This window comes from Clostridium sp. FP2, assembly GCF_011065955.2.
Lineage (GTDB): Bacteria > Bacillota > Clostridia > Clostridiales > Clostridiaceae > Clostridium_AD > Clostridium_AD tagluense.
Genome location: NZ_JAAMNI020000003.1, coordinates 1 through 57671 on the forward strand (window position 1 = coordinate 1; position 57671 = coordinate 57671).

General features: G+C 30.0%; 62 protein-coding genes and 1 pseudogene (1 of these 63 running past the window's edge). 37 read left to right on the forward strand and 26 right to left on the reverse strand.

What is annotated here, in order from left to right:
* Window positions 1-157: 157 nt before the first annotated feature.
* Entirely contained in the window at window positions 158-472 is a 315-nt protein-coding gene (locus tag G9F71_RS25635) for a hypothetical protein (protein ID WP_164951767.1), read from the reverse strand.
* 84 nt (window positions 473-556) lie between these two features.
* Entirely contained in the window at window positions 557-1660 is a 1104-nt protein-coding gene (locus tag G9F71_RS25640) for a hypothetical protein (protein WP_164951766.1), read from the reverse strand.
* 345 nt (window positions 1661-2005) lie between these two features.
* Here G9F71_RS25640 and G9F71_RS25645 point away from each other — a divergent pair, with 345 nt between their 5' ends.
* From G9F71_RS25645 to G9F71_RS25670, 6 genes are all read left to right on the forward strand, one after another.
* Complete coding sequence (locus G9F71_RS25645) at window positions 2006-2677, forward strand: response regulator transcription factor (protein WP_164951765.1); 672 nt, start codon at window positions 2006-2008, stop codon at window positions 2675-2677.
* A gap of 152 nt (window positions 2678-2829) precedes the next feature.
* Entirely contained in the window at window positions 2830-3690 is an 861-nt protein-coding gene (locus G9F71_RS25650; protein ID WP_164951764.1) for a sensor histidine kinase, read from the forward strand.
* 131 nt (window positions 3691-3821) lie between these two features.
* Window positions 3822-4589: an ABC transporter ATP-binding protein gene (locus G9F71_RS25655; protein WP_164951763.1), complete on the forward strand. Its 768-nt coding sequence runs from the start codon at window positions 3822-3824 to the stop codon at window positions 4587-4589.
* Window positions 4579-6555 carry an ABC transporter permease gene (locus G9F71_RS25660; protein WP_164951762.1) on the forward strand — a complete coding sequence of 659 codons (1977 nt, stop codon included), beginning with the start codon at window positions 4579-4581 and terminating at the stop codon, window positions 6553-6555. Before G9F71_RS25655 ends, G9F71_RS25660 begins: the two co-directional genes overlap by 11 nt.
* Before the next feature lie 301 nt (window positions 6556-6856).
* Window positions 6857-7414, forward strand: coding sequence for a hypothetical protein (locus G9F71_RS25665; RefSeq protein ID WP_164951761.1), 558 nt, complete (start codon window positions 6857-6859; stop codon window positions 7412-7414).
* A gap of 285 nt (window positions 7415-7699) precedes the next feature.
* Window positions 7700-8005 (forward strand): hypothetical protein, encoded by a 306-nt coding sequence (locus tag G9F71_RS25670; protein WP_164951760.1) that lies wholly within the window; start codon window positions 7700-7702, stop codon window positions 8003-8005.
* A gap of 80 nt (window positions 8006-8085) precedes the next feature.
* Here the strand turns inward: G9F71_RS25670 and G9F71_RS25675 are convergent, their stop codons facing one another.
* The 3 genes from G9F71_RS25675 to G9F71_RS25685 form a co-directional block, all read right to left on the reverse strand.
* Window positions 8086-8640 (reverse strand): hypothetical protein, encoded by a 555-nt coding sequence (locus G9F71_RS25675; RefSeq protein ID WP_164951759.1) that lies wholly within the window; start codon window positions 8638-8640, stop codon window positions 8086-8088.
* Window positions 8637-9512, reverse strand: coding sequence for an ABC transporter ATP-binding protein (locus G9F71_RS25680; RefSeq protein ID WP_164951758.1), 876 nt, complete (start codon window positions 9510-9512; stop codon window positions 8637-8639). Before G9F71_RS25680 ends, G9F71_RS25675 begins: the two co-directional genes overlap by 4 nt.
* 85 nt (window positions 9513-9597) lie before the next feature.
* A complete protein-coding gene (locus tag G9F71_RS25685) occupies window positions 9598-9762 on the reverse strand; it encodes a hypothetical protein (RefSeq protein ID WP_224626919.1) in 165 nt (54 codons plus the stop codon).
* Window positions 9763-9950: 188 nt separating this feature from the next.
* Here G9F71_RS25685 and G9F71_RS25690 point away from each other — a divergent pair, with 188 nt between their 5' ends.
* On the forward strand, window positions 9951-10133 hold the full coding sequence (locus G9F71_RS25690; protein ID WP_164951757.1) for a hypothetical protein: 183 nt from the start codon (window positions 9951-9953) through the stop codon (window positions 10131-10133).
* Between the two features lie 7 nt (window positions 10134-10140).
* Window positions 10141-10356, forward strand: coding sequence for a hypothetical protein (locus tag G9F71_RS25695; protein WP_187353504.1), 216 nt, complete (start codon window positions 10141-10143; stop codon window positions 10354-10356).
* Between the two features lie 173 nt (window positions 10357-10529).
* Here G9F71_RS25695 and G9F71_RS25700 read toward each other — a convergent pair whose 3' ends face one another.
* Both G9F71_RS25700 and G9F71_RS25705 read right to left on the reverse strand, forming a co-directional pair.
* Entirely contained in the window at window positions 10530-11018 is a 489-nt protein-coding gene (locus tag G9F71_RS25700) for a hypothetical protein (RefSeq protein ID WP_164951756.1), read from the reverse strand.
* A gap of 74 nt (window positions 11019-11092) precedes the next feature.
* Window positions 11093-11569, reverse strand: a complete 477-nt coding sequence (locus tag G9F71_RS25705) for a hypothetical protein (RefSeq protein WP_164951755.1) — start codon at window positions 11567-11569, stop codon at window positions 11093-11095.
* Between the two features lie 268 nt (window positions 11570-11837).
* On the opposite strand from G9F71_RS25705, the gene G9F71_RS25710 reads away from it, so the two are divergent.
* A complete protein-coding gene (locus tag G9F71_RS25710; protein WP_164951754.1) occupies window positions 11838-11972 on the forward strand; it encodes a helix-turn-helix transcriptional regulator in 135 nt (44 codons plus the stop codon).
* A 128-nt stretch (window positions 11973-12100) separates the two neighbouring features.
* Here the strand turns inward: G9F71_RS25710 and G9F71_RS25715 are convergent, their stop codons facing one another.
* Together G9F71_RS25715 and G9F71_RS25720 are read right to left on the reverse strand one after the other, a co-directional pair.
* Complete coding sequence (locus G9F71_RS25715; protein ID WP_164951753.1) at window positions 12101-13078, reverse strand: hypothetical protein; 978 nt, start codon at window positions 13076-13078, stop codon at window positions 12101-12103.
* 259 nt (window positions 13079-13337) lie between these two features.
* Window positions 13338-14645 carry a hypothetical protein gene (locus tag G9F71_RS25720; RefSeq protein WP_164951752.1) on the reverse strand — a complete coding sequence of 436 codons (1308 nt, stop codon included), beginning with the start codon at window positions 14643-14645 and terminating at the stop codon, window positions 13338-13340.
* A gap of 628 nt (window positions 14646-15273) precedes the next feature.
* Here G9F71_RS25720 and G9F71_RS25725 point away from each other — a divergent pair.
* The 3 genes from G9F71_RS25725 to G9F71_RS25735 all read left to right on the forward strand — a co-directional run bounded on the left by G9F71_RS25725 (window position 15274) and on the right by G9F71_RS25735 (window position 17669).
* Entirely contained in the window at window positions 15274-15729 is a 456-nt protein-coding gene (locus G9F71_RS25725) for a GNAT family N-acetyltransferase (protein WP_164951751.1), read from the forward strand.
* Window positions 15730-15857: 128 nt separating this feature from the next.
* Entirely contained in the window at window positions 15858-17030 is a 1173-nt protein-coding gene (locus G9F71_RS25730; RefSeq protein ID WP_164951750.1) for an alpha/beta hydrolase family protein, read from the forward strand.
* A 138-nt stretch (window positions 17031-17168) separates the two neighbouring features.
* Window positions 17169-17669, forward strand: a complete 501-nt coding sequence (locus G9F71_RS25735; protein ID WP_164951749.1) for a GNAT family N-acetyltransferase — start codon at window positions 17169-17171, stop codon at window positions 17667-17669.
* Window positions 17670-17876: 207 nt separating this feature from the next.
* Here the strand turns inward: G9F71_RS25735 and G9F71_RS25740 are convergent, their stop codons facing one another.
* Window positions 17877-18320 carry an ASCH domain-containing protein gene (locus G9F71_RS25740; protein ID WP_164951748.1) on the reverse strand — a complete coding sequence of 148 codons (444 nt, stop codon included), beginning with the start codon at window positions 18318-18320 and terminating at the stop codon, window positions 17877-17879.
* A 375-nt stretch (window positions 18321-18695) separates the two neighbouring features.
* On the opposite strand from G9F71_RS25740, the gene G9F71_RS25745 reads away from it, so the two are divergent.
* Genes G9F71_RS25745 through G9F71_RS25755 form a run of 3 tightly spaced genes read left to right on the forward strand, consistent with a single transcriptional unit; the run spans window position 18696 to window position 20861 of the window.
* Window positions 18696-19400 carry a lantibiotic protection ABC transporter ATP-binding protein gene (locus tag G9F71_RS25745; protein WP_164951747.1) on the forward strand — a complete coding sequence of 235 codons (705 nt, stop codon included), beginning with the start codon at window positions 18696-18698 and terminating at the stop codon, window positions 19398-19400.
* A 2-nt stretch (window positions 19401-19402) separates the two neighbouring features.
* On the forward strand, window positions 19403-20128 hold the full coding sequence (locus G9F71_RS25750; protein ID WP_164951746.1) for a lantibiotic immunity ABC transporter MutE/EpiE family permease subunit: 726 nt from the start codon (window positions 19403-19405) through the stop codon (window positions 20126-20128).
* Window position 20129: 1 nt separating this feature from the next.
* On the forward strand, window positions 20130-20861 hold the full coding sequence (locus G9F71_RS25755) for a lantibiotic immunity ABC transporter MutG family permease subunit (RefSeq protein ID WP_164951745.1): 732 nt from the start codon (window positions 20130-20132) through the stop codon (window positions 20859-20861).
* 174 nt (window positions 20862-21035) lie between these two features.
* Here the strand turns inward: G9F71_RS25755 and G9F71_RS25760 are convergent, their stop codons facing one another.
* Window positions 21036-21920: a polysaccharide deacetylase family protein gene (locus G9F71_RS25760; RefSeq protein WP_164951744.1), complete on the reverse strand. Its 885-nt coding sequence runs from the start codon at window positions 21918-21920 to the stop codon at window positions 21036-21038.
* Window positions 21921-22029: 109 nt separating this feature from the next.
* The gene (locus tag G9F71_RS25765) at window positions 22030-22725 is read right to left on the reverse strand and encodes a class I SAM-dependent methyltransferase (RefSeq protein ID WP_164951743.1); all 696 of its coding nucleotides are present in this window, start codon (window positions 22723-22725) and stop codon (window positions 22030-22032) included.
* A gap of 289 nt (window positions 22726-23014) precedes the next feature.
* Here G9F71_RS25765 and G9F71_RS25770 point away from each other — a divergent pair, with 289 nt between their 5' ends.
* The 4 genes from G9F71_RS25770 (at window position 23015) to G9F71_RS25785 (ending at window position 26024) form a co-directional block, all read left to right on the forward strand.
* On the forward strand, window positions 23015-23770 hold the full coding sequence (locus G9F71_RS25770; RefSeq protein WP_164951742.1) for a PHP domain-containing protein: 756 nt from the start codon (window positions 23015-23017) through the stop codon (window positions 23768-23770).
* Between the two features lie 91 nt (window positions 23771-23861).
* Window positions 23862-24374: a DUF3189 family protein gene (locus G9F71_RS25775; RefSeq protein ID WP_164951741.1), complete on the forward strand. Its 513-nt coding sequence runs from the start codon at window positions 23862-23864 to the stop codon at window positions 24372-24374.
* 331 nt (window positions 24375-24705) lie between these two features.
* Window positions 24706-25356: a hypothetical protein gene (locus G9F71_RS25780; RefSeq protein WP_164951740.1), complete on the forward strand. Its 651-nt coding sequence runs from the start codon at window positions 24706-24708 to the stop codon at window positions 25354-25356.
* Window positions 25357-25472: 116 nt separating this feature from the next.
* Entirely contained in the window at window positions 25473-26024 is a 552-nt protein-coding gene (locus G9F71_RS25785) for a signal peptidase II (protein WP_164951739.1), read from the forward strand.
* A gap of 123 nt (window positions 26025-26147) precedes the next feature.
* Here G9F71_RS25785 and G9F71_RS25790 read toward each other — a convergent pair whose 3' ends face one another.
* The 4 genes and pseudogenes from G9F71_RS25790 to G9F71_RS25805 form a co-directional block, all read right to left on the reverse strand.
* The gene (locus G9F71_RS25790) at window positions 26148-26717 is read right to left on the reverse strand and encodes a histidine phosphatase family protein (RefSeq protein ID WP_207712077.1); all 570 of its coding nucleotides are present in this window, start codon (window positions 26715-26717) and stop codon (window positions 26148-26150) included.
* Window positions 26718-26808: 91 nt separating this feature from the next.
* Window positions 26809-27666, reverse strand: coding sequence for a GNAT family N-acetyltransferase (locus tag G9F71_RS25795; RefSeq protein WP_164951737.1), 858 nt, complete (start codon window positions 27664-27666; stop codon window positions 26809-26811).
* A 262-nt stretch (window positions 27667-27928) separates the two neighbouring features.
* The gene (locus G9F71_RS25800) at window positions 27929-28126 is read right to left on the reverse strand and encodes a hypothetical protein (RefSeq protein WP_164951736.1); all 198 of its coding nucleotides are present in this window, start codon (window positions 28124-28126) and stop codon (window positions 27929-27931) included.
* Window positions 28127-28383: 257 nt separating this feature from the next.
* A pseudogene (locus G9F71_RS25805) lies at window positions 28384-28572 on the reverse strand (IS1595 family transposase); the annotation flags it as partial.
* 136 nt (window positions 28573-28708) lie between these two features.
* Here G9F71_RS25805 and G9F71_RS27470 point away from each other — a divergent pair.
* From G9F71_RS27470 to G9F71_RS25815, 3 genes are all read left to right on the forward strand, one after another.
* A complete protein-coding gene (locus G9F71_RS27470; RefSeq protein WP_263488331.1) occupies window positions 28709-28837 on the forward strand; it encodes a hypothetical protein in 129 nt (42 codons plus the stop codon).
* A 144-nt stretch (window positions 28838-28981) separates the two neighbouring features.
* A complete protein-coding gene (locus tag G9F71_RS25810) occupies window positions 28982-29230 on the forward strand; it encodes a CD3324 family protein (protein WP_164951734.1) in 249 nt (82 codons plus the stop codon).
* A gap of 483 nt (window positions 29231-29713) precedes the next feature.
* Complete coding sequence (locus tag G9F71_RS25815) at window positions 29714-30262, forward strand: DUF6144 family protein (protein WP_164951733.1); 549 nt, start codon at window positions 29714-29716, stop codon at window positions 30260-30262.
* 472 nt (window positions 30263-30734) lie between these two features.
* On the opposite strand, the gene G9F71_RS25820 is transcribed toward G9F71_RS25815, so the two are convergent.
* From G9F71_RS25820 to G9F71_RS25835, 4 genes are all read right to left on the reverse strand, one after another.
* The gene (locus tag G9F71_RS25820) at window positions 30735-32036 is read right to left on the reverse strand and encodes a hypothetical protein (RefSeq protein ID WP_207712076.1); all 1302 of its coding nucleotides are present in this window, start codon (window positions 32034-32036) and stop codon (window positions 30735-30737) included.
* Window positions 32037-32324: 288 nt separating this feature from the next.
* Complete coding sequence (locus tag G9F71_RS25825; protein WP_164951731.1) at window positions 32325-33281, reverse strand: hypothetical protein; 957 nt, start codon at window positions 33279-33281, stop codon at window positions 32325-32327.
* A gap of 1 nt (window position 33282) precedes the next feature.
* Window positions 33283-33603 carry a PadR family transcriptional regulator gene (locus G9F71_RS25830; protein WP_164948115.1) on the reverse strand — a complete coding sequence of 107 codons (321 nt, stop codon included), beginning with the start codon at window positions 33601-33603 and terminating at the stop codon, window positions 33283-33285.
* 320 nt (window positions 33604-33923) lie between these two features.
* Entirely contained in the window at window positions 33924-34529 is a 606-nt protein-coding gene (locus G9F71_RS25835; RefSeq protein WP_164951730.1) for a sugar O-acetyltransferase, read from the reverse strand.
* Window positions 34530-35107: 578 nt separating this feature from the next.
* Here G9F71_RS25835 and G9F71_RS25840 point away from each other — a divergent pair.
* Together G9F71_RS25840 and G9F71_RS25845 are read left to right on the forward strand one after the other, a co-directional pair.
* Window positions 35108-37375, forward strand: coding sequence for an ATP-binding cassette domain-containing protein (locus G9F71_RS25840; RefSeq protein WP_164951729.1), 2268 nt, complete (start codon window positions 35108-35110; stop codon window positions 37373-37375).
* Window positions 37376-37386: 11 nt separating this feature from the next.
* Window positions 37387-37806 carry a MarR family winged helix-turn-helix transcriptional regulator gene (locus G9F71_RS25845; protein ID WP_164948047.1) on the forward strand — a complete coding sequence of 140 codons (420 nt, stop codon included), beginning with the start codon at window positions 37387-37389 and terminating at the stop codon, window positions 37804-37806.
* A gap of 388 nt (window positions 37807-38194) precedes the next feature.
* On the opposite strand, the gene G9F71_RS25850 is transcribed toward G9F71_RS25845, so the two are convergent.
* Complete coding sequence (locus G9F71_RS25850; RefSeq protein ID WP_164951728.1) at window positions 38195-38800, reverse strand: sugar O-acetyltransferase; 606 nt, start codon at window positions 38798-38800, stop codon at window positions 38195-38197.
* A gap of 847 nt (window positions 38801-39647) precedes the next feature.
* Here G9F71_RS25850 and rseP point away from each other — a divergent pair.
* The 5 genes from rseP to G9F71_RS25875 all read left to right on the forward strand — a co-directional run bounded on the left by rseP (window position 39648) and on the right by G9F71_RS25875 (window position 43962).
* Window positions 39648-40691: an RIP metalloprotease RseP gene (gene rseP, locus G9F71_RS25855; protein WP_164951727.1), complete on the forward strand. Its 1044-nt coding sequence runs from the start codon at window positions 39648-39650 to the stop codon at window positions 40689-40691.
* 12 nt (window positions 40692-40703) lie between these two features.
* Window positions 40704-41084: a GNAT family N-acetyltransferase gene (locus G9F71_RS25860; protein WP_164951726.1), complete on the forward strand. Its 381-nt coding sequence runs from the start codon at window positions 40704-40706 to the stop codon at window positions 41082-41084.
* A gap of 329 nt (window positions 41085-41413) precedes the next feature.
* Window positions 41414-41896: a hypothetical protein gene (locus tag G9F71_RS25865; protein ID WP_164951725.1), complete on the forward strand. Its 483-nt coding sequence runs from the start codon at window positions 41414-41416 to the stop codon at window positions 41894-41896.
* Between the two features lie 420 nt (window positions 41897-42316).
* On the forward strand, window positions 42317-43024 hold the full coding sequence (locus G9F71_RS25870) for a class I SAM-dependent DNA methyltransferase (protein ID WP_164951724.1): 708 nt from the start codon (window positions 42317-42319) through the stop codon (window positions 43022-43024).
* Window positions 43025-43416: 392 nt separating this feature from the next.
* Window positions 43417-43962, forward strand: coding sequence for a GNAT family N-acetyltransferase (locus G9F71_RS25875; protein WP_164951723.1), 546 nt, complete (start codon window positions 43417-43419; stop codon window positions 43960-43962).
* A gap of 39 nt (window positions 43963-44001) precedes the next feature.
* On the opposite strand, the gene G9F71_RS25880 is transcribed toward G9F71_RS25875, so the two are convergent.
* Window positions 44002-44319 (reverse strand): TIGR04076 family protein, encoded by a 318-nt coding sequence (locus tag G9F71_RS25880; protein ID WP_164947704.1) that lies wholly within the window; start codon window positions 44317-44319, stop codon window positions 44002-44004.
* A 409-nt stretch (window positions 44320-44728) separates the two neighbouring features.
* On the opposite strand from G9F71_RS25880, the gene G9F71_RS25885 reads away from it, so the two are divergent.
* On the forward strand, window positions 44729-45115 hold the full coding sequence (locus G9F71_RS25885; RefSeq protein WP_164947703.1) for a thioesterase family protein: 387 nt from the start codon (window positions 44729-44731) through the stop codon (window positions 45113-45115).
* A 396-nt stretch (window positions 45116-45511) separates the two neighbouring features.
* A complete protein-coding gene (locus G9F71_RS25890; protein WP_164951722.1) occupies window positions 45512-46303 on the forward strand; it encodes an alpha/beta hydrolase in 792 nt (263 codons plus the stop codon).
* 1174 nt (window positions 46304-47477) lie between these two features.
* Here the strand turns inward: G9F71_RS25890 and G9F71_RS25895 are convergent.
* Window positions 47478-48641, reverse strand: a complete 1164-nt coding sequence (locus tag G9F71_RS25895; RefSeq protein ID WP_164951721.1) for a hypothetical protein — start codon at window positions 48639-48641, stop codon at window positions 47478-47480.
* Between the two features lie 621 nt (window positions 48642-49262).
* The gene (locus G9F71_RS25900) at window positions 49263-50708 is read right to left on the reverse strand and encodes a hypothetical protein (protein ID WP_164951720.1); all 1446 of its coding nucleotides are present in this window, start codon (window positions 50706-50708) and stop codon (window positions 49263-49265) included.
* A gap of 216 nt (window positions 50709-50924) precedes the next feature.
* On the opposite strand from G9F71_RS25900, the gene G9F71_RS25905 reads away from it, so the two are divergent.
* The 3 genes from G9F71_RS25905 to G9F71_RS25915 all read left to right on the forward strand — a co-directional run bounded on the left by G9F71_RS25905 (window position 50925) and on the right by G9F71_RS25915 (window position 52592).
* Window positions 50925-51350, forward strand: coding sequence for a GNAT family N-acetyltransferase (locus tag G9F71_RS25905; RefSeq protein ID WP_164951719.1), 426 nt, complete (start codon window positions 50925-50927; stop codon window positions 51348-51350).
* A gap of 176 nt (window positions 51351-51526) precedes the next feature.
* Window positions 51527-52294: a ParA family protein gene (locus G9F71_RS25910; RefSeq protein WP_164951718.1), complete on the forward strand. Its 768-nt coding sequence runs from the start codon at window positions 51527-51529 to the stop codon at window positions 52292-52294.
* Window positions 52287-52592 carry a hypothetical protein gene (locus tag G9F71_RS25915; protein WP_164951717.1) on the forward strand — a complete coding sequence of 102 codons (306 nt, stop codon included), beginning with the start codon at window positions 52287-52289 and terminating at the stop codon, window positions 52590-52592. Before G9F71_RS25910 ends, G9F71_RS25915 begins: the two co-directional genes overlap by 8 nt.
* 282 nt (window positions 52593-52874) lie before the next feature.
* Here G9F71_RS25915 and G9F71_RS25920 read toward each other — a convergent pair whose 3' ends face one another.
* Window positions 52875-53507, reverse strand: a complete 633-nt coding sequence (locus G9F71_RS25920; RefSeq protein ID WP_164951716.1) for a hypothetical protein — start codon at window positions 53505-53507, stop codon at window positions 52875-52877.
* A 298-nt stretch (window positions 53508-53805) separates the two neighbouring features.
* Here G9F71_RS25920 and G9F71_RS25925 point away from each other — a divergent pair, with 298 nt between their 5' ends.
* From G9F71_RS25925 to G9F71_RS25935, 3 genes are all read left to right on the forward strand, one after another.
* Entirely contained in the window at window positions 53806-54555 is a 750-nt protein-coding gene (locus tag G9F71_RS25925) for a ParA family protein (RefSeq protein ID WP_164951715.1), read from the forward strand.
* A 117-nt stretch (window positions 54556-54672) separates the two neighbouring features.
* Window positions 54673-54957 carry a CopG family transcriptional regulator gene (locus tag G9F71_RS25930; RefSeq protein ID WP_164951714.1) on the forward strand — a complete coding sequence of 95 codons (285 nt, stop codon included), beginning with the start codon at window positions 54673-54675 and terminating at the stop codon, window positions 54955-54957.
* Window positions 54958-55729: 772 nt separating this feature from the next.
* Complete coding sequence (locus G9F71_RS25935; protein WP_164951713.1) at window positions 55730-56746, forward strand: replication initiation protein; 1017 nt, start codon at window positions 55730-55732, stop codon at window positions 56744-56746.
* A gap of 760 nt (window positions 56747-57506) precedes the next feature.
* On the opposite strand, the gene G9F71_RS25940 is transcribed toward G9F71_RS25935, so the two are convergent.
* On the reverse strand, window positions 57507-57671 hold the end of the coding sequence (locus G9F71_RS25940; RefSeq protein ID WP_164951712.1) for an ABC transporter permease. The gene runs 2343 nt beyond the window's last position; 165 of the gene's 2508 nt are visible here — the last part of the coding sequence; the start codon falls outside the window, past its right edge; the stop codon is at window positions 57507-57509.

The following is a 57671-nucleotide window of genomic DNA, read 5'->3' on the forward strand; positions in this document are numbered from 1 at the left end:
CATATCTTTATCCAATTTTAAGTTTTCTTCTATCATTTGTAAATTACCCCCATTGATGTGTTTTTATTATCTTTCAAATAATAACATTTTCACAAATGGGGGGCTTTATTTTTATAGAATTTTCTTAGCTTGATGGCTATGGGGCTGTACCCATAAATCATTTGTAAAAACCTATTCCCAAAAGTGGTGCTAAACAACACAACATAAAAATAATACTGATTAGTATTCCTATAATATCTGTATATTTTCCAAATTCCTTATGGTTCATTTTAATAGGATTTATGCCCTCCTTAAAAATAAAGAACATGGCTAATGCAATAAATCCAATAACAACGCCAATAGCACCCTTTCTACCAATCGTAAGTATTGCACTGTAATATGACCAAATTAAAAAACCAAAAAAAATATATCTTATAATAAAGGCTGCCTTGTCAACCGCACTTGATTTTTTATTAATCTTTTCTTCGTTCACATTATACCTCCTTTTAAATTCATTAAATTCGTCTAATTTTACTTTAATGTCATAGCAGCCACAAGTCAGTGGCTCCATTCTTATTTAATTTTTTAACAACATAAAATTATTAATAAAGCATGTCTTACTTGTAAATATTAACTTCATTTTTTTAGTATTAAAATCGTAAAGATAAATTCCTCTAGGAAAATTAACCTCATCTTTTGGATTTGCACCTATAAAGAAAACTTGGGTTTTATCATTGTTATAGAACATGAATTCTGAAATACTGATATTTTTACTGATAGCCTCAAGCTGCTCTATTTTGTTTTCCTTTGGATAAAATATGCAATTAGAAGATTTAGGATTAAAGTTTCGTGTAGTATCACTTTGACACAAAAATAAATTTTCATGATTGTCTAATGCAATTTGACTTAAAACCATATTTTTGGTTGAAAATACTTTTTTCGGATTTCTATAATCTTCATCAAAAATATATAAATAATGATTAGGATGAATAGGTTTACTCGTTTTTCCTTCATTAAAATCCATTGTAGATTTATAATCCTGTGATTTGTAACGAAAAGACACTGCAAGCTTATCTATAAACGGATTATAGGATAATATATCAGCCTCCAGGTCATTTTCTATATTTACGTATTCAAAACTGTTTTTTTTCTTATTATAAAAAGCCATTTTAAGTTCCCTAACCCCTTTTTTAACTGCTTCTACTGCAATGATATCATTCATAGGAACTATATAGTTTATAGCAAATACATCTTGTGAAAGCTGATGTGTTTTTTTCGTGTTTAAGTCATAAGAAAATAGTTGGTCGCCTTTGCTTTTTTCATTAACCTTAACCTGGGATGTATAGTAGATTGTATTTTCTTTTCTACTGTAAACGCCAAGTGGATATTGTGAAGTATATGGAATTCCTGTAATTTTTGTTGCTTTTTCTGTATTTATATCATAACAATAAAAATATGTAGTCATTCCATTTTCAGGATCTTTATCATCATTATAATCAGTTACGCATATTGATAAATATCCTTTATCAGTATCTTTAATTTCTTTTGTAGTAGTTTCCTTTATAATATCAAGACTTTGGTGTGTATTGGTTTGTTTAGCATTATGGTAATTTAAAATTGTTAAAAATAACAAAATTAAACTAATGATAGTTAATATAATTATAAAATGCTTTTTTTTCAAGATATATCGCTCCTTACTAATAAGACACTTTGTAGATAATTATATTTACATAAATTCAATAAGTCAATAAATTATCAATAATTAAGCATATAAACATAAATATGTAAAAATAAGCTGAAGGTTATATATGAAAAGAATCCTTCATTAATCGAAAAAAGAGGGTTAAATCATCATCTGTTGCTATTAGTGTTTTTTATTGGTAAAATATACTGCAGATAATAAACAACCACTAGAAGCGGTTGTAAGCTTATTTATAAACAATATAGTACCAGTGGATGCATCAAAAGTCCGCAGTATTAGCAAGGTATAGATCATAAAATAAAAATATAGAGAGAAGAATGTAATATGAGTAAAATACTAGTTGTTGAAGATACCCAAAGGCTTAGAACGGAATTAAAAGTATTATTGGAGCGTTATGGATATGAAGTTACGGCTCCTGAAACATTTGATAATATTGTAGATGTTATTAAAATGCAACAGCCAGATCTTCTGATGCTAGATATTAACCTACCTGTATATGACGGTTATTATATTTGCAGAGAAGTGCGGAAATTTTCACAAGTTCCAATTATTATAGTAACCAGCCGTGACAGTGATATGGATGAGCTTCTGAGCATAAATTTAGGCGCAGATGACTTTATAACAAAGCCATATAATACAGAGATACTATTAGCTAGAGTAAATGCGGTACTAAAACGGAGTGAGGCAGGGAATCAATCTAAAGAGGTAATGGAGTGCAATGGACTTACCATAAATTTATGTAACAGTTCAATGATAGCAAATGGAGTAAAGATTGAAATTACAAAAAATGAACTAGTTTTATTGACAAGCCTTATAAAAAGGAAAAATGAAATTGTGTCAAGAGAAGAGTTAATGGAAGAGTTATGGTCTGCAGAATATTTTGCTGATGATAACAGTCTTTCTATAAATATGACAAGACTTAGAAAAAAATTAGATGAAATTGGCCTTAAAGAGTTTGTTAAAACAAAAAGAGGACAAGGGTACATAGTAGAATGAATATTAGAAAATATTTGAATGATAAGAAGCTATTCCTGTGCTGTAATACGCTACTTAGCATTTTATTAATACTGTTCTTGATTTATATTAATATAGAGATCGTCTGTTTACTTGGTATTTTAATAATCTGGTATTGCCCAATTCTTTTATTTATGACAATTGATTATGTGAAGAAAAAGGAATTTTATGATTGTGTTATTGAAAGTACAGAAAAAATAAATGAATTATATCTAATCAAGGAGACACTTTGCAAACCTGACTTTCTGGAAGGAAATATTATATATAATACATTTGAAAAAATTGAAAGAAGTGTTGTTGATAAAATTTGTGAATACCAGCAGGTAACAGATAATTATAAAGAATACTTAGAAATGTGGCTGCATGAAATAAAAACACCCTTAGCATCCGCTGAACTTATTATTGACAATAATCCATCACAGGTGACAAAGAATATCAAAACTGAATTAAAGCAGATAGAATGTTTACTCAGTCAAGTATTGTATTATTCAAAGAGCGAGTATGCTGAGAATGATTATTCAATTAAAAAGCTTTCATTAGAACGCGTTGTAAAAAAGTGTTTTAAGACCTTTGCAAAATCCTTTATTTACAGTAGAATACATTTAGAATTTGACAATCTTGAGGTTTTTGTATATTCGGATGAAAAATGGCTTGATTTTATTTTACAGCAGATTGTAACAAATGCTATTAAATTTTTAGATAAGGACGAGAAAATCATAAGAGTTTCAGCAAAAAAAAGAGATAAGCAAGTAATACTTACTATTGAAGATAATGGAATTGGTATATCAGAATCGGATATTGAACAGGTTTTTAATCATGGGTTTACTGGTGAGAATGGCAGAATTCACGGTAAGTCTACAGGTATGGGACTGTATATCTGTAAAAAGTTATCAGATAAGTTAAATATAGCTCTTAGCATAGAGTCAAACAGAGGAAAAGGTACAAAATTAAATATAGTATTCCCTGTAGGCGGAACAATGCATTTTGAGTCATGATTATCATGACTCATTTTTTTGCTCAGTAATCTTTCAAAAATGAAAGGTTACTGAAATGTAAATCAATATAACATTATGTAAATAGGCATTATACTTAGTTCATAAAGTGTTAGACGAGGGGGAAACAAAGGATGAAGGAAATATTAAAAGTTAGTCATATCGAAAAATATTATGGTACAAAAGGAATGGTTACAAAGGCCTTAGACAGGATTTCATTTATCGTTAATGCAGGAGAATTTGTTGGAATTATGGGACCATCAGGAAGTGGAAAAACAACGCTACTTAATTGTATATCAACGATTGATGATATTACAGGTGGCGAAATAGATATTAATGGAACAAGAATTGATGGAATGTCTGAACATAAATTAGAGAAGTTTAGAAGAGAAGAATTAGGGTTTATCTTTCAAGATTTAAATCTCTTAGATACATTAACAGCATATGAAAATATAGCACTTGCACTAACGATTCAAAAGAAAAATCCAAAAGAAATAGCAGAAATGGTAGAAAATATTGCAGATAAATTAGCAATAAGAGATCTATTAAATAAATATCCCTATCAGATGTCGGGTGGACAAAAACAGCGTATAGCCTGTGCAAGAGCAATTATTTCAAGGCCATCCCTTCTTTTAGCTGATGAACCTACTGGAGCTTTGGATTCTAAATCAGCTGCTCAGTTTTTAGATTCATTAGAATATCTGAACCAGGAGATGCAAGCAACTATATTAATGGTTACACATGATGCATTTACAGCAAGCTATGCAAAAAGAATTCTTTTTATAAAAGATGGCAAGCTCTTTACAGAGATAAAAAGAGGCAAAGATAGCAGAAAAGATTTTTTTGATAGAGTTATTCAAGTAATAACAGAAATGGGAGGGGAAACCAACCATGTATTTTAAGCTGGTATATAAAAACGTTAAAAAAAGTTTTAGGGATTACCTTATTTATTTTATTACACTGACATTTTCGGTTGCTATGTTTTTTACATTTAATTCATTGGATTCACAGGCTGGATTTGTTGAAATCCAAAGCAGTCAGCAAGAAATACTCCATGTTTTAGAAAATATGCTAGGAATCATTTCGGTATTTATATCAGTAGTCATTGGTTTTTTAGTTATATATGCAAATAATTTTCTGATTAAACGAAGAAAAAATGAGTTTGGCATCTATGGAAGCCTGGGAATGGGACGTAATGATATTTCAATGATGCTTTTAATGGAAACTTTATTAATTGGAATAATAGCAATGTTTTTGGGTGTTATTTTAGGGATATTTGCTTCAAAAGGGCTACAGGCAGTAGCAATAGAGATGTTTAGAGGAGATAAATCCCTAGATTTATCAAAATATAAATTCGTTTTTTCCTGGAGTGCATTACGTAAAACAGCTATATGTTTTGCAAGTATTTTTGCATGTGTTGCTGTATTTAATATTAAGATAATTAAAAAGAATAAGCTGATTAATTTATTATATGAAGTAAAAAGCGATAAAACAAAATTTCTGTCTGCAAAAGCAGGGTTCGTAGCGTTTACATTATCGCTTATTATGTTAGTCATTTCCTATGCAATTATTTTGAATATCGGGCTTGTTCCAAAAAATAAATTGTTCTTTGTAAGTTTGGTTTGTGGTGTAATCGGAACATATTTATTCTTTTTATCAATGGGAAGTTTTATAACAGAATGCTTACGCAAAGTAGATAAGCTCTATCTTAAAAACATAAATTTATTTACAATAAGGCAGATTGGAAATAAAGTAAGTAAAAACGTAATTTCACTTACAATTATTACACTTATGCTATTTTTAACAATTACGATTTTATCAAGTGGAATTGGTGTGAATAAAGCTATTATTGGAAATTCTAAATTTGGCCAGCCTTTTGATGTTACAATTTTTGGATTAACTAATAAAAAGGCAGCATTAGAAATAATTAATAATAAAAAAACAGTTATTAAAAAGGACATAAAGAAAAGCTATGCCTATGAAGTTTATGAAAGTGGAATTCAGATTAAAAGCTTAATGAGTGATGAATATCTATCAGACCTTACTAAAGTGGACATGAAATTATTAAATACACAGCATCAGATTGCAGTTATAAAACTATCAGATTATAATAATCTGACTTTCATGGAAGGTGGAGAAAAATTACAGCTTGATGATAAATCTTATGCCATCTGTTCTAACAACAAAGTTGTTGTTAATGGATTACAAGGAAAAGCTACTACAATCTCAATAAATGGAAAACAGTTTCAGGCAGAAAAAAAAGAGTGTTTATATCGCAATTTTAGTAATATAAATGATGCAGCCTCAACAGCAATGATTATTTTAGCCGATGATCAGGTGAAAAACTTTAATGCCAGCATGGGTGGCCTTGTAATTAATACTTTTAAGGATTTAGATATTGCTGTTATTGATAGCTATGATAAGGAATTATTAAATCATGGTGCTTACATTGCCTCATATCGTGTAATAAGACAGATTGGAAATTTAACAACATCAATGTTGGCTTCTTTTGTGGGAATATATGTAGGAATAATCTTTTTAGTGTCAAGTGGAGCAGTACTTGCAATTCAGGAGTTGTCAGAAGCTAGTGATAGCAAAAGAAGATATGAAATGCTTCGAAAACTTGGTGTTGGAAGAAAACAGGTTAACAATAGTATATTAGTTCAGATTTTGGTTTACTTTTTAGTTCCATTTGCAATGGCATTCTTACATTCATGTATCGCATTAAAAGTTATCGGTAAGCTTATTAAGCAGATGGGCACAACGAATATGATGACAAATATTATTATTGTTTCTGCTATTGTATGCTGTATATATGGAGTATATTTACTACTGACTTATGCAGGTGCAAAAAAAATGAATAAGTAGTACACTAAGATTTATATTTATGATAATTTTTGTAAATATGTATTATAATAATTACTGTGTTACATAATTAAATTGACTATCTATAAGCTTATTTTATGTAATACAAATATTATGAGGTGATATTAATGACTTCAGAAGGAAATTTACCTAATTGTGACAGTTTTCATATACACCCTTGTATTAATAGATTCTCTATATTTGTAAAATAGTATATAATGGTATAATGTGGAAGTGATCGCAAATCGTAAATTTACACTTTGCAATTACCATACCTAATAGATAATAAAAGGAGCTAATATCAATGAAAAAACATTACATACTAATTTTTGTCCCTATAGTTATTTCAATTTCAGTAATTTTTAATGGCTGCAACAATAGTGAAGTAAGCAAGAATAAGCAAAGTATAAATAAAGACATTAAAGAAATAAGTGAGACCTATAAAAGTATCTATGATAATGAAGAGAGAATAGCTAGTAATTCTGGAGGAGCCTATTATTCAAGATATGCGATGGATATGCAGAAGAAGGATATTATTAGTGGGGAAATGGGGGGATATTATGGAGCAAGCAACTATTGGATTTTAGATGCAAAGGAAGCTGGAAAGATAACTTTAAATTATAATTTTGAATTTGGTAAAGAAGGAAAGTATAAGCTACTTTTATGTACTCCGGATAAAAAGCTTATAAAAATATTTGAGCATACCTCAGGTGACAGTACTGAAAAGAATGAGACAACAATAGATATAGCAAAAGGTGTAAATAGGGTAGTATCTATTGGAAATAATGCTAGTGCAAAGGTATATATATCAATTAAGACACAAGGAGATATTCAGATTAAAGATTTTGCGAGCAATAAATAATTATTATGGGGAGTGTCAACAAGTCGTAAACATTGTCCACGCCCCAAATAAGTATAATTAAAAGTAGAAGTTGGTTCTTGAAATGTTTTATAAGTGTTTTAGAACTACATGTATTAATGTAATACCAGATATTTTTTAGATTTAAACTTTATTATATAAATAGAAGTAACCATAAAAATGATTAAAATAAGTATTGTTAGCAGCGGTTGTATAGTATGACCAAAATAAACTTGCTTTTTAATAAATAGTTTTGAAACATGAAGTCCATATATAGGCATAATCTCCATGGTTTTTTGTAATTTATCAAGTGTGCCAGAAAAATCAAAAAATACCGGAAAGAATATTAAGATAAAAGATATAATGCTTATTTGTACACTATTTTTAAATGTAGCTGATACTGCTAACGTAATAATTGTTAAACATAAAGAGGAAACGAGTCCTATTGCAAACATAATAATACTTAATTGCAAAAAGTTCAAATTAAAGCTTGACTCTATAAAAAATAATGATGATTGTATATTACATAGGGCTCCATCAAATCCAAAAATACCACAATATAAAATAAGATTAAATATATATAATCCTGTATAAATAAAAGATATTAATATACTTGAGGAAATTAGTTTTGCACTTACTAGTTTACTTTTCCCAAATTTAGATGAATAAATAATTTAATCAACTTTAGTTTCATAATCTTGATTAAATACATTTCCAAAGATAACTATAATAATAAAACATAAAGATAATGTTCCTATACTAGAAAAGCTATTAATAAATTTTTCCCATCCTGTTGAATATCCCACTAACAGAGGTTTAGTAGCAAAATCAAATTTATTTTTGACCAATCCAATTGTTCCATCATTTTCTAATTTATTAATTATAGCTTTTTGATTTCTATATGCATTTAATACTAAATACCTTTGATCTTCTGATAGCATATTTAATCTGTTTTTTTCATTTTCAATTGTTATTTTCATTTTACTTACTGATTCATCAGTAAGTTCCCCAGTAAATTTCTTGTTTATTTCTTTACTATATTTTATAGCTGAAAATCCATTAATAGGCCCTGCTATATTTTGCTTAGGCAAGAAAATATACATAGAAGTATATCCAAAATGAAAGATTACAAAATTAAAGATTGTTGCTATGATGGCAACTATTAATAAAACTAAAATAGACTTTCTCTTTAATATTTTTTTCAATTCAAAACTTACTAAATCTTTCATTTCATCTTCTCCTCTGCAAAATAATATAAGTACAAATCTTCCAAGGTCGGCTTAACTTGAACTGAACTTTCTACAGGCTTTATTTCAGATATAATACGCAAAATTCCTGTTTCATTATCAGTTTGTTTCATATCGATTACATAGAATTTATCCGTAATATATTTCGCTTTACCAATATTGGTTTCGCACTCCCATATAAACTTATCTATTGTTTTTGTAATTTCATTTGGTTTACCTTTTTTAATCAATCTGCCACTTTTCATAATTAATATCTCGTCAGCAATATGCTCAATATCTGGTACTATATGGCTAGATAAGATGATTATTTTATTTTTAGCCATAGAGCTAATTAAATTTCTAAAGCTAGCTCTTTCTTTTGGGTCTAATCCAGCTGTTGGCTCATCTAAAATTAGGATTTGTGGATCATTTATCAAGGCTTGTGCAATTCCTAACCTTTGTTTCATACCACCTGATAATTTTTTTATTTTTTTATTTTTCTTATCTTCTAGATTAACAGCTTTAAGTAAATTTAAACTTCTTTTTTTAGCTTCATTTAATGATAATCCTTTTACTAAAGATATATATTCTAGAAATTCTAAAGCTGTAAAATTAGGATAATAGCCAAAATTTTGTGGAAGATAGCCAAGTGCTTCACAATAACTTTCTGTAATTTCAAATATTTCCTTTTCATTGTATTTTATAGTACCTGAAGTTGGTTTTTGCAAAGTACAAATTAGTTTCATTAAGGTTGTTTTTCCAGCACCATTTGCTCCTAATAAACCATATATACCATTTGTAAGCTTAACAGAAAATTGATCAACTGCAATATCATCTTTAAAGCTTTTTGTTAAGTTGTCAATTAACAGCTCCATATCGTAACACCACCTTTAAATAAAATTTGTATTTGTAATAAGATAATATTGTTATAATAACGATTTGTTTTTCATGATATATTGTTCATGCACAAAATAATTTATTAAAGAATTTAAATTCATAAGAAGTTAAGAAGTTAAAAAGTTTACAATTTAATATATATTTATAACTACAAATCTGATTTATATACTGTAGCGAACCTTTTATTTTATGTATCCTCTCATCATCACACAAAATTATTTCTTTCATAAATACCGCCTAAATCTTGATTTCTTAATTCTGCGCGCCATGGACAGCCGTTGCATGGTTTTTTGCATATTATCATTGAACTTTTTCTTAATTATACCATTTTAACTATAATTTGAATATTAAAAATCAATTTAAACACCTGTTTAACCAATGATAAAAAAATTATAATTACTTTATTGTGCATTTTCATGGCTATTACTTTAGTGGCATGTACAGTTAAAAAAAATAATAAGGTTGAAAATCCTGCAGTAGCTAGCGGCACTCAAATTAAAAGTTACGAAGCAGTTTATAATTGCTCAATAAGCTCAGATAAAAATAATCCTAAACAAATAAAAAAAGCATTGAAAATACTGTGTAATGTAGATTTTTAAAAACTGTATGAATTGGAACAGAGGGGGGATAAGAATATTTGAGTTCAAAGATTTTGATTTTTTAACAGATGGTGAAATTGATTTGAAAATAGAAGAAAAGGCACCTTCTAATGATGAAAAAGGTTATGTACCTGCATTCAAATATAAGATTACTTTACATAATTCAAATGATATCATAGGTAATATTGATATTCGCATTGGTTATAATGAGGTTTTTGGATGAGTTTTTATGTGAAAAAAAAGAAGGATATAGTGGGTTTATTAAAACTTATGTGCTTTTTAATGCACCACAATTACTATCGTGGTGCATTAACTTTGAGGCTATTTATAAAAACTTCATCCAGAGCATGTCCAGAAAATATTAGGCTTTTCATTTGTCTACTTTTTTGGTATAAATCATTTTGTTGAAGCATATCCTACAAGAACATATTTAGAATTACCTTGTATACCTGTAGTAAGTCTTAAATAATATATTTTTTTATTAGAAAGGTCTAAGTTTATTTTTCCATTACCATAAGAATCTCGTTCTACGCCTGTATCAACTGGATTTCCTTCTTCATCAATTATGTTAAAGGTTACATTCTGGGATACATCAACATCTATTCTTAATGTATTATATTCTCCAGCTCCTTGCAATTTAAAAAAGTCAGTATCTCCACATTTAAGATTTCCTTTCATGCCAAATAAGCTGTTAAGGTCGTTAACACCTGCCATATCTACCGAAAACTTATTGGCTGTATCACGTGAATCATTGTTCTCTACTTCATTATACCATACTGGATATCGCTGTCCGCCGTCTCTACCATTGGCATGAGCAACCTGAGGCATTAACATTGATGCTACTAAAGCAACACCTAAAACTTTTGATATAAACTTTTTATTCATAATATCACTCCTTACAATAATTTTACTGATTGATAGTTTTTCATATAATCTTGACACTACCCATAAATAAATTATTATTTAAATATACGATAAGCTGTAATTGAATAATCAAAGTCACTTTGAGATGAACCGGTTGTAGCTCTAATATAATATTCTTGTCCTTTGGAAACATCTAATTCAATTGTTGATCCTGGTTTAATAGGTGTTGGATTTCCATTTGCATCAACTAAATCATAAGTAATAAAATCAGATACATTTGAGACATGAATATTTATATTTGAGTAGTATTTCGCAGCTTCTTCGCCACCCACTTTATAGAAATCTGTATCGCCTGCTCTTACATTTCCAAGTATTCCTACCATAGAGGCATGACCATTGGATGTACCAGGTAAATTGGACATATCATTGGCGTTAACCCGTGAATCATTACTCTCTTTTTCTAAATGATATACTGGCCCTGTCTGTCCAGATCCGTTATAAGCAGTTGCAGGAAATGAACTTGCGGCTACTAAAGCAATTGTAATAATACTGGATAATAATTTTTTTTTCACAATACTCCCTCCTTTTTAAGAGTTAATAGCGTCTTTCAATTACATATATTAACACTTAGGAAGAGTGTTATCAATTGTTATCGTTAACTATTTTTTTACATATTTTTCATTTTATTTGGGGTAGAGTATGCAATAATGCTATTTCGCACGCTAAGAAAAATACATCCCCATGGATGTAGCCTTATTATGTTAAATGATTTTTAGTTTATATAGTTAGTTGAAAAAGGCAAATATATAATACATTTTAACAATGAGATAATTTTTTTTGATGAAAAACAAAATCTTAAGAGCAGAAAAAGAGATAACACAGGAGGGATTAGCAAAAGCAATGGGTGTTTCAAGAGGAACAATCTTAGAAATAGAAAATGCTATTCAAAAGCTAACATATGTAACACAATACTAATTGAGTCTCTTGGTCATTCTTTACCATTGTAAATATGCTCTGTTTTCAAAACTTACCTTCTAAATTGCCACCCCCAATAATACAAAAACAACATATTTAATAAAAGAAAACATCTATTATATTGAAATTCAATATTGTATATTATAATCATTTACAAATCCATCGATTTTATTAAAAATCTTAGAAGTTTTTTTTGTAGTTAAATCATAATAACTTATGTTCCTACTTCTTTCAACATGTTGTTTATCAGCAAAAAGCACTTTGGAATCAGAATTAATTTCTAGAAAATAAAATCCTTTTCCATCTGGTGAAAAGATTGGATGCGTCGCTATATAATCCATAGTAGATTTTATAATAAGTTTCTTACTTAAATTGGTTAAATCCACAACGTAAATTTCATTTATTGAAGTAGACCCAGTAAATACTGAAACTAAGGCAGTACTACCATCTTTAGATACGGACATATCATTAATATATCCTTTTATTTGAAATAATTCTTTTATTTTATTACCATTTTCATCATATTCCATGATTTTATCAAGAGGCATATTGGGTAAATGGATACTATTCCTCTCTTTTAATGATTGTTCAATAGTATAAAGTTTATGAGTAAATTGATTATACTCAAGTTTAAATACATCTGTATCATTTTCTTCTTTATAACAAACATTTAACTTATTATTTAATAAATTTAATATAGCTATGCTATTATTTGAATGTTTTTTTTGTCTTGCTCTACAAAATATTTTATTATCACCTAAACAAAACATATCTATTTTTATATCTTCCGTTAGTTGAATTATATCAGAGGGCTTACCATTTGTTTTTATTTTGTATAAATTATAATTACCGTTTACCCTGTCAGTATAATATAAGCCACTTCCATCTTCTGCTACTATTCCATCAGAGTAATAACCGCTATTTCCTTTATAATAAATTGTTTTGTATGTATTAGTTTTTAAATCATATTTATAGTAATAAGTCTTGCTACTAGTATTGAACATTATTGTTAAAAAAGGATTTTTAGTATTGTCGATTGCCATCGGTTTTAGCGGGTATAATAAAGAGCAAAATATTAATATCATAAGGAAAAATACTTTTTTCAAATGTATTTCCTCCACTAATTTTATTTATATTAGTTTTCCTTATTGAACAAATATTATTAATGTTTCGGATATTAATAATTTTAGATAATCTAAATATTAAAAGAGATATAAATATAAAATATCACTTCAAAATGCTATAATATTAAAAACGCCACAAATTTTTATTATTTGTGACGTCTAATAAGAATAATATGATAGTGTAATAAAATTTCAATTATATTAATTTCCTACGACAACTATCATAGCACAAGGGTGAAATTTACTGTATCACAATGGGTACAATTAATTTAGCACTATTTGAAACTCCAGTAATCGAATCGTTTCCAGTTATCACCACTGAATTAAGTGTACTAAAACTAATATTTGCGTTGGGCGTTAATGTAAGCAGCCCTTTTTTCGCAACAACTGTACCAACTTGACTATTAAAGGTTACAGTGTCACTAAGTGATGAATTTGTAATATCCTTCCCATATTCATCATATATACTATATGTTGCATAACCATGTCCATCAGCTATTCCCAATTTTGTTGAAGTTATAGTAATCTTGCTGACTTTTGTACCTTTAGTTACAGGTTCAGATGATACAATCGCAGATGTTGACATAGTTGAGGATACAGTTGAACCAGTTAACTTATCCACTAAGGAAATATTAATTTCTTTATCAACATCAGTAGATGAATTATATGTTATTGTACCAGTTGCTGTTGATGGATCTAAAGCTATGGTTGAGTTTACAGATCCACTTGCACTTATCATGAAAGCTGGAATTGTTTTAGTAATGTCTATATCCGATTTGTTTAGTATTTTGTATTTAAATGTAGCTGTGTTTGATCCAGTCTTTGTTAACTTATGTGTATCAATATAAATTACACGTAAATCTTTAGTATCATTATTATTAATAACTTCTAAATCTTTTGAACTTATCATTGCCGCTACACCTCCTATTTTGTCAATTAATGTAACAACATATTCTTTATCAGTATCAGAGGAAGAGTTAAATGTTATGGTACCTATTCCTGTTAATGGATCCACGCTTACTAATGAATTTAACGATGTAACTACAAATATCTCTGAAACTGGAACTGTTTTAGTAATATCTGTACCATTTTCATCTAATACTTTATATTTAAAAGTAGCTGTATTTATTCCAGTCTTTGTTATAGTTGAAGCAAACTGAATTTTATGCGCTTTTGCAGTTGCTGAAATTTCAGAAGTATCTTTACCTGGCTTTATTACAGTGCTTCCAATTTCCTTATTATTATTAAATTTAATAGTGGAAACATCTACCAAACCTTTATTCACTTGTTTCCCATCACTATTTTTTACCCAACCGCTATCGTTTGTTTTTATAAAAATATCGCCTTTATTCTTAATTAATGCATCACTAATTTGATTTGCATTTTTTGAATCATTTGCATAATCCACTGTAAACATACTATCTCCTATTACTATAGAGAAATTTGGAATATCATCAAAACTCTTCACTCCTACTGCCATTACTGGTTTTGATAGCATACCTACCAACAGCATAACCCCAATCATACTAATACTTTTAGAACTTTTCATTAATAAATTCCCCCTATTTTTTATATATTTTTTTTAAAGATTGTATTTTTATGTATTTAAATGAAAATACAATTTAACTATGTTAATAAACGACATAATTGAAAGAATAATCATAAGTATTTACTACTTTCAATAGTTATATAGTACCACAATTTAACATAAATATAAAGGCTAGACATTATATGGTGTAATAGTAAATATTAAAATAGGTGACCTTACCTCAGAACATTTTCATACCCATAGTTAATTTTGATTCAATTCTCTCTCCTTACGGACGTCAGTTTAGAAAACCTTTTAAAGTTAAACGTTTTGTAGAAGGTTTCAATTATTTTTTAGAGCAAACAAAAAAAGTATCTTTGAAATATAAACCTAATATTAAGAAAACGGTTGAAGTTTTGAATTTATTGGTATATGTTGTAAAAGAGAAAGTATTTTATTAAGGTGGAGGAATTTAATGAATAAAAAAAGCAATGTGAAACTAATTATAGAAAAAGTGGTTAACTCTAATCCCAAATATAAGGAAAAATTAGACTCCATCATAAAATTTGAATCTCAATAAGGAATGGTATAGTATTCCTAAGATTTGCGTCAGATTGGTAATCTAGGATGAAAGAGAGGGGGGATAGGAATGTTTGAGTTCAAAGATTTTGATTTTTTAACAGATGGTGAAATTGATTTAAAAATAGAAGAAAAGACACCTTCTAATGATAAAAAAGGTTATGTACCTGCATACAAATATAAGATTACTTTACATAATTCAAATGATAGCATAGGTAATATTGATATTCGCATTGGTTGTAATGAAAACATATATTATGGTGGTCATATTGGTTATGAAATAGATAACGCCTACAGGGGTAAAAGTTATGCTTCAAAAGCCTGTAGAATTATTAAACAGGTAGCACTTTCTCATGGAATGGATAAAGTGATAATAACATGTGACCCTTACAATTGGGCATCTCGAATAACTTGTGAAAAGGTGGGGCTTAAACTCAAAGAGATAGCAGACTTGCCGCTACATAATGTGATGTATCTGGAAGGTGAGAGACAGAAGTGTATATTTGAATGGATTTTAAGAGAGTAATGTTTCGGGTATTATATTCTAGCTTTCTTTACTTTACCAATATATAATATATATCATACTATATATTGGTAAATAATATAATTTTTTCATTAATATATGGTGAATTGTATAAATGGGGTGAAATGTAAATGAAAACAGGACGAATAGTAAAAGTTTTAGAAGATAAAAGACGAAAAGAAACCTTAATAGAATGTGATGAGAATAGAAAGATAATTATAAGTTTTTATTATCCTATTGATGAAACATGGAAAGAAAGTAGACAGGCACTTTACGCGGACTTATATAGTCCAAGGGAAGATGAGTTTATTAACAGGTTTAAAGAAATGGTACCTTTAGAAAATGATGCAGAAAAGGAAAAATTTCTTGGAAGTATAAAGACTAATATATATAATGATGCTCCTATAAGTAAAAAACAGGTTACATATCCAGTAATCATAAATTCTACAGGCCTTGGATCGCCAAGGGATTATGTGACTTTTAACATTGAAGAATTAGTAAATAAGGGGTATGTGGTATTTACCATAGGGCATATTTATGATAGCATGTTCACTGTTTTTCCAACTGGCCAAATACTTGAACCGTCAAAGGAAGAATATACTCAAGAGGAAAAGGAAAATCTTATAGATATTAGGAAAAATGATATTCTATTTGTATTAAATCAATTAGAAAAATTAAATAATGAAGATGATGTTATAAAAAACAAACTTGATTTACAACGAATTGGAACAATAGGACACTCATTAGGAGGAGCAGCTGTTTTTAAAGCTTCTCAATGTGATTCTAGAATTAAAGCTACAGTGCTTTTTGATGCTTCGATGCAATTTCTAAATTTAAGTGAAGATATAAACGAAAAACAAAGATTAAATACACCTATTTTGAATTTTAGAAGAGGTAATTTTAATTATGAAGCATCTATGACGATGTTTATTGATTATTTGAAAGATAAATTTGATGATGAACACTTTAAAAAGCAAATTATTCTCTATGATAATATTCTAAGAGACTCAAATAGGGAACAAAAGGCGCTTTTCAATTATTTATGTGGTTATAAGTCCTTTATAAAGCTTAATGGTACTAAACATATGACCTTTACAGATTATTCGATAATAAAAGGAGAAAAAATGGAAAACGAAACTTTATCTGTAGAAAAATCACATGAAGTAATAAATGATATAACAATAAGATTTTTGGATGAGTTTTTATGTGGAAAAGAAAAACAATATAGTGGATTTATTAAAAATAATAATTATATAACATTAATTGATGAAGATGGTCAACCTATAGGAGTTTCTAATTTATAATGTCCATGGATTTTATGTTTTGTGACATCACAAAAATACTAAGGGACTTATGCGCTTTTGAATGTAAGATGAAGGAAAGATTATTCATATCACATCTACATAAATTTAACATAGATAGTTTATGTCAGGAGGAAAAAAGTGAAAATTATAGAAACTAAAAGATTGATTATTAGAGAATTCGTGCCAGCAGATTATGAACTATTATTTTTATACAGCCAAGAAGAGATTGCAAAAAAAGAGTTGCCAGACGAGGTATTAGAAAACAATGAAAAAGCAATGGAAGAAATAAAGATATTCAAAGGGAAATATCCACATGACTATCCGCTGGTATATGCAATTGAATCAAAAGAAGCATGTTGCTTAATTGGGCATATATGCTTAAGTCCGATAGCAGAAGGAATTGAGGTAGGATATGCTATTGCAACTGATTATCAAGGAAATGGTTATGCAACAGAAGTAGTGAGACCTTTTGTAGAATGGGGTAAGAAACAGCAAAAACTAGAAAAAATTTATGCTATTGTTAAGGTATCAAATGCTGCATCGTTGAGAACTGTTGAAAAGTCAGGTTTTACATTAGAAAGCGAAGGGAAACGTAAATGTTGGGGAAATTTAGAAATTATGAAAATTTACACATTTTGAAAGGTAATAATGCTTAAATACTCCATTATGGTAAGTTAGTATGGGCATTGATATTAGTTAGTTTCATGCTATTTTTAGGAATATACGATTTTAACTAAAATCGTACATTCCTTTATGACTTTTTTTAAGAAAGTTACCAAAATTTCTTCTAATAATATTTAGGAATCTCTATTGCACTTTTACCATATTCTAGTTGCTGACAAACCCCTACCACACTACTTCAAATTCTTCACAAACAACCATCATATTTTCATCAAAATTGAGGTCGTATGCTTCGAGTTCATTTGAAAAAAAGTCTTTATGTACCTTTCTCCAATATGCTATGGAGCGATCTCCTTCGCCCTCCTTAAAAGCATGACTTTCTGACACTTTCCAAAATGGGCAAGTATAAACTTTAGTTGTTTCAGTTATACAAACAGCATTGCTATCAGAGTCTAAAATAATATTCAACCCACCTATTGGTGGCAACGGACTATTATCAAGTTCATATAATTTATAAGCCGATGCAGTTGCTGTCTTGATGCCCTCTACTACAAGTTTTGCAAGTTCATTCGCTATTAAGGTGTCTCCACCAAAACACCAAGCATCATAAGTCTTATTTTTCACATGATTGTTTTGGGTATATAAATCCCACATTTCTTTTTCGGTCATAGGTTTTAAACCTCCTTATATAATCTCTGCGCTTAGTTATTTTATATTTTTGTAACGCAAATTTAACGATATTTCAAAAGGGAAGTCGTTAATATTGCATCTTTGAAGATACCCAGCTGCGCAGATGATGATTTAATTATACTATTATTACCGTAAATTGGATATTGAAAAATGAATGTATGATTTCAGGCAAAAGATCACGCATATCTTGAATGCCATGTTTGTCAATGCAATTATTTCTATGTTAAATCATCTTCATCGAAGCTACAATATTAGGGACTCTAATTGCGGAGAAAAAAGAGTTTTGGAAAGCCTTATACAATCCTTATAATTACCTAGTATTATAAAACTATAGCAAACGAAAGGAAGATGAATATGGATAATTACATTTTACAAACAAAAAATCTTTGCAAGACTTTTAAAAAAGAATGTGCAGTAAACAATATATCTTTATCAATTAAGGAGAATTCTGTATATGGATTGTTGGGACCCAATGGTGCTGGAAAATCAACTTTACTAAAAATGATTACGGGAATGCTTCATCCCACATCAGGAGAAATTATTTTTGAGGGGCATCCCTGGATCCGGAATGATCTTTCTGATATAGGAGTTTTGATCGAATCTCCACCTCTTTATGAAAATCTTACGGCGGTTGAAAACCTCAAAGTACGAACCATTCTTTTAGGACTGACTGATTCCCGCATTAAAGAAGTACTTAAAACGGTTGATTTGATAAACACAGGAAAAAAGAAGGCAGGACAGTTTTCTATGGGAATGAAGCAAAGGCTTGGAATTGCAATTGCACTACTAAACAACCCCAAATTGCTAATTTTGGATGAACCTACAAATGGCCTGGATCCTCTTGGAATACAAGACTTAAGAGAGCTAATACGTTCTTTTCCATCACAGGGAATAACCGTTATTCTATCTAGCCATATATTGTCTGAGGTTGAATTGATTGCAGACCATATCGGTATCATAAGCAATGGTGTACTTGGATATGATGGCAAAATTAATCCTGGGGAAGATTTAGAAGTTCTTTTCACAGAGGTTATAAAAAAGAACAGAAAGGATGTTTAATAATGCTCAAATATTTGCAAGCTGAAAATTTGAAATGTAAAAGAACATTTATAAAAAAACTAATTTTTATGGCACCGATGCTTACTTTGCTATTTGGATTTATGTCCGGAAATTGGTTTCAAGCCAATAGCTTCAATTGGTGGTACATGATGCTACTACCAGGATATATTTCAATAATGGCAGCGATGACTAATGAAAGGGAAGAAAAAAAATTACGCTATAGGGCTGTATTTGGTCTGCCAATTTCACTAAAAAAAGTGTGGATTTCAAAAGTTTTGGTAAATGGGATTTATATGACCCTCTCCTGCATGGTTTTGTTAGCTGGAATTCTTTTAGGAGGTCATCTAATTTCCAACATCCTGCCGTTTTCTCGGGCACTTGTTGCAGCTATTTTGATTGCAGTTACATTTTTATGGCAGATTCCACTTTGTATGTTTTTAGCGAAGAAGCTGGGAATGTTAGGGGCTATTTTGATCAACGTTGGAAGCACATTTATGCTAGGAGCTTTGACTGCAATCACATCAATGTGGTGGATTTGTCCTTATAGCTGGACATCTCGTATTATGTGTCCCATTCTTGGATATCTTCCAAATGGACTTATGGCAGAAAGCGGATCTCCAATGCTAAATCCCATCGTAATTCCAATTGGAATTATTCTGTCCCTTATTCTGTTTGCTTTGCTACTAATTATTACCGCTAATTGGTTTGAAAAACAGGAGGTTAATTAATATGGTTGCTTTACTTAGATGCATAAAATCAGATTTTTACAAATTAAGACATACCTCTATTTTGTGGATTCATTTACTGATTCCACTGGCAGGAGCGCTTATATTTTTATTATATTATCACATGACATCAAAGAACTCAATCATGGATATAAGTACGTATCTGGAAGCGCTGGCCATTGCTTTTCCTTTGCTCATAGGCTTAATCAGTGGGATAGTAATTGAGCAGGAGCAGCAGGCTGGGAATTTTCAGGTACTGCTAACTACTTCAAAATTAAAATGCACTACGTATTTGAGCAAACTAATTCTTTTGCTTTTATTAGAAAGTTTTTCTGTTGCACTTGCTGTAGGAACATTTGCACTTGGATTTCACATAGTGCCCTATTTATTTTACTTAAAAGCAGCAGGAGCATTATTTATTGGAAACATATTTCTTTATATTCTACATGTGTACATTAGTCTTCAATTTGGAAAGGCCGCCTCTGCAGGGATTGGAGTTTCCGGAAGTCTGATTTCTGCTCTGATGCTCACAGGTCTTGGTGATAATATATGGCACTTTATTCCATGGGCATGGAGCGGGAGGTTTTGTGATTATCTCGTTTTCGAATTAGTCTCTCATTCCGCCGCACTTGATACAAAGCAAGGGGTATTTATCATGTTATTTTCCCTATGTATTACCTTCGTTGCTAGTTTGTTTTGGTTCCAAAAGTGGGAAGGAAAAAAGTCCTATGAATAAGGATAAATTATTATGAAGGTAAAAAATATTGATACCTTTGTTCACAATTTTATTTTTATTATAGTATGTGACCCCCACTTATAGAAGTGGTAGACTTCCTTCTGGAATGTCGTTAAAAAAGTAAGGACCTATGTAATTAAATTATCACCTGGAGTGCTGCAATATCATGTGATTTTATATATATAAATACTTAAATAAATACCAGCTATGATTTACTCTTGTTTGAAAAGAATTACTGTGATGAAACCCGCTAATAAATACTCGATTAAGATTTAAAATTCCATTAGATTTATTTGCCCATCTTCCATTAGTAGTAAATGCCATTTCATAACCTGCAGCATTTACTGCTTTTAATGTATCTAAATTATAGTTTCCAAAAGGATAAGATATATATCTAACCGTCTTATTTAAAGTCTTTTCAATATACTCCTTAGATGCTTTTAGAGTTTTCAGCTGAGCAGCATAAGCGAGTGTCCCTAATTTGTCATGTAAATTAGTATGACTCTCTATATCTATTCCGTTGTTTTGCATTTCTTTTAGCTGGGCTGAGGATAAAGACTTCTTACATTTATCTACAGAATCTGTTATTACAAAAATGGTTGCTTTAAAATTATATTTTTTTAAAATTGGAAATGCATTAGTATAGTTATCCTCATAGCCATCATCGAAGGTAATAAGAACAGATTTTTTAGGGACGGGCTTATTTTTAACCATAAAATTATATAACTCATCAGTACTTAATGTTGTAAAGCCATTATCCTTAAGATACTTCATGTCCATATTAAATTTATCAGTGCTAACCACATATGGATTTAATTTTGCTGTCCCAATAGAGTGATACATTAAAATAGGAACACTTTCATTATTATCTTTTAAAGATATTTTTTTTGATATTTCATTGTTACTTTCACTCTTAAATACAGAACATGTTGATTTTAAAGCATAAAAATCTTCATTATAACTCTCAATTTTTAGCTCTTTATTATGATGCCCTATTCCAAGCCAGCCTATTATTACAAACATTGCTATAGCAAGGATTTTAAAAGATTTTTTAGCCATATTTATTCAGTCTCCTTATTAAGTGTATATCAAATCATTAAGTCTCGCACTATTAAACCACTGTGCTCTAACATATGAAAACGTCTAAAATTTATGCTCCTAACCTTCATTACTTTTTTCGTAAAATAACATGATGAAAGGATGCTATGGCTTTATACTCTTCCAATTCACTTACCTTCAATTCTATTTCCAACATCTGCTCTTGCCATGTCTTATCCTTTTGAATCTCCTGATTTTGCTGTAAACTCCAAAATGTTCTAATCCCCAAAATTCTTTCTATTTTAAATTTATCTGACCATTCTAATATCTCTGTATCTTCATAGTAATTAATACTACCAAACTGTTGTGCATGTCCATTCTGGCCTTTTAATAAGTCATTGGAATGTTCAAAATTATTCAATAACACTACCATCTGCATAACTCTTCCAGCCTTATTATGTTTTAAAACAGAAAGATAGCCCTTGGTCTTTAATATCCTTGAAAATTCTTTAATAATTTCTTCTCTTTCATCTGCATATTCAAAAACATTATGGCACAATATCACATCAAATGATTCATCTTCAAAATTCTTAAGTTCCCTCATATCTCCTTTTATTTGTATATACTTGTTTTCTGTAAATCTATTCTGAAGCATCTTTTCATCTGGCTCAATTGCTATAATCTCATTGTCTATAGCAAAATAGTCAGCTGTTATGCCATTTCCACTTCCAAAATCCAAAACTCTTTTATTATGTATGAATTTTAGCTGTTCCCATGTCATTTTCTTTTGTAATAACTCCCAAGGAGCAATACCTTTAATAATCACTCTTAACACCTCTTATTATCATGCTATAAAAATAATTCTTACCTCATCTTTTCTTACCACTGCGACACAATTTAATAATAGTACATCTTAACATTTAGGAATATTGTACCATAAACAACAAACTTCTTATAGTTTTAAGATTTTTTTTGACCCGAAATACTTTAGTATTATCCAATAATATGGGCAAAATAAAACTAAATGATAAACAATTTACAATGTGGATACAAGAATCTTTTCAATTTGATAATGAAGCACTAATTAAAAGATATTAAACCATGGAGGGGATAAAATGATTTTTAAGATTATTGCAGACTATCATACTCATACTAATATTGCAAAGGGACATATTCCCTTATTTACTACTATTTTAGGAGAACATGCAAGCGGAAGTATTGAATCAAATGTTAAAGCTGGAATAAAAAGAGGATTAAAAGAAATTGCCATAACAGACCATGGTTATAAACATATTACCTTCGGGATGAAACTAAATCAATATGAAAAATCGCGTAAATTAATTGATGATCTTAATAAGAGTTCATTATTGAAGGAGAATGACTTTAAGATTCTTCTTGGCGTAGAATGTAATATTGTTACTAAAAAAGGGGATATAGATATTAAAGATGAAGTAATTGATTACCTTGACATAATTTGTGTGGGTTATCATCCTGGAGCAGTACAAAATCCATTTTTATTGAGGAATTATACAGAAGCTGCAATTAACGCTATTAAAAAATATGAAATTACCATATTAAATCATCCTTTAGAGCATGTTAATCCAGATATTATCGAAATTGGAAAGGTTGCTGCTCTAAGAAATACTGCTTTGGAAATTAACAGAGGTCATAGGAATATGGATATTGAAACAATACGAAAGTTAAAGAATATGGGTGTCAAATTTTCATTAGGAAGTGATGCACACAAATCAGAGGATGTAGGGTATTTTGGTAAAGCTTATAATATTGCAGTTGAGGCAGGCCTTACAGATGATGATATTGTTAATGCTTATGGAAATGCACATAGATCAATGAAATTATTAAGACATTAAGTTTGGTAATGGTAAATGTTTAATATCAATATTTAATGCATATACTACAATTATTAAAAAAAGCTAAAAAATAAGAAATCAGGTGATTTAAATGATATACATATATAATTGTTATGGAGGAACTCATTCATCTATTTTAGCAATTGCTTATCACTTAAAAATGCTGGATGAAACCCGAGAACCGACTAAGGATGAAATATTGGAATTACCTAACTTTAATAAGTTAGTATATGGAAATTGTGGAGAACTTTTTTATTATGGAAGTGATGAAGCTGGAAACAAAGTTTATGCTGTAGGTAGGGGACGTTCAAAGGTTTTGATTCCAGGATTATATAATCTAGCTTCTATGCTTCATAAACAAAATCTATTAAATGAGAAAATTGTATTTTCCAATACGTCGCCAACTGTTCCATTACCAATGACCTTTGGTGGATTTTTTTCTAGGTGGCTAAAAATTGATTTTATAGGAGTGCCATTACTTGTAAAGGGAGCAAAACAATCATACACGGACGTTATAAAACTTGTAAATCACACAAAGAAGGCAGCAAAGGAAGACACATCAGGGGTTATTATTTTAGATAATAACGAATTTAAGAAAAAATGATTTTTAACTATTACACGGGTTACATCAACTAAAAGCTGATTTAACTTTTTATCTCGAAACGGAAAAGTAATTAATACTACCCCACCCTAACCATAAAATCAGATAAAAACAAGAGTTTGAACTTAAAGCCCCTAACCACGAGATATAGTGGTTAGGGGCTTTATCTTGCTTGTGCTATAGCAATGTTTTTACCAATATATCCTAATTTTAAAAATCATTATTTTAAACTCCAAAAATAACTAATTTAGATGTATAATGGATACATATAGTTAATACAAAATTTTAGAGTATAGCACAATAAGTAATTTAGCTTAGAGAGGTGTACCCATCCATGCCAGAATTAAAAGAAAGATTAATAGAGTCAATTATACATTCAATTATTATAATGATAATTTCATTGTTAATAACATACTTGATTGTTATGAATTTATCCATATTTTTGATGTCAATAAGCTCCATAATTGGGGTGTTATTTTTAATAACTTATATTAAAAAACCATATAAGAGAGAGCATTTAATCATTAATAGTTGGCTATGTATGATATGTGTACTTTTTATTGGAAGTTTAGTTGGAAAGCTTATTCCGTTAACAAGTTTAATTTCATTTGGTATTGGATTATCAATAGTAGATATTATTAGTTTTACAAAAATCGGCTCAAAAACTGCAAATGCAAAAATTATGGCAAATAAAAATGTAATGTCAAAGTTAATAGTATATGGCAAATCATTTAAAAGTGACAAAGCCATACCAACAAAAGGGTTAGGGGATTTTTTGTTTTATACAATATTACTTTCAGGTATATATAAAGTAAGTAACAATTCTAACTTTGTATTTTATGGTGTATGTTTAATATTTTTAGGATGTGCAATAAATTGGATTATAGTTTGTTTTATATATAATAAGAAAGGGTATAAGGGATTTCCAGCAACTTTTATTCCTTTTATTTTGACATTGTCATTATTCTTGCAGTTTATACATTAAGTATTTAGTTCATAACTTCCTTATATATCGTCACAAGTAACCCTAATGGTATTATTTACTTATAAGTTAATTAGAATTATGCGAAGATTATTTATATTAGGTGGTGCAGAATAAATATGAAAATTCAAAACAAAAAGACAGGTATAGCAGTGCTTATTTTAGTAACAATAGAGCAGGTTATTAAAATAGTAATTAACAACAATTTTCTTGACAAAAAATTTCCTATATTGCCTCCTTTGCTATACTTTGATCCTATGTTCAATAGGGACTATTCATGGTTTAATTCTATGTTGCAATTAGGTATCGGTAAATGGATACATATTTCAATAGTAGCAATTATGAGTATATTAATATATCTGTTTTATAAATATCTAAATAAGCAATTTGGTACTAACAAATTTATTAATATTATGTACGCTTTTGTATTTTCTGGTGCTATGTGTTCATTAATTGACAAGATTTTTTGGAACGGTAGTTTAGATTACATATTAGTAAATGGTTTTTTTACGTTTGACTTAAAAGATGTATATATTAATATTTTTAATGTTTTTATTGGACTACTAATCTTATCAGTGCTCTTAAACTACCCCTTAAAAAACAAAGTTTTAAACCAAATTGATGATAATATAGTAAAAGATTTTACTAAATATATTCTACGAAAATCATAAAGATAAGTTACATCATCCTCTTTATATTTTTAGGGTATTTTTGCCCATCCCCCCGAAAAGGTGGAATAAGAAAAATGTACACTTACAGTTCGCTAAATTATGCTATCTAGCGAACTATTTGACTTATAGAACCTTAATTTCTTTAATCTGATGCTCTCCATTTCGTAAATCTACTTTAAATAGTCCACCTGGGACAGATTTTACTATGTTGATATCTGCTCCACAGTAAGTTGTTTGATTATCCACTAATGTCTTTAACACAGCACCATGTGTTACGATTAATATATTTACATCAGAATATATGCTATCGTAGTAATTTAATCTTTGTATTACTCTTGAAAAAACATTCTTTTCGGACTCCATTTCAGGGACATCAAAATCGGGAAACTTTAATTTAATCTCTTCTTGTGACAACCCTTCCGCTAAACCAAAAGATCTCTCGATAAATAATTCATCAATTATTATTTCGCCTTTGTAACCAATACTATTTGAAAAAATCAACGCACTCTCATTGGCACGAGATAGAGGGCTAGATACAATATAGTTAATATCACCAATACTTCTTTTGAAGATAAAAGCAACTTGTTCAATCTTCTTTTTTCCTGTTTCATTTAGTGGAATATCTGTGTGTCCTTGACACCTATCAATAGTATTCCAATCTGTTTCTCCATGTCTTAGTAAAAAAATACTCACAAAACCATCTCCTCTTTTGGGTCTAGAAATAATATTTGCACAGACCACCAAATTTATAAATCAGTAAATATTTTGCTCAAATAACTCAAAGTTAAATTTCATCTTTAACCAATTGATAGTAATGAGTAGTTTGTATTTTACTAAATCCAAGACTTTGATATAATTTCAATGCTCTTGCGTTCCATTCTACTACGCTAGTTTCAATTTTATTAAAACCTTTGCTTATTGCATTATTGATAGCAAATTGTGTTATTAACCTCCCATACCCTTTACCTTGATAGGATGGTATAACAAATATATCATCTAAGAAACCACTATTATTAACTATTGCAGATGCTATAAGCGTTTCATTATTTATTAAGAGGAATATCTGCTCCTTGTTTTCTAAAAATTCTTCTCTTTTTTTATTGTTTAACTCACAGCATAAATGAGGTTGGAAATCATGCACTTTTCTCATTTCATAAAAGCTTTTTCTTAATCCTTCTGCATATTGTTCAAAATATTTATCTTCATATGCTACAAATTGTAAATCTGACTTAGGTTGTACTGACCCATTATAGTATAAATCATGCATCCCATACCACTTTTTATAACCTAACCCTTTATAAAAGAATGTAGCATCATCTTTATCAACTCTAAATCGTGTTTTTATAAAAGTGAGTTTAACTCCAGCTTCCTGCTTCATTATTTCATTATAAAGTAAAGTCCCAATTCCTTTTCTCCTTGCATCAGGAATTACATATAATAGCACATCCGCTTTCTTTTCAGTATCATTCCATAGTTTGACACAGCTAAATCCTTGTATCCCTTCTTCGCTATCGTCATATACAATTATTTTGATATCGTCATCATTAAAATATTCAAAAATATCTTGCTCATCAATTACAATTCCCTGCCTAATTATTTTTATCAATTCATCTTTGTCTTCAACTTTATAGTCTCGTATCATTTAACTTTCCCCCTCGTATAAAAAATATTTTTATCTTTATTACTCTTAAAATACTAGTACGACATAAAATTTCTCCTTAATTATAACATAATTACCATTAATTATACATAAAAATTAGGCTATGTTAGACAATATTGAGGATAAAAGAATATAGTATCCCAACTCATAAAATCATAGTTAGAAGAAGTATGATTTTTCACTTATTATTTTATTGAATCATTCGAAACGGTAATTAATTATTTTTGCAAGCAAAAAAGAGCGGTTATTCGCTCTTTCGATTTAATACATCTGATAGTATTTCTAATTTATCTCTTTCATCCATTAGTGTACTATCTAATCTTTCTTTCATCATTTCCATAAATTCTTCTTTTGTTACGAGTTTATTTTTGATAAGAATATCAATAATAATTTCTACCTGATGTATTGTTGCAATCCTTTGATTGTCCATTAATTTTGACATTATAATCGCCTCCCAGTACATATATTATCTGGAATATTAAAATATCCTACCAATAATTTATTATTTACCCATGAAAGGAAATTTAGTAAGTATGAAAAGTGTTAAAATATCTAATAGTTTGCATTTGTCAACCGAAAAGTATCCAACTTAGAGCATATAAAAAACAAGTGTTTACTAAATTATAATTGTTTTATATACTAATAATAACATAAATTCAAGTATAAGGGGTTAAATTATCTAAAAATTGGTTCTCTACCTTTATAATTAGCAATTCTGGTATCTACAAAGTTAGTTGATACTCCGTTAAATTTATCTATCCAATTTTTAAACTGGCTGTGCAAACTATTTACATGATTAATATGATAAATGCAGTTTTTATAGTGGTTTCCCATAATACGTTTATGGTCTAAATTAAGATTTCTACCAAACCTAATATAACTTTTATTATAAATGTAAATTTTATATTGTTTTATCTTATTAATTTACTTAGATTAGGAGCCCATTTTGAGTGTGTAATTTGTATAAGATAATATACAAATTTATCTCTTTTATTCTAGTGACCGTTTATGGGAGGTGGCCATTATGTTACTTTCAGAATATCAATATACACTTAATATATTAAACCCCCATATCATTAGATATGGGATTACTTGCGATGACATAAAAGAAGATTGTAATGGCAGTTGTGGTAATATAAGTATGATATTATAATTTACAAGATCATGAAAAAGGAGGTTTGAAAGTGTATGATTAATCCAATCGTTATTGTTGCATAGCAAAGGCTATTGCAACGAGCAGTTAGAACACATAGCCTTTGCTATTCCTAATAGAAACAAAACCTTTAGGAGGGCAAAGATGAGCTATAACAAAGTAATTTGTATACTCCCTAATGATTTGATTAAAAAGGTTCAGGAATATATAGATGGGGAGTTTATCTATATTCCAAGAAAATCAAGTAATAAAAAGGAATGGGGAGCCAGGACCTCTATCCGTCAAGAATTATATAAACGAAATACACAGATTTATGGAGACTATTTGGCGGGTCATAGTTCACAAGATTTATCTGGAAAATATACAAAGGATAATAAGGGAACAAAAAAATAGTGCTTAACTTTCAAAATGAGCCAATGCAGTCTTGTTACTGTATTGGCTCATTTTTTTTATTAACTATCTTTAAGGTTTAGCTTTGTATGCTCGGATGCTACAATTCAAGTAGAAAAATACTAGATTAGGAGGACTTATGATGAAAAAGTTTTGTGACAATCCACCTGTTATTTTTCCTATTAATGGCTAATAGGAAGGAGAAATTTTCATGCAAAATTTAACCTGGGACATACAGTATCTATCACCACCTACAATTAAATCATCTCCTGGGTAGATGTAATAGCTTCGAAGAAGATAACTTAACGACTTCAGAAGGAGATTTAGATTCCCACTGAAGTTTTCTTTTTATTGTAGTATGTGACCCCCACTTATAGAAGTGGGAGACTTCCTTCTGAAATGTCGTTAAATATTATAAGAAGTGTGGTAAAAGAACAGAGCACCGTAACCACAGCTCACAAAAAATTGAGAAAATGAGGTTTTATTATGTTTGATATTAGAAAAATCCAAGAGCAAGTAATTTTTGGTGCCGTAAAAAATGCCAGTGACGATAAAATGGCAACAAAAATTGTATATGGAGAACACGAGCTATCTTCCTCAGAAGATAATGCGACATGGGTGAAATCCACCATGAACAGATTAGAAAGCAACTTTGATATGTCTACCGTTAAGCAGATTAGAATGAATTGTCAATGTGGATATGAGATGGATGAAAAATTAGCATTAGTGCAAGAACTGGTTGCATCATCCTCTAATTTAGAGGAATTTGCAAACCAAGATAAAGCAAAGGCAGCTGGACTATCTTGCACAAATGGAGATCTCTATCTACAATTTCCGTTTTGCCCTTGTCCAATGCTTGCCAATGTGGATAAATTAAATACGGATACATGGTGCCAATGCACTGCAGGGTATAGTAAAGTTCTTTTCGAAAAAGCCTTTGGCTGTGAAGTCGTTGTAGAATTATTAAATAGTATAAAAATGGGTGACGATATATGTCTTATGAAAATCATTCCTCGTGATTCTATTTGGAAATAGGCAAATAATCTACTAACATTTTTATCATTACTTTGAATTTTTGAGCAAGACCTTGATTTTTTAGTGGCGCCATTCTTATAGTACTCTATATCCTCATTATCTACATCTACATTAGGTATGTAAAAGGCTTCTCTATCTTCTATGTCCATAAAATCTTCAAAGCCTACATACCCAAAATCTCTTAAAGTAAAATCACAAGGTTTGATAGTATCTCTTATTTTGCTCCCAAAAGTATTGTCAATTCCAGAGCCAGACCCCCTCCTAGCCATAAGATTAGATAAAAACAAGAGTTTGACCTTAAAGCCCCCAACCACAAAATATAGTGGTTAGGGGCTTTATTTTTCAGTTGGCAAAAAAAGAGCTAAATTAATAAAACGCTGGAATTTGCGGTTTGACTTTTCATGCCATTTGACATATAACTTTTTGATTTAGCTGAAACAAGATTTTTGCATAATAATGTGTTTCTATATTATTATTCAGATTTTATGAGCGTAGCGCCATGAGTGCTATCACCCACTGCGACATATCCTCCATCCGAAGTCTGCTGCACAGACCTAAACTTTTCGCCGTACCTAGCGCCACCGAAGCCCTTGACCCACTCGGTGGTTCCGTTGCTTTTGAATTTAACTAGAGCCATCTTCACATATCCCATTTTGTTACAGTCGTTTGCAAAGTCCCCGTCTGTTGAGCGAGACGTGCCGGCTGCCACATATCCCCCATCCGAAGTCTGCTGCACACTATAGAAAACCTCACCATCCGAGCCACCAACGTTCTTGATCCATTCAGTGGTGCCGCTTTTGTTGAATTTGATGAGAATCGCGTCACATGTGTCCTTATTGCTGTCGTTTGCAAAATCGCCGTTGCTAGAACACGAATACCCCGCCACTATGTACCCGTCATCTGAAGTCTGCTGCACACTATAGAAATCCTCACCATCCGAGCCACCTACGTCCTTGATCCATTCAGTGGTGCCGCTTTTGTTGAATTTGACGAGAATTGCGTCGATAGAGCCTTTATTGACACCAGTAAAATCACCGTTGTTGGACTGAGAATTACCCGCCACGATATACCCGCCGTCCGAAGTCTGCTTCACACTACGGAAATAATCATCTAACCCGCCACCGATGTCTTTAATCCATTCAGTTGTGCCATTTTTATCGAATTTGACAAGAATCCCGTCCTTTAAGCCTTTATTGACAACTCCAGCAAAATCGCCGTCGCTGGAGTCGGAATAACCCGCCGCTATATACCCCCCATCAGAAGTCTGCTGTACGGAATAAAACCTATCAATTTCTTTGCCGCCGATGCCCTTGATCCACTCGGTGGTGCCATTTTTGTTGAATTTGACGAGAGTTGCGTCGAGAGAGCCTTTATTGCTAACTCCCGAAAAATCACCGTCGCTGGACCCGGAACAGCCCGCCACGATATATCCGCCGTCCGAAGTCTGCTGCACACTATTGAAGAGATCACCCTTCGTGCCTCCGAGAGCTTTGATCCACCCAGTTGTGCCATCGCTGTTGAACTTAACGAGGGTCGCGTCATCTAAGCCTTTATTGCCAACTCCAGCAAAATCGCCGTCGGTTGATTGAGATGTGCCTGCCGCTATATACCCCCCATCAGAAGTCTGCTGTACCGAGTCAAACACATCATAACCCGTGCCGTCGACAGCCTTCGTAAAGGTCGATGTGCCGGATGATGACACCGCACCCGCCGTGACCGTCATCTCCGCCATGAGCGCAAGGCACATGGCTAACGAAGTTATTATCTTTTTCATTATCATATTAATGTATCACTCCTTATCCTAAAATTTTAGCAATATAACCAGAAGTCCGTTTGGTCTTCTTTATTATATCATTAATGACATCTATATTGTATCATTAATGTAATCTATTTACAATAAAGTCATCCTCTCTCATAGAAAACGACTCTTTTTCTGAATTGCAGAAAAGCATACTTTTTTATAATAATATCTCCATAAATCCCTTATACCTCATCACAAATAACCCCATATCATTAGATGTGGGGTTTAATATATTAAGTATATTGATATTCTGAATTAAATTCATAATATGCTTTTCAATCCTTTTTTTCTTACACGTATTATTAACCTAATGAAAAGCATTATTAAGATTAATAACCCTATATTGGGAATAATAAATTTACCATTGATTATTGTAAACAATAGGTTTCCATTAATGCTCATAATGTGAAACCCCGTAATATTCTGTATTCCATCTGTTATTAATGCCAAGCTGTATGGTACCATATTTAGGGTTAGTAAATATAGTAATATTAATAATACTGACATTATAAATATTACCGTTGATTTTACAGAATAATTATATGTGTTTTTAATACCCTTTAATAATTTATTTCCTAAAAGTTTAGTTAATATAATTGAAAACAACGTTCCTAACAAAAACATAGTAATATATCTCCAATCAAAGAGATAAAGACTTTTAGTTGAATTTATTATATGAATTGTAGCACTAATTTTATCTAGGATAATGAACCGGAATATACCATACCCAGCCATGATTATCTTTTCTAAAATAAAAAATAATATATTACACAAAACTAGATTTTTAATCTTGTTTTTTTCATCTTTCAATTTTTTATTTATAAAAATAAATGAGGCACATACCACTGGTATAGTCATAATAACATAAGAAATCATAGAATTAGAATAAGCATTTTGCTCTACATTACCTAAAAATTTGAAAACAAAATATATTAAAAACATTTCTAACAAGCAATTCATTCTTTCTTTACTTGAAAAATCAATAAATTTATTATGTGAAGGCAAGTTATTTTTAATACTATTACCTATAAAATTACTTTCTCCAAAACCTTTAATTGATAATTTAATTGCATCCTTTTCAGATAACCCTTTATCCAAATATTCATTTTTTAAAAGTGATAGATGATCTTTCATCTCAAACTCTAAATCTTTTTTATCATCTTCATTTATCCCTCTTTCACTTAAAAGTTCTTTAATATAATCTTCAAATCCATTCATATTAAACCTCCTTAAAAATATTTATTAAACTCGTTACTTTATTCCATTGGCTTATTCTTTCATTTAATGTTTTTTTTCCATCACTAGTAATCTTATAATACTTTCGTTTACCTGTTAGGTTATTCTCCTCCCAGTATGATTGGATTAGTTCCTTTTTTTCAAGCCTCTTTAATGCAGGATATAACGTTCCTTCACCCATAGCATATATCCCATCACTTTTTTCTTTAATACATTTAGCAATCTCATACCCATAGTTATCTTGTTTGTTAATTATAGAAAGTATAAGAATATCAATGCTACCTTTCATTATCTCTTTATCCATAAATCCACCCCCATACCTCGTATTACTACTTAAAATAAGTTTATCACTACATACCTCGTAATACAAGGTTGAATTCTAAAAAAACTTAATATTTACATTTATCAATGTTGATATATTAAAACGAATTGTCCACCGTAAATGTATACTTTTTTAAGCAATATATATAGCGTTCAATATATAAAAATTATCTTGAATGCTTTTCATATATTGCTTAAACTAATCAAAATAAATTTCTTCTTCTCTTCATAAGTAATTATATTTTGATGGATTTAATTAATTACACTATCTCTTTTGGTAGCAAACAATTATGTTATAAATAATTACAGTAAGTCTAACTTTGAGTCTTTTTCTGTGATTAATCTTATTGGTTTGCAGGGATTACCGTATGCAAGATAGTTATCCGGTATATCTTTTGTAACAATACTACCGGCGCCGATAACTGCGTTATTTCCAATATGAACACCGCCACAAACCACGACATTGCAAGCAATCCAAACATTATTTCCAATGTGTATTTCCTTTGCGTATTCGGACATAGACACATGACCATCTTCATATTTCATGGCAATTCTCTCTTCCGAAATGAGTGGATGTGAGGTTGCCATGATGGAAACGTTAGGCCCAAACATGACATTATCACCAATGTAAATTTTACCATCATCTAAAATCGTGGTATTAAAGTTCGCAAAGAAGTTCTCACCTATGAACGTATGGCACCCATAATTAAATTGTATAGGGCCTTGGAAATAGTATTTTTCTCCGATTTTTCCCACAAATTCTTTGATGATTGGCAGACGGCTTTCATCATACTCATTAAGCAAATTGAATTTCTGACAGAGAATATGTGCTTTATGCTTAATATCTCGAAGTTCTTTCGTACATGCATCAAACAGCCTACCTGCAAATATTTTTTCTTCTTCTATCATAGTTTACCTCCTAGAAATAATAGATTTAATTCGCAGAATATAAACAATCCTTACATCGTATCTTTCTACAATTGTCCAACAATATAAGAATATTCAATTAATGTTATGCCTAAAGGTCTTTTTTCACTCATATGTATCCCTCCCATTAATATCATAATATATGAAAATGGTTAAAGAATTTATTCTATTTAAATTTTTTCTGAAGGTTCTCTATATCTTCTTTGTTATCAATCCATTCTTCAGAATAACCACACACCACCTACATTGTCCTAGAAATATTCTTGCTGAAGGGGTACTCCAGTATAGGACAATTCATCCACTGGATTAACAGGCCCAAAAGCAAATGCAGCCTGAGGATCACTCTTTTCATCATTTAAATCGAAGGGATTAACCGATGATTCTGTATTTTTATTCAAGTCATAATGCTTTCTTGAGTGAATTCTGATTGTTACGTTACTCTTCTATTATTAATTTTAAGCAACTATTGCAATCTAAAAATAAAAGTAGTAAAATATAATTAACCCAGTTATATATTTACACGGTAATGTAATCTATTTAAATGCTTGAAAGGTGATTTTATGGAGAAAGAAAATATAGAAGAATTCATACACGTGGTTGGAGCAAGAGAAAAAAATCTTAAAAATATAGATGTAAAAATTCCCAAGAAAAGGATAACTGTCTTTACTGGTGTTTCTGGCTCGGGGAAATCATCTTTGGTATTTGATACAATAGCGGCAGAATCACAACGGCAGCTAAATGAGACATATTCAAGTTTTATTCGCCATCGTTTACCACATTATGGGCAGCCCAATGTAGATGCCATTGAAAATTTATCTGTAGCAATTATCATTAATCAAAAGCGTATTGGCGGAAATGCGAGGTCAACGGTTGGGACAATTACCGATATATATTCTTTACTGAGATTATTGTTTTCTCGTATAGGAAAGCCCTTTGTGGGTTATTCTGATGTTTTTTCATTTAATAATCCACAAGGAATGTGCCCTAAGTGTGAGGGGCTTGGAAAAATCGATATGATAAATATTGACCGCCTGTTAAATAGAAATAAGTCATTAAATGAGGGTGCAATTTTATTTCCAACCTTTGAGCCGGGAGGATGGAGGTTAAAACGATATATTCACTCAGGCTTTTTCGATAATGAGAAAAAAATAAAAGACTTTACAGAGGAAGAATTAGAGTTACTTTTATATAAGTCAGATATTAAAGTAATCACTTCCGATCCCGAATGGCCTAAGACGTCTCTTTATGAAGGACTGATTCCTAGAATTGAGCGAAGTTTTCTCAAAAAGGAAGATGGCGAAGCTACCAAATACAAAAAAGATATAGCTAAGATCGTTAGTAAAGAAACGTGCCCTGACTGTGGGGGCGCTAGATTATCACAATCTGTTTTGCAATGTAAAATAAACAATAAAAATATTGCGGACTGTGTTACAATGCAAATTACAGATTTGGTGGATTTCATCCGCACCATTAAAGACCCTAAAGCTGCAACTATGGTCATGGCTATAACTAATCGACTGGAACATTTAGTCTCAATCGGTCTCGGTTATTTAAGCCTAAACAGAGAAACATCCACGCTTTCCGGGGGTGAATCGCAGCGGATAAAAATGGTTCGGCAATTAGGCAGCAGCCTAACTGGTCTTACGTACATCTTTGATGAACCAAGCATTGGTTTACACCCACATGATGTAGATAAAATCAATACGCTTTTAAAACTTTTACGAGACAAAGGAAATACCGTCTTGATTGTTGAGCATGATCCGGATGTTATTAAAATTGCAGATTATGTCATTGACATGGGGCCGAAAGCCGGTATCAGCGGCGGTAAAATAACTTATCAGGGTTCATTAGATGGTCTTGTACATTCAGATACGCTGACAGGCAAAACTTTGTGTAGCCAACCCCGGTTAAAAGAGAATATTAGAACTTCCACTGGACATTTGTCTTTAGAAAAAGCTCAGTTGCACAATCTTAAAAATATTAGTGTAGATATTCCGAAAGGTGTTATGACAGTCGTGACGGGTGTCGCTGGTTCAGGTAAAAGTACGTTAATCAATCAGGTTTTACCTAAAGTTTATCCTGATACAATTTTTATTGATCAGAAGCCAATACAAACCTCAAAGAGATCTAATATTGCTACTTTTACAGGAATTTTTGATGATATTAGAGAACTATTTTCAAAAGCAAATCATGTCAAGCCTGCTTTGTTCAGCTTTAATTCACAAGGAGCTTGCCCCAACTGTAAGGGCTTGGGCGTAACCCATACAGACTTGGCGTTTATGGACACAGTCGTTACTGTGTGCGAGGTCTGCCAAGGAAGGCGATTTACAGACGAAGTATTAAGCTATCAATTGCGCGGTAAAAGTATCAGTGACGTTTTAAATATGACCGTTGACGAAGCCTTAGATTTCTTCTATGAAAAAGAAATAGTATCTACCTTGAAAAGATTAGCAGATGTAGGAATCACTTATATTACGCTTGGACAACCATTAAATACTTTGTCCGGCGGTGAATTGCAAAGAGTAAAACTTGCATCAGAGTTGGAAAACAGAGGAAATATTTATGTGCTGGACGAGCCTACAACAGGACTTCATATGTCCGACATATCACAGTTGCTTAAAGTTTTGAATCGCTTGGTTGAACAAGGCAGCACTGTAATTGTAATAGAACATAATTTAGATGTGATCAGTCAAGCGGATTGGATTATAGACTTAGGCCCTCTTGCTGGGCAAAATGGTGGCAATATCATGTTTGAGGGAACACCGAAGGATTTAATAAATTGTACCTCTTCCATTACAGGACAATACCTAAAAAAATATATTAAATAGGGAGAATTCTCATGGCTAAAAAAGAATTAGAAAATTGCTATATCCCTTTTCAGTGTATGATTATCAACAATATCAATCGCTTTAATATCGAGGGAGTGACAACAGCACAATATAATGTATTGGATATTTTAGATAAGCAAGGCTCTAAGACTACAAAGGAGCTGGCAGAAATCAGGGGGATTACTCAGGCTGGAATGTCTAAACTGACCAAAAGATTGTTAGAGAAAAAATACATTATTCAAAAGCGGCGGGTATCAGACCGCAGAGCCTATGATATTCTAATTACTTCGGATGGCAAGGATTTTCTTGCAAGATCAGAAAAGTTCAGAAATGAAATTATGGATTTAATTGAAAATACTCTTTCCGAAAAAGAGCTAGATTGTTTTGTACAGCTTTGTAAGAAAATTACTGATTCCTATGTTAAGGAATAATATAGACTGAAAATTCAACCTAACATTAATATTTGAAAACCAATTTCCAAGCGGTAATAAAAAAAACCGCAGTTTTGGCAGAGGATTTCTTATGCTAAAATTACATAGAGCATAGCTGAACGGCGGCATAAGGAGGATGCCGCTATGCAAAAACAACATCGACAAAATATGACGCTTTGTGACCGATCAAAAAAAGTTCTTGCTTTCCACGGGAGTATTGTGTCCGTAATTCTTCCTCTACATATATAAAAATCATTTTCCTCTATGCCCGCCTGGAGTTTTTTCAGTCGGGCTTTTTTGCGTCTAAATTTTTTTTAATATTCATAGCTATCGTTCGGCAAAGTGTGATGCCGTTTCAGTAGTAAGCAAACAATTATGTTATAAATAATTACAGTAAGTCTAACTTTGAGTCTTTTTCTGTGATTAATCTTATTGGTTTGCAGGGATTACCGCATGCAAGATAGTTATCCGGTATATCTTTTGTAACAATACTACCGGCGCCGATAACTGCGTTATTTCCAATATGAACACCGCCACAAACCACAACATTGCAAGCAATCCAAACATTATTTCCAATATGTATTTCCTTTGCGTATTCGGACATAGACACATGGCCATCCTCATATTTCATGGCAATTCTCTCTTCCGAAATGAGTGGATGTGAGGTTGCCATGATGGAAACGTTAGGCCCAAACATGACATTATCACCAATATAAATTTTACCATCATCTAAAATCGTGGTATTAAAGTTCGCAAAGAAGTTCTCACCTATGAACGTATGGCACCCATAATTAAATTGTATAGGGCCTTGGAAATAGTATTTTTCTCCGATTTTTCCCACAAATTCTTTGATGATTGGCAGACGGCTTTCATCATACTCATTAAGCAAATTGAATTTCTGACATAGAATATGCGCCTTATGCTTAATATCTCGAAGGTCTTTCGTACGTGCATCAAACAGCCTACCTGCAAATATTTTTTCTTCTTCTATCATAGCTTACCTCCTAAAAATAATAGATTTAATTCGCAGAATATAAACAATTCTTACGTCGTATCTTTCTACAATTGTCCAACAATATAAGAATATTCAATTAATGTTATGCCTAAAGGTCTTTTTTCACTCATACGTATCCCTCCCATTAATATCATAATATATTAGGACAATTCATCCACTGGATTAACAGGCCAAAAGCAAATGCAGCCTGAGCAGAATAATTGTATTATTATCTATATTAATAGGTATATATGTAATTCAATACCGTTTTTATGTCATTCAATACAATTCTATTGACAACTAGTTAAATTGCGCATACATCTTCCCAATTTTGTATTGGATATGCTTTAGAAAAACCTAAAATTCCAAAATCATTATTGAAAAAAGCTAAGTAGCCCTACCTACTTAGCTTCGGCTTATAAGGGTAGAAAACCAATTTTTAAATAATTTAATCCCTTATACTTGAAATTTATGTTATTATTAGTGTATAGACAGACTACAATTTAGTAAATACTTGCAAAATAGTGTGTACTAAGAATTATTTCTATTTTTATCCTATTAAAAAATGTTTAACAGAAAAATCTTTTGAAAAGTATCTATCACTTCAAGGAATAAGTGAAGAGAGTATTAAACATAAAATATCCTCCGCTAAGATAAATGTTATGAACAGGATTTATATATATAATTAGGTCTCATATTTCTTATATGGTTCATCAGGAATTATAAATGAATCTAAAAATATGAAGATTAATAAACCCATAGACTTTAGAACATATTCCGGAAATTTACTTAAACAAACCAAATATGTAAGAAAGAATTATGATAAGAAATAGGGAGGGGAATTATTATGAGTAGTATATTCACAAATATTATAGTAAACATACCATATATTATTATGGCTCTATTAGCATTTAGTCTTTTGATTATAATACATGAATTAGGTCATTTTACCATGTGTAAGCTAAATGGAGTAAAAGTATATGAATTTTCACTAGGAATGGGTCCGAAAATTTTTGGAATCAAAGGAAAAGAGACAAAGTATTTGATTAAAGCATTTCCAATTGGTGGCTATGTTAAGATGGAAGGGGAAGAATCAGTAAGTGATGATCCCAGAGCTTTCAATAATAAAACTCCATGGCAAAAACTAAGCATAGTTTCTGCTGGTGCAATTATGAATTTAATATTAGCAGTGGTTTTATTTGCTATTGTAGGTGCTGCAGAAGGATATATATTACCAATAATAGGAGAAGTAGTCCCTAATAGTCCAGCCCTCCATGCTGGACTAAAAGTCGGAGACAAAATTAATAAGGTTAATAAGGTTAATATAGATAAATGGGAGCAAGCTATAATTGAATTTTCCAATAATAAAGGTAAAAGTATGAATATCGAGATACTTAGAGATTCAAAAGTGAAAGAAATCTCTCTTACCCCTATTAAAAATGTAAAAGAAAATAAATTCATGATAGGAATCGCTGGTTTACAAAAGAAAATGAACTTTGGCGAAACTGTAAGTTATGGATTTAATCAAACTATTAACTCAGCAAAACAAATTTTTACATTTTTCGGAAGTCTATTTAAAGGTCAAGTTTCTTCAAATGAGGTGGGAGGACCAATAAGCATAATACGAATTTCAGAAAAGGCAGCACAAGCTGGATTTACAAACTTAATGTTCCTTACTGCATTTATAAGTGTCCAGTTAGGGATACTCAACATAATACCTTTCCCAGCTTTGGATGGAGGATGGATTTTTATGCTGTTATTTGAAATAATATCAGGTAAAAAATTAGATGAAAATAAAGTTGGAACCATAAATTATATTGGATTTGTGTTTTTAATGGCATTGATGGTATTAGTAGTTATTAAGGATGTAGTTAGTCCACTAAAATTATAAGAGATTAAGGCTATGAGAGTGAAAGAAAACAATAAGTTAATTGGCAATGTTTATTTTCAACAGCAGGAGCCTAAAGAATTCTTAACATGGGAAATCAGTTATGTGTTTAATCCTGAATATTATGGAAAAGGCTATGCCACAGAGGCGTGTAAAAGAGTTTTGAAGTATGGTTTTGAACAATTAGGATCTCATCGAGTTATTGGTAAGTGTAACCCTAAAAATACTCCCTCATGGAGGTTATCGGAACGACTTTTGATGAGAAGGGACGGATATTTTAGAAAACCAGCCTTCTTTGGGAAATCAAATCAAGGAAAACCAATGTGGCATGATGCTTATCAATATTCAATATTAGCTGAAGAATTCCTTTCTATTAGAATGACTAAAATTACATAAGGACTATTGCTACCTGACGCTAAAAGAGAAACTTTACTTTCTAAGCCTTCCCACGCACCACTACAGAATTTTTCTGGCATCTTACAATTTTTTGATATGTATTCCCTTCTTGTCCCTTTACACAAACTACAGGGAGGTTACTAAAATATGATGTGAAAAGCCGTATGCCTTAATAGGTCCGGTACGCTTTTGTAGACGAGCATGGGCGGCAACGCCTGTGTTTACTTAAGTATTTGTATCGAACTTGTAGGTTATTATTCATAACCTTATTTCCGCAATGTTTTAACAATTGTACTTTATGACAAAATTAAATTAGGAGATGATTCTGAATGAAAATGAAAAAATCTATACCAATTATTTTGCTTGTGGCTATAGTTTTTACTTTTTCGGGGTGCAAGGATAATGATAACTTGGGTAGTGGTTTAAATACCCCCAATAAAATTAATATGTATGTAGATGGGAAGCAAAAACAGATAACAAAGAGTGGCGATAAATATGACCAAACTCTTTTTGATAGAATAAATGTTTTAGTTAATATTAAGATACCGAAGGAATTATCTCTAGTAAAATCTGAAATATCAGAAAATGATATTAAAGAAGTAAAAGGATATGCAGTTGAATTTGTTTATGACAAACCTCAAGCAGTTACTATTAACAATGGCAATGAAGTTCAAGTTAAGTTTACAAAAATAATTTTCTCTCTAAGTAAAAAATGGGGAAATATTGCGTTTATTCAAACGAAAGATAACTCTTATATACCTATAGGATTAAATGAGAACTTAGATTATCTGGTTAAGTCATCTGTTAAATAAATGGCTGTAATACAACCTAAAAAGACTTAGTTAATTTGAAATTTTCTCATGTTTCGTCGCAAGTAACCCTCATATCATTAGATATGGCGGTTACTTTATTAATATATACTTAAATTTCTGAATATAACACAATAGTAATTAATTCACATTCATAACCTTTAATCTTCTATATAGAATTTATGGTAATAATGGTATAATTAAGAAAATATTTTATCCCACACTTTTAAATATATTTTAGGAGAAAAAAATGAAATGTTTATCAATAATTGAACCATTTGCAACATTAATTGCGATTCATGCTTCAAAGAATATTAATTCTTAAGAAGTTAAAAATTAAAATTCTTTGCAAGTTAAGAATATAAATTCTTATTTTGTGTCAACCTAGTAGGATATTGTTCAGTAAAAAGGGGGAACTTAAATATGAAACCATATGAAAGATTATCAAAATTATATGATAAAGATTGGGGAAAATGCAGTTCTAAATATACAGATTTGATTTCTAATGTTATTGAGACTTATAACTTAAATGTCCATTCTATATTAGATGTTGCCTGTGGGACAGGAATACTTGCTTCAGAATTATATAGTAGAAATTTTGAAGTTAGTGGAATTGATATTTCGGAGGATATGATTAATGTAGCAAGAAAAAATGCAAAGGGAATCAATTTTCATGTTGCTGATATTTCAGATTTTACCTTTGATAAAAGGTTTCAAATGATAACTTGTGCATTTGATTCAATTAATTATTTGACATGTGATGTAAAGATGGAAAAAACACTAAGAAATATTTTATTACATTTAGATGATAATGGTGTTTTTATTTTTGATATAAATACCCCAACTTTATATGAAGAAAGACATTTTGGAATAATTGATAGATCATTTGATGAAATAAAATTTAAACAGATATTAGAATATGATAAGGAGCATAAAATAGGTAAAACTATTTTTGATTTTGGTAATAATGAATCAGAAACTCATATCCAAAAGGCTTATTCCGTTGATGAAATGGATAAGTTTCTTTTAAAATCTGGATTTGAAATAATCAATAGATATAAAGATTTTAACTTATCACCAATTGATGATAAGGCATATAAAATATTTTATGTGGTTAAAAGGCAAAAATAATACGCAATTTGAATAGGTTAGGATTCAGATCTTGAGCCGATAAAAACTACCACCGTAATTATATACTTAAATGGTGATAGCCACTAAACTTGCTCAATTTCTGAAACAAGATATAAAACGATGCCGCGTTTACACTACTATGGAGATTCAATCTTCCACATCTTTTTGAAATTACCCTTAATCTCGAGGCTATTAAACTTAATTACCACAAATGTATCTATCTGAGAGTTAAATCAGATTAGTAAATTATAATGTAACAAAAATGAATAAACCTTTTTGGAAAAAACATTTATAATCATTCTTTCAATTGTGTTAATTCTAATCTGTACTTATAATTTTATTGTGAGTTAAATTAGATTAGTAAAAAATTGTGATTTAAGAGGAGAGATGTAATGTTAATTTTAGAAACAGATAGATTAGTCATAAGGAGATTTTGTTATGATGATTGTTATGATCTCTATGAATATCTTTCTCAAGAAATAGTTGTTAAGTATGAACCATATAATGTTTTCAGTAAGGAAGAGTGCACGCAGGTAGCTATTAATCGTTCACAGAATGATGCCTTTTGGGCTGTATGCTTAAAAGAAAACAATAAGTTAATTGGCAATGTTTATTTTCAACAGCAGGAGCCTAAAGAATTCTTAACATGGGAAATCGGTTATGTGTTTAATCCTAAATATTATGGAAAAGGCTATGCCACAGAGGCGTGTAAAAGAGTTTTGAAGTATGGTTTTGAACAATTAGGAGCTCATCGAGTTATTGGTAAGTGTAACCCTAAAAATACTCCCTCATGGAGGTTATTGGAACGACTTTTGATGAGAAGAGAAGGACATTTTAAAAAACCAGCCTTCTTTGGGAAATCAAATGAAGGAAAACCAATGTGGCATGATGCTTATCAATATTCAATATTAGCTGAAGAATTCCTTTCTATAGAATGACCAAAAATTCTGGTCATTTAGTACATCATATTTTTTAAACTAAGCTTCTACTCTTTCCAATTTAAAAATAACTGGATGAAGTCCATCATTACATGAATTTATTGATATTCCATTTTGCTTTACATAAGGACTGTTGCTACCCGACGCTAAAAAAGAAACTTTACTTTCTAAGCCTTCCCAAGCACCACTACAGAATTTTTCTGGCATCTTACAATTTTTTGATATATATTCATCCCCTTCTTGTCCCTTTACACAAACTACAGGGAGGTTACTTTTCGCATAATCTTTATGAATATCCTCAACTTTTAATTTTTTTAGTATTGTGATTTTAACATCATAAAATTTTGTAATTTCCATTTTTATACCCCCTATTTATCTCCTGTTTTTTTTAAAGTTTTAGAAAAAATTTATAGATATCTGAAAATTTGACTTTTGAACCTACTAATACTGCTAATTTTGCAATTATAATACCAATTATCGCATAAAATATAACAAAAGCTATAATTTCCATATGACTACATACTTTACATTTTTTTATTGACTTATTATATCATAAAGCAAATGTATTTTTAAGTTTTTTTTGTATATTATGTTAAATACTTTAGTGCCAGCATCTGTGTCATGTACTGAAAAGTAGTTTCTTTTAAATTGTATAGGTTTAATAAATTTTGTTATAATCATTAAAGCGATGTTATAATAATTCATAAGCTTTGATATAAAAACTTAATAGCACAAAAGAAAGTATATAGAGGAAGGATGATTATGGATGGACTTTAATGCTCTTTTTAAGGTTGGAGAAACCTTAGTTAATGAATATATAGTTAAACCAGAAGATACAGCGGACTTTATTGGAAATAAGGGTGTCACTGTACTATCTACACCTAGTATGATTGGATTTATGGAAGATACAGCTACACATATAGTAATTGATAAAATGCCTGAAAATTATAGAGTTGTTGGAACTAAAATTAATGTTGAACATATAAATTCAACACCTTTTAACATGATGGTTACAGTAAAAGCAACATTGATTGCAATTGAAGGCAGAAAGCTTCGTTATAATGTAGAAGCTTTCAATGAAAAATGTAAAATAGGCTTTGGAATTTATGAACAGCATGTAATTAACTTGGGGGGCTTTTTAAGTAAAAATTAAGAATGAGGTAAAATAGACCTACCCGTGTAAGTAAATTTGTCCAAAGCAAAAATAATAATACCACTTATAGAATACCCTCTGAACTCATTTTAAATAACATCCGAAGAAGAAGGTCATGATATATTGGCCATGCACGAGATAATTTAATTAAGAATATAACTTCTTAAGAAGTTAAGAAGTTAAGAATCTAATATATATATTTATAACTATAAATCAAACAGCAGGTTGTATCATGAGAATAGTTCATAGAATGGATGCAAAAAATGAATTTTACGGTATTTTTATTATGTGCGATTTATTCTAAATTATGATTCTTCACATTTTTCATGCTTTACGTCACAGTAGGCTATCACAAAATTTACAGAGAAGTTGTTGAAATAAAAAGGGGGTATAAAAATGAATAAATCAAAAGTAGAAAAAGTGAATTTTTATAGCGCTGTACTTGGTAAAGAAATCCCAATGTTAGTGTATTTACCTGAAGGCTATAATAGTTTAACTCCTCTACCTGTATTATATTTTCTACATGGAAGAAGTGGGAGTGAAAATATAATGTTTGAATTGAATATAAACACTAAAGCTGATCGAATGATAAAAACTGGGGAAATTAAGCCTATGATAATTGCATGTCCAAGAATTGAAAACAGTCGGGGGTTGAATTCATCCTTAATCTGCAGCGAGGTGCCTGACCCTGGAGATAATAATAGAATCATAAATTTAGGAATGTATGAAGATTACTTTATGAAAGAGATAATACCTTTAACAGATAAAACTTTCAATACTATAAAAGATAGAAAAGGAAGATATATAGGAGGGATATCTGCTGGGGGTTATGCAGCTCTTCACAATACACTAAGGCATCAGCATATGTTTTCAAAAGTAGGAGGACATATGCCTGCTTTGGAACTGAAACTTGAAGAGGAAGATAAACAATATTATAAAGATATGGGTGTATGGGAAAAATATGATCCAATATATATTGCAAGAAACAATAATATTTCTTCTGATATTGATGTCTATCTTGATGCTGGCCATAGGGATGAAGGTAGATTTTATGAAGGTTGTTCGATTTTACATAAAATACTGAAAGAAAAAGGCGTAAACTCTCAAAATCATGTATCCCCTGGTAATCACAGTGTTGAATATATACAATCAAATATTGAAAAATATCTAAAATTTTATGGATGTTAATGTATTATGAAGTATTTTAAATATGACCTATGGCGAGGAATTAATAGTGATTCCGAAAAAATTCTGGATGAATCACTGGCTGAATGGGATAAAAATGCTACCTAATTTTCAAGGTAAAAAAGTTTTAGATTTGGGTTGTGGTTTTGGGTGAGGAAGTCATAAATTATCACAAAACATTGTCAACATACTTAACCTGCCTAATAAAGGTTGGATTTGAAATAACAGAATTTGCTTAGCCAAAGCCAGAAGAAAGTTTGATATATACTGTTCCATTCCTTGAAAATTTCAGTTTTAATGTAACATATTGTATTAACTCGTTATATTGAATGTATCATAGATAATTTAATTATAATATTTGTTCTATACAAATAAGTCTCAAAAACGAATGTTTTTGAGACTTATTTTGATTTTAATTGAAGTTGTAAATTAATATTTTATATATTTGCCTTCCTTGCTGGGTTTGAACAAGATATTACTACCATAAAGGGATAGTAGATTATGAGTGAAAATTCATAAGTCAGTTGAATAGCCTAAGTATTAAATATTAGGTATTGGAAATACTTTAGGTTATGTAGGATGCTCTAACTTATAAAAACTCTCCAAGGCCATCTTAATAGGTTTTAAGACTATATCTTAATTATCTGTGAAATTCATATACAATATAACTATTTATCTTTAACATAGTCAAATAAATAATAGAAAAGAAAAGGATAGAGAAGGGAATAAGGTAATTTCTTTAAGTACTCATTCATTATATACAGGGATTAGAATATACAGAAATTAAAAGAAGCAGGTATTAAGACATGTAAAGCAGCTCTGAAATCAAGATATATCAATATGACTTACAGTATCTAAAAAGAAAAAACTTTCTTTTTAACATGATAGCTTTGAAATTGTGTAGCATTTATGGCACTGTTGGGGGGGATTTTATATAGTTTATGAATTAAAAATTTATTGGATATAATTGTTTTTTTAAATAAATAATTATATATTATATAATGTGGATTGTTTTTTTCTAATTACTATGTGTACAAAACAAAGTAAAAATAAAATAAGAGATGAAGCTTAAAAAATTAGCTTCATCTCTTATAAATTAGGGAAATCTATTGATAAAAATGACGTTTTTCTTAAAAAATCAGGATTTGCCTAAAAAAGGGTACAACAAAAAGACCTTCTAAACAATGTTTAATTTTCCGCCTTCTGAATAAAAGTTGCAAATTAACTGACGAACATATGCTCCAAAACTTCTAATAGTTTCTTTTATTGAAAATGCTTTTACGCAAAAAGATTTAACAATATCTATGCCATACTCAAAACCCATTGAAACCAAATCTTCTATGTCTATAGATAGCTTGTCCTTTATAACTTCTTGAGTGATAGTTGCTACACCGGAGTACTTTTCACTTATTGCTCCAATAATTTCAGTCTCAAATACAATAGTGCTTTCTTTCTTTATTGTTTTTCCATCAAGAGATCTATCTATGTCTACAATAAAGACATTATCTTCTTCTTTCCATGTGAAAATATGCTTACTTAGAGAGCTAAAGGTGTCTATTATTTTAGTAATAGCTTTACGCGTATAAATATAAGAAGGAAGCAATGTTTTTATCTCCTTAGTAGAGAATTTTGTGGCACGATTAACAACACTATTCATGTCATCATTTATAATTGCTGGTATAGCTAGTCTTAAAGCATTTACATTTTTTAACTCCATTAATAAAGAAAGCATATAATTAGACATAACTATATATCCACCACCATTTTTTTGGTGTTGTTCTTTGTATTTGCTAATTATTATACTTAGTTCACCTTTTTCTCTTGGAAATATAGAAATAAAACCTATTTTTGATAATAAGATATTATTGTTTTCTACTGTTTTTTCAGTACAACCAATGAAACGGGCTATTTGTTTTTTACTAATACTTTTTATTATTCCATTGCTATCACAAAATGAGTATAAAGTTAGCATTTGCTTTATTTGATTAAGAGATAATCTTATTTTATTCTTGTAATCAATTTTTATTTTAGCTATAAATGAATGAATATTACCACTAAGAGACCTTGGAGTAAACTTACCTCTTGCGTTAAGTATAGGTCCACTAAAACTATTAAAGTTAATAACTCTCTTTATTATCGGCTTCACAACATGAGCTTTTGGACAGAAACTAGCACAGTATGTTTTCGCATGTTCATCTTCTGAATTATAAAACATACAGCTTTCGCCAGTACACTCACTTAAAGTAACATATTCTACTTTAATTGTAGGAATCGGCTTTGTTATTTGCTTTAGTATCTGCTTTCCAATGTTGAATATAATTTTATTTACACTACTCGCCATGTTGCTACACCTCCTTTGATATTTTAAACTATAATATACTTTTGTGTTTTTGTCTAATAGACCACTCAGTACGTTAAAACCGTTACAGCATGCTCTTAAGTCAGTAAACTCAAGGGGTCTAAAATGGGACCATTCAGTATGGAATTTTAGGCACAATGCCTCAATAGCGCTATTTTGCTAGAGTTCTATTTTTGGCAGGAGGAAAATCGACAAATAATCACAAGGTTTAAGAAAGTTTAGACCATTCAGTATGGATATACCGTGACACAGACCATTCAGTATCGCAAATCCGTGACACAGACCACTCAGTATTGCAAATCAGTGACAACAACATGATTTTTATAGAAATATTTAAAAAATTTGTCGAAAGAAAATTAATTTTTTTTAGATTTTTGGATTAAAAATCGTTTTTAATTATGTGATTATGTAAAAAAAACAAATACGGACCACTCAGTACGACAAATTCTTGATACAGACCACTCAGTATTGCAAATCCGTGACACAGACCACTCAGTATGGCAAATCCGTGACAGCGATGCAAATATAATTCACTAAGTCATTATTATATAGGAGAGATACATTATAAATAAGCGTAAAAAAATAACCTCTAATAAATAGAAGTTAATTTTCTAATGGTAATAAATCTGACTTAGCTATATTATTAGCAAAGTTTTTAATTTCTATTGTATTCAAATTATAATAAACTACTTGGAAAGCATCTGACACTTGAGTAAATGATTTAATAATGATATGATTTTTCTGCAGTTCTTCGAGCAAGGCTTTTATAGTTGGCAAATTTCTTTTTTTTCGCTTATCACTCATTCTAAATTTTAGTTGGAAAAAGTAGTAAGGTAATAAATCTTCTGTTATATTTTTGCCTTCACCATAAAACTTCATTCTCCTACCTTGAATAGCGCAAACAAGAGACAATGCTTCAGAAGAAATATCATTTATCTTATCGCCATAAATATTTAATGTTTGCTTCTCCATTAATTCACTAACTATTATGTCACTAACAAAAATAGTTGCTGAAGTATTCTTTTTGTTAGTATTACCTATGGCCTTTTCGTTAAGAAATACTTCAGAAAAAATTCTGGATATAAAACCACTTTGGCCTTTAACAATGTATTGCATTTGTATGTTAGCCATTTTTACAATACTGGCTTTAACAGTTTCATAGTTTTTTGCACCGGTACTTAAAAATACATTCTTCACAATATCAGAAATATCAACTATTATTTTTCTAGTTTCAAAAAAATCAGCCTTTTTCTGAGATAAAATATAAATGAATATTAGTCTATCTAAAGCGTTAAAATGTTTAAAAGCATGTTGTAGACTGTTTTTTTGTACATAGTTTATATCTACATATGTGCTAATTTGCGTATCGTTATATTTTTGGGTGTTATAGTAATACTGCTCTTCTTGTTTATTATCATTATGTGCTGTGATGCAGGCCATTGTATCTAGAGAAACCTTTCTACGTCCACTAATGTCAACTGGAAGGTCACTCACTGAAATTGGCATTGAAATTGAATTGTTTATATACATATTTTTTTTGATGTAATGAAGAGTAACCCAATTAAAATCAGATTGAAAAGATTGAAGGAGCTGTCTTTGAGTTTTTCGTTCTAAATATTCAAACTCTACAAAATAGGAATTATCGTCTTTTCTCCAACACAGTAATTTATCATCCGCAAGTTGTTGTAATTTGGTCATATCTTGTTTTAGTTCATCTAAATTATTAGCTTTATAAGTCAACTTAAATGCTGCAATATCACTATTATAAACGGAAGATGCTTGTTCTTGAATTTTATTCAATAAATTATAACCGTTTTTAAACTCAATTTCTATCCATCTCTTTTTTGTGATTCTGCGACTTCTGGTAAGTAGTTGCAGCAGTTGATCTGCATTATATTCAACTGCGTTATTCAAATTAACTTTATTAAATAAGTCATAGGATATATCGCTAACAAAAGACATATAATCTCTATCATCAGAAATTAATTCAGTATATTTTTCAATGTATTTATTTTTTATATTTAAGGCTGCTTCATTTATTAAATCCATAAGGCCTTTTATTAAAATCACCTCTCTCTTGATTTAAAATAAGTAATATAAGTATATTACAATAGTATATACAATACAAATAAAAGTACTTTATAGTTTTAAGGAAGCCTAAGAAAAAGGTATTTTTATAAATTTCACTTGCACCCTACGTAACGTAATCATTTATACTTATTTTATGGCATTAAATTTATATTAATACTTAAAGGAGTAGACGCGATGAATCTGAAAATTCAATGTAATTGTTTGAATATTAATTGGGACCATGTATCTGAAATATTGAAAAAAGTTGAAATGGCTTACTTTGAAGGAGAGGTGCATAAGAAGGCCTTTGAAAATAGTCATACTGTTGTATTTGCTTTTGACGATAATAAGTTAATTGGTTTTGGTCGTGCAATTTCAGACGGAACTTACCAAGCAGCAATATATGATATAGCAGTTCTACCTGAATATCAAGGTAAAAAAGTAGGTGCAACAATTGTTAATAGCATTTTAAAATGCATCCCTCAATGTAATTTTATATTATATGCTTCACCAGACAAAGAAAATTTTTATGAAAAGTTGAACTTTAGAAAAATGAAAACAGGAATGGCATTATTTCTTAATGCGGAAAAAATGCAGACCAAAGGCTTCACTGAAATTTGAAAATACAAGAATAACCTTTACCTTGTCTAACTAATCTAATTTAACTCACAATAAAATTATAAGTATAAATTCCTAAGAAGTTAAGAATTTTTAAATTTAAGAAGTTTACAATTTAAGAATTTAAGAATATAATATATATTTGTAACTACAAATCTGATTCCTTAAGGAGATATTTTATGATAATAAGTATATTTAATCAAAAGGGTGGTTGTGGTAAATCTACTACAACTATAAACTTAGGTGCCGCACTAGCCTCACAAGGCATGAAAGTTCTAGTAGTTGACATGGATGCACAAGCAAACACTACTAATGGAGTTGGAATTGATGATGAAGAACTAGAGGTAACTATCTATGACCTTTTAATTTCTAAAAAAATCACCTATGAAAACATCAAAGAAGTTATTAAAAAAACCGCTTATGAAAATTTAGAATGTTTACCTTCAGATATACAACTGTCAAATGCAGAAATAGAACTGGCTAGTGCTATGAGCCGTGAAACTATTTTAAAAAAGATTATTGATAAAATAAAAAATGATTATGATTATATTTTAATTGATTCCCCACCAAGTTTAGGACTGCTTAGTGTAAATAGTCTTGTGGCCAGTGATAAACTTATAATACCAGTCAACACTTCATATTTTTCCGTTAAAGGTATTAAGCACTTAATGAATACTTTTAATTTAGTAAAGGACAATTTAAACGAAAACATTGAAATTATGGGAGTGCTAATAACTATGTTTACTAGTAGAAAAAACATTGCTAAAAACATCAAAGAAAGTCTTATAGAAGTTTTTGGAACTAAGGTATTCGACAGCATAATTAGAGCTGATAGTAAAATAGAGTACAGTCAAGATGCTCAGGAACCAGTAATTTATTTTAATAATAAATGTAATGCTTTTAATGATTATATGAGCTTAAGTAAGGAGATTTTAAATTATGAGTAAAAAAGGCAGCAGTGGTAGCAAAGGAATTTTAAGTGGACTTAGGAATATTAATTCTAAAGAAGTTAAGAATGAAAATTCTTTAGAATTTAAAAATGTAAATTCCTTAGAAGTTAAGAATATAAATTCCTCTGAAAATAATGAAGAAGATACTTTATCCATAAAGAGAAGCTTCTCGCTAAGACCATCAACAGTAAGAAAACTTCAAACACTAAAACCTATGTATGATAACATCAACATAACCTTTAATGAAATAGTGGATGAAGCAATTAAGAAATTGTATGAAGAAAAAGTTAAATAAACATTTATAAAATCATTCTAAAAAAGACACCTAGGTGTCTTTTTTAGCGTAATGAACTTGCCTGAAATAAGTACATCATACCTTCATTTATGATGTACTTATTTAAGTTATAAGACATTTTGCTTAAAGATTTAAATCAAATTTATATGTTTCCATCCAAGTAATATGTATTTATATATAATTTTAAGTTAATTTTGTAATTGTGCTAAGTTCTAAGTATTTATATATAGTATCATGCTCACACCAACGATTTAAAAGAATATAAAGATTTACTATAAATGCCTATTTTCGGTTTTTACTGGATATTTCTGTCAAAGCAAGAAGTGATGCAGTGGTATAGTCAAAATCCAGTAAGCTATTATTTGGAACTGGAAATTCCACTTGACTTATAGGGGTAGCAGTACTTTCATTTAAGTGGTTATAAAGTCTTTTAAAAGCTGTTATTTTATTTTTAGGGTCATCTTTCTTAGAATTATTCTCCTCCATTTTAATGTATCCCGCTGTTATATATTCACATTTGCCATCTTCTTTAATAACTATAGTTGCTTCCAACTCAACATTATTCTTTGTGGTTTTCGGAGTAAGACCATCTTTGATTTTGGGAATCATTTCATCGGCATAAGCGGGATCTGATTCCATTTTTTTTAATATATTCGGTGCAATATATAGATTTTGAATAAAAGTATCGGTTGGAATAGGTGTTTTCATATAATTGTCAATATCTTTATTTGACATGGAAGTAATATGGACTTTAGCATTAGGAAACTCTTTTTTGATTCTATCAATGATGGGAGAAGTAGCCGAAGCTGTATTTTTCAAAACCTTTGAAAACTCTACATTTGTTGCTTTTTTAATAGTGTTCTTTTGACTAGTTGCATTATTTAATGTCATTGTTGGATTAATAATAGTATTCATCTGGACCCCTCCTAATTTTAAATAAAGAAAGTAGTATTTTACTTGAAATAGATTGATAATTAGTTGCGCGGCAACCTTCTACCGTTACGATACAACTCATTTATTTAATTATACCATCATTACCTTAAATTAGGTTTTAAAAATGAATGTATGAATACTAATAATAGTATTAAAAAGTAGTATTAAGTATTATCACCCTATTATAGTGTGATATACTAGTATAATTACATATATTACATTTACATGTAAATATTAGTGGTATATGATAGTGGTAAATACAAATTAAAGAGGTGATGATATGGTGGTAATTTCATTAATTAATGTTAAAGGTGGTGTAGGTAAAACAGCTACAGCAATAAACTTAGCTGGAGCGATAGCATATCAAAAACATAAAGTACTGCTTATAGATAATGATAGTCAAAGCAGTTTATCTCAGATTCTAAATATTAAAAATAAATTTAATATGTATGATTTGTACTCTAACTATAAGGTAGGCTTTAGCGATTGCATAGTAAAATATAATGAATATATTCATGTTATTCCTAACACTATAGAAAGTAGTGTATTGGAAAGACAACTTTATAATAAGAAATGCCCGGAACATATTTTGAAATTTAAGTATAGTATTTTCACACATGATTATGATTTTGTTATTATAGACAATTCTCCATTTTTAGGTATTATGGTGCAAAATAGTTTATGTATGAGTGACTACTATATGGAGATAATTGATAATAGTCCAAGTGCATTACAAGGGCTTAACATGGTAAATAAAATTGTAAATGAACTCGAAGAAAACAGATTGATAAATAGTTTGAAATTGATAGGAATACTTAGAAATAGATTTGAGAAAAGAACCGTATTTACTAGACAATTTACAGAGGTAACTGAGGAAGTTTTAAAGGGCGATTTATTCAATACAATAATACTTGATAGTGTTAAGTATAAAGAAGCTACGGCAATGAATAAAACTATACAAGAATACAGTGATAAGCACGCTAAAGCTTATACTGATTTATATTATGAAGTATTAAAGCGTATTAAATAATATATTTATATTAAATACTAAGTTATAATATTAACATATAGTATTGATGTATAGTATTAACATTTAATATTAATATATATATTAATATTAAATACTTATATATAAGGGGTGTTTAGAATGTCTAATAATTTTAAAAATAATTTTAAATCAAATATTAATATTACGAATGATAATAAACCAGTAGTAGAAGATACTATTATTTCTACTGATAGTGCAGATAGTATGTTTGTATTAAAAAAGAAGATCGATGATAAAAAAGGTAAGAAAGTATTTAATGTATATATGGAATCTGATAAGTTAAAAGAACTTGATAAAGCTTGTAAGAAATCCGGTTATAGCAGAAATGAATTAGTAAATGTTATGGTGGAGTATTGTATAAATAATTTAAAATTAGAAGAATAGTAGGCAAGCTTCTGGGGGGATCTTTGTGGATGTATTTATTTTTATAAATTATGAATATGGTGATTATACTATCAAAAGGTTATATTTAAATTTATGATGTTAGAACCCTTCTGAAATGCAGTTAAATCATCACTTACGCCAATGCCCATATTCTTCGAATTTGCAATATTAACGACTTCAGAAGGATATTTAAACTACCAGTGAAGCTTCTCTTTGTTCAAGTATATGTCCTTCTTGTATTCCTCTGTGGGGATAATAATTCTCAAGTGTTATCTCCACACTTATAGAAATGGGAGACTTTACTCCTAAAATCTAGTCAAACCCTGTATTTCTATAGAAATTATGTAAGTATAACCTTTTGATAGTGACTTGGTTTATTTATTAATATGAACTATAACAAAAAGATAGTGTATTTTATAAATGCATAAAATTAATCCGATTAATTTATTTAAATAAATGATTAAAAATCTAAAAAACATCAACCTTATACTTGTTGTTGTTTTATATATATTTAATAACAACAGTTTTAAATACTTTTACGCAGGTCTCTAGGCCCTGATATAACTAGGGTTAAGTACACCAACTATAACCAAATGATAGTGAAAGGTAACCTAAAGATAGTGAAATGACATTTAACTATAACCAAATGATAGTGAAGTATAACCTAAAGATAGTGAAGTATAACTAAATGATAGTGAAGTATAACTCTTTTTTTTATAAGTTATTGTTAACTTAAAAAAAAAGAGTTATAGTCTTATGTGGGGGTGCTAAAATGGCAAATGAATTGCAAAATGTAAATAACAATTGGGTATACCAAAGTAATAGACTTGTTGAATCATCTTACACTTTAACTGTGGTAGAACAAAAATTAATAAGGTTGCTTGCAAGTATGATACATAAAGATGATGATGATATTAAAGAATATGAGTTTAAGACTAAGGAATTAATTAAGGTTCTAAACACAAGTGATAGCAGGTTCTATAGGGATATTGATAATATCACAGATTTACTTATGCAAAGAATTATTAAAATAAGAAATGTAAATACTTCTGAATTTGTAAAATATCATTGGGTAGATACGGCTAAATATGTAAACGGCATATTAAAGCTTAAAATAAATAAGGATTTAAAACCATTTTATTTAGGCCTGGATTGCTATACGAAATATCAGTTAAGAAATATAATGCAATTTAAGAGCACATATTCTTTTAGGTTATATGAACTTTTTAAACAATACGAGGGTATAGGCCATAGAATATTAACTGTAGATGGACTTAGAGATTCACTAAATATTAGCAAAGATCAGTACCCAAAGTATGCTAATTTAAAGCAAAAAGTAATTAATGTAGCGGTAAAAGAAATAAATGTAAACACTGATTTGGTTATTGACTACAATGAGATAAAAGAAGTTAGAAAAATTGTAAGTATTCAATTTTCAATTAGAAAAAAAGACAAGGCTCAAAGCGAAATTTCAGAAACCTCACTTGTTCCCGTTTTTTTTAATGACAGAAATATGGATTTAGTTAGGCAAGTAGTAAATCAGGAGCTTACAGATTTAGAAGTTCATAGAATACTTGATGCTGCCAATTTAGATATTGAAAAAATAAAAGAAAAATATAATATTATAAGTCAATTTGGCAAAGTAAATAATTTAGTAGGGGCTATGATAACAGCATTAAAAGAGAATTGGACAACTACAAACAAAAGAAAGGTAAGTACCTTTAATGACTATGAGCAAAGAGAGTACAACTTTGATGACTTGGAGAAAAAATTACTAGGTTGGGAGTAAAGCTAATATAGAAATGATATTTTAACAGGTGTACAAGCTATTTTAAGGGTATTTGCAATGAATTGCATAGAGAAACACATATTAATTTTTAAATTGAATACAGTGTGATTTAAAGCGGTTTAAAGAGGACAACTTAAAAAAACTTTAAATATTAAAATATGGAGAAAATTGAAGTCTCAAGGGAAGATGTAAATTGGATGAGTGATGTTATTAAAATAATGTCCAGATAAAGAGCAGTTTACAAAGAATTTGTGCGGAAAGCCCACTCTCTTTAGGTGTGGGATGGATAGCACTACTAAAATATACCATTAGACATGGTTATTTTAGTACGATATAATATACTTAGGTTTTGAAACGAGCCATATACTATCGTTAATGTGTCAATTGTGATGCTTGATAGTGAAATTCTTGAAGAAAATAATTAGTTTTTATATGTTGTAATTTATAGTTTTTATTATAAATGAGAGTATAAAAGAAGTTATTTAGTATTCAAGAACCCCATTCATTTATGTGTGGGAGTTTCAGTTTATTGTGTACAGCTGGCACATAAGTATAAAAATAGCCACATGATGGAATTAATATCCATTATGTGGCTATTTACTATTTTATAAGTGTTACATCAAGCTTAAAGGGGATACTGTCAACAAAAATTATTTTGCTACTATCCCCAGGGGAAAATTTACAGTTATTTTTACCTCTTCTTAATTACCATTCTGCACAATGTTTTTGAATCTTTGAATTATAATTAATAATACAATTCTTAATCTACATTTCTGATTGAATCAATTATACTAGTGGAAAGTAATCTTTTAAGCGGTCCAATAGATGCCAGTACACACATAAACATAGAAGCTAAAAATACCTCTAAAATACTTTTCCAAGGAAAAAACCATTGTACAGCCATATCATATTTTATTGCATTATA

What these genes read in the sequence shown, in the direction of transcription:
- G9F71_RS25785 (WP_164951739.1), top strand. Translation starts at nt 25,473, where the DNA reads ATGAAAATTCAAAACAAAAAGACAGGTATAGCAGTGCTTATTTTAGTA.
- G9F71_RS27470 (WP_263488331.1), top strand. Translation starts at nt 28,709, where the DNA reads ATGTTACTTTCAGAATATCAATATACACTTAATATATTAAACCCCCAT.
- G9F71_RS25770 (WP_164951742.1), top strand. Translation starts at nt 23,015, where the DNA reads ATGATTTTTAAGATTATTGCAGACTATCATACTCATACTAATATTGCA.
- G9F71_RS25810 (WP_164951734.1), top strand. Translation starts at nt 28,982, where the DNA reads ATGAGCTATAACAAAGTAATTTGTATACTCCCTAATGATTTGATTAAA.
- rseP (WP_164951727.1), top strand. Translation starts at nt 39,648, where the DNA reads ATGAGTAGTATATTCACAAATATTATAGTAAACATACCATATATTATT.
- G9F71_RS25835 (WP_164951730.1), bottom strand. Translation starts at nt 34,529, where the DNA reads ATGATAGAAGAAGAAAAAATATTTGCAGGTAGGCTGTTTGATGCATGT.
- G9F71_RS25845 (WP_164948047.1), top strand. Translation starts at nt 37,387, where the DNA reads ATGGCTAAAAAAGAATTAGAAAATTGCTATATCCCTTTTCAGTGTATG.
- G9F71_RS25650 (WP_164951764.1), top strand. Translation starts at nt 2,830, where the DNA reads ATGACAATTGATTATGTGAAGAAAAAGGAATTTTATGATTGTGTTATT.
- G9F71_RS25865 (WP_164951725.1), top strand. Translation starts at nt 41,414, where the DNA reads ATGAAAATGAAAAAATCTATACCAATTATTTTGCTTGTGGCTATAGTT.
- G9F71_RS25890 (WP_164951722.1), top strand. Translation starts at nt 45,512, where the DNA reads ATGAATAAATCAAAAGTAGAAAAAGTGAATTTTTATAGCGCTGTACTT.
- G9F71_RS25820 (WP_207712076.1), bottom strand. Translation starts at nt 32,036, where the DNA reads ATGAAAAAGATAATAACTTCGTTAGCCATGTGCCTTGCGCTCATGGCG.
- G9F71_RS25870 (WP_164951724.1), top strand. Translation starts at nt 42,317, where the DNA reads ATGAAACCATATGAAAGATTATCAAAATTATATGATAAAGATTGGGGA.
- G9F71_RS25885 (WP_164947703.1), top strand. Translation starts at nt 44,729, where the DNA reads ATGGACTTTAATGCTCTTTTTAAGGTTGGAGAAACCTTAGTTAATGAA.
- G9F71_RS25815 (WP_164951733.1), top strand. Translation starts at nt 29,714, where the DNA reads ATGTTTGATATTAGAAAAATCCAAGAGCAAGTAATTTTTGGTGCCGTA.
- G9F71_RS25895 (WP_164951721.1), bottom strand. Translation starts at nt 48,641, where the DNA reads ATGGCGAGTAGTGTAAATAAAATTATATTCAACATTGGAAAGCAGATA.
- G9F71_RS25660 (WP_164951762.1), top strand. Translation starts at nt 4,579, where the DNA reads ATGTATTTTAAGCTGGTATATAAAAACGTTAAAAAAAGTTTTAGGGAT.
- G9F71_RS25830 (WP_164948115.1), bottom strand. Translation starts at nt 33,603, where the DNA reads ATGGATAAAGAGATAATGAAAGGTAGCATTGATATTCTTATACTTTCT.
- G9F71_RS25850 (WP_164951728.1), bottom strand. Translation starts at nt 38,800, where the DNA reads ATGATAGAAGAAGAAAAAATATTTGCAGGTAGGCTGTTTGATGCACGT.
- G9F71_RS25825 (WP_164951731.1), bottom strand. Translation starts at nt 33,281, where the DNA reads ATGAATGGATTTGAAGATTATATTAAAGAACTTTTAAGTGAAAGAGGG.
- G9F71_RS25755 (WP_164951745.1), top strand. Translation starts at nt 20,130, where the DNA reads ATGGTTGCTTTACTTAGATGCATAAAATCAGATTTTTACAAATTAAGA.
- G9F71_RS25795 (WP_164951737.1), bottom strand. Translation starts at nt 27,666, where the DNA reads ATGATACGAGACTATAAAGTTGAAGACAAAGATGAATTGATAAAAATA.
- G9F71_RS25775 (WP_164951741.1), top strand. Translation starts at nt 23,862, where the DNA reads ATGATATACATATATAATTGTTATGGAGGAACTCATTCATCTATTTTA.
- G9F71_RS25930 (WP_164951714.1), top strand. Translation starts at nt 54,673, where the DNA reads ATGTCTAATAATTTTAAAAATAATTTTAAATCAAATATTAATATTACG.
- G9F71_RS25745 (WP_164951747.1), top strand. Translation starts at nt 18,696, where the DNA reads ATGGATAATTACATTTTACAAACAAAAAATCTTTGCAAGACTTTTAAA.
- G9F71_RS25905 (WP_164951719.1), top strand. Translation starts at nt 50,925, where the DNA reads ATGAATCTGAAAATTCAATGTAATTGTTTGAATATTAATTGGGACCAT.
- G9F71_RS25935 (WP_164951713.1), top strand. Translation starts at nt 55,730, where the DNA reads ATGGCAAATGAATTGCAAAATGTAAATAACAATTGGGTATACCAAAGT.
- G9F71_RS25925 (WP_164951715.1), top strand. Translation starts at nt 53,806, where the DNA reads ATGGTGGTAATTTCATTAATTAATGTTAAAGGTGGTGTAGGTAAAACA.
- G9F71_RS25840 (WP_164951729.1), top strand. Translation starts at nt 35,108, where the DNA reads ATGGAGAAAGAAAATATAGAAGAATTCATACACGTGGTTGGAGCAAGA.
- G9F71_RS25675 (WP_164951759.1), bottom strand. Translation starts at nt 8,640, where the DNA reads ATGAAAGATTTAGTAAGTTTTGAATTGAAAAAAATATTAAAGAGAAAG.
- G9F71_RS25685 (WP_224626919.1), bottom strand. Translation starts at nt 9,762, where the DNA reads ATGAAAGAAATAATTTTGTGTGATGATGAGAGGATACATAAAATAAAA.
- G9F71_RS25915 (WP_164951717.1), top strand. Translation starts at nt 52,287, where the DNA reads ATGAGTAAAAAAGGCAGCAGTGGTAGCAAAGGAATTTTAAGTGGACTT.
- G9F71_RS25880 (WP_164947704.1), bottom strand. Translation starts at nt 44,319, where the DNA reads ATGGAAATTACAAAATTTTATGATGTTAAAATCACAATACTAAAAAAA.
- G9F71_RS25690 (WP_164951757.1), top strand. Translation starts at nt 9,951, where the DNA reads ATGGCTATTACTTTAGTGGCATGTACAGTTAAAAAAAATAATAAGGTT.
- G9F71_RS25900 (WP_164951720.1), bottom strand. Translation starts at nt 50,708, where the DNA reads ATGGATTTAATAAATGAAGCAGCCTTAAATATAAAAAATAAATACATT.
- G9F71_RS25760 (WP_164951744.1), bottom strand. Translation starts at nt 21,920, where the DNA reads ATGGCTAAAAAATCTTTTAAAATCCTTGCTATAGCAATGTTTGTAATA.
- G9F71_RS25670 (WP_164951760.1), top strand. Translation starts at nt 7,700, where the DNA reads ATGGTTTTTTGTAATTTATCAAGTGTGCCAGAAAAATCAAAAAATACC.
- G9F71_RS25750 (WP_164951746.1), top strand. Translation starts at nt 19,403, where the DNA reads ATGCTCAAATATTTGCAAGCTGAAAATTTGAAATGTAAAAGAACATTT.
- G9F71_RS25875 (WP_164951723.1), top strand. Translation starts at nt 43,417, where the DNA reads ATGTTAATTTTAGAAACAGATAGATTAGTCATAAGGAGATTTTGTTAT.
- G9F71_RS25655 (WP_164951763.1), top strand. Translation starts at nt 3,822, where the DNA reads ATGAAGGAAATATTAAAAGTTAGTCATATCGAAAAATATTATGGTACA.
- G9F71_RS25710 (WP_164951754.1), top strand. Translation starts at nt 11,838, where the DNA reads ATGAAAAACAAAATCTTAAGAGCAGAAAAAGAGATAACACAGGAGGGA.
- G9F71_RS25700 (WP_164951756.1), bottom strand. Translation starts at nt 11,018, where the DNA reads ATGAATAAAAAGTTTATATCAAAAGTTTTAGGTGTTGCTTTAGTAGCA.
- G9F71_RS25695 (WP_187353504.1), top strand. Translation starts at nt 10,141, where the DNA reads ATGAATTGGAACAGAGGGGGGATAAGAATATTTGAGTTCAAAGATTTT.
- G9F71_RS25680 (WP_164951758.1), bottom strand. Translation starts at nt 9,512, where the DNA reads ATGGAGCTGTTAATTGACAACTTAACAAAAAGCTTTAAAGATGATATT.
- G9F71_RS25720 (WP_164951752.1), bottom strand. Translation starts at nt 14,645, where the DNA reads ATGAAAAGTTCTAAAAGTATTAGTATGATTGGGGTTATGCTGTTGGTA.
- G9F71_RS25920 (WP_164951716.1), bottom strand. Translation starts at nt 53,507, where the DNA reads ATGAATACTATTATTAATCCAACAATGACATTAAATAATGCAACTAGT.
- G9F71_RS25800 (WP_164951736.1), bottom strand. Translation starts at nt 28,126, where the DNA reads ATGTCAAAATTAATGGACAATCAAAGGATTGCAACAATACATCAGGTA.
- G9F71_RS25910 (WP_164951718.1), top strand. Translation starts at nt 51,527, where the DNA reads ATGATAATAAGTATATTTAATCAAAAGGGTGGTTGTGGTAAATCTACT.
- G9F71_RS25730 (WP_164951750.1), top strand. Translation starts at nt 15,858, where the DNA reads ATGAAAACAGGACGAATAGTAAAAGTTTTAGAAGATAAAAGACGAAAA.
- G9F71_RS25645 (WP_164951765.1), top strand. Translation starts at nt 2,006, where the DNA reads ATGAGTAAAATACTAGTTGTTGAAGATACCCAAAGGCTTAGAACGGAA.
- G9F71_RS25725 (WP_164951751.1), top strand. Translation starts at nt 15,274, where the DNA reads ATGTTTGAGTTCAAAGATTTTGATTTTTTAACAGATGGTGAAATTGAT.
- G9F71_RS25780 (WP_164951740.1), top strand. Translation starts at nt 24,706, where the DNA reads ATGCCAGAATTAAAAGAAAGATTAATAGAGTCAATTATACATTCAATT.
- G9F71_RS25860 (WP_164951726.1), top strand. Translation starts at nt 40,704, where the DNA reads ATGAGAGTGAAAGAAAACAATAAGTTAATTGGCAATGTTTATTTTCAA.
- G9F71_RS25740 (WP_164951748.1), bottom strand. Translation starts at nt 18,320, where the DNA reads ATGACCGAAAAAGAAATGTGGGATTTATATACCCAAAACAATCATGTG.
- G9F71_RS25665 (WP_164951761.1), top strand. Translation starts at nt 6,857, where the DNA reads ATGAAAAAACATTACATACTAATTTTTGTCCCTATAGTTATTTCAATT.